Annotated in this window: 50 protein-coding genes and 1 pseudogene (1 of these 51 running past the window's edge); 37 read left to right on the top strand and 14 right to left on the bottom strand. The window is 67.2% G+C overall.

Annotated elements, in window-relative coordinates:
• The 5 genes and pseudogenes from A3CW_RS46690 to A3CW_RS0117705 form a co-directional block, all read left to right on the top strand.
• Positions 1-360 (top strand): annotated as a pseudogene (locus A3CW_RS46690) (hopanoid biosynthesis associated radical SAM protein HpnJ); the annotation flags it as partial.
• On the top strand, positions 360-1,259 hold the full coding sequence (gene hpnK / locus A3CW_RS0117690; protein WP_028204755.1) for a hopanoid biosynthesis-associated protein HpnK: 900 nt from the start codon (positions 360-362) through the stop codon (positions 1,257-1,259). The pseudogene A3CW_RS46690 and the gene hpnK, both read left to right, overlap by 1 nt.
• Positions 1,256-2,344: a lysylphosphatidylglycerol synthase domain-containing protein gene (locus tag A3CW_RS0117695; protein WP_028204756.1), complete on the top strand. Its 1,089-nt coding sequence runs from the start codon at positions 1,256-1,258 to the stop codon at positions 2,342-2,344. Before hpnK ends, A3CW_RS0117695 begins: the two co-directional genes overlap by 4 nt.
• 78 nt (positions 2,345-2,422) lie before the next feature.
• Positions 2,423-3,004: a hypothetical protein gene (locus A3CW_RS0117700; RefSeq protein ID WP_028204757.1), complete on the top strand. Its 582-nt coding sequence runs from the start codon at positions 2,423-2,425 to the stop codon at positions 3,002-3,004.
• 43 nt (positions 3,005-3,047) lie between these two features.
• A complete protein-coding gene (locus tag A3CW_RS0117705) occupies positions 3,048-4,085 on the top strand; it encodes a patatin-like phospholipase family protein (protein ID WP_028204758.1) in 1,038 nt (345 codons plus the stop codon).
• Between the two features lie 21 nt (positions 4,086-4,106).
• Here A3CW_RS0117705 and A3CW_RS54315 read toward each other — a convergent pair whose 3' ends face one another.
• The 3 genes from A3CW_RS54315 to A3CW_RS0117715 all read right to left on the bottom strand — a co-directional run bounded on the left by A3CW_RS54315 (position 4,107) and on the right by A3CW_RS0117715 (position 5,257).
• Positions 4,107-4,229 carry a hypothetical protein gene (locus tag A3CW_RS54315; RefSeq protein WP_281175130.1) on the bottom strand — a complete coding sequence of 41 codons (123 nt, stop codon included), beginning with the start codon at positions 4,227-4,229 and terminating at the stop codon, positions 4,107-4,109.
• On the bottom strand, positions 4,205-4,480 hold the full coding sequence (locus A3CW_RS51050) for a type II toxin-antitoxin system PemK/MazF family toxin (RefSeq protein WP_322787960.1): 276 nt from the start codon (positions 4,478-4,480) through the stop codon (positions 4,205-4,207). The genes A3CW_RS54315 and A3CW_RS51050 overlap by 25 nt, the downstream gene beginning before the upstream one ends.
• A gap of 156 nt (positions 4,481-4,636) precedes the next feature.
• Positions 4,637-5,257: a histidine phosphatase family protein gene (locus A3CW_RS0117715; RefSeq protein WP_028204759.1), complete on the bottom strand. Its 621-nt coding sequence runs from the start codon at positions 5,255-5,257 to the stop codon at positions 4,637-4,639.
• 242 nt (positions 5,258-5,499) lie between these two features.
• On the opposite strand from A3CW_RS0117715, the gene A3CW_RS0117720 reads away from it, so the two are divergent.
• From A3CW_RS0117720 to A3CW_RS0117790, 14 genes are all read left to right on the top strand, one after another.
• On the top strand, positions 5,500-5,718 hold the full coding sequence (locus A3CW_RS0117720) for a CbtB domain-containing protein (protein WP_028204760.1): 219 nt from the start codon (positions 5,500-5,502) through the stop codon (positions 5,716-5,718).
• Positions 5,719-5,731: 13 nt separating this feature from the next.
• Positions 5,732-6,484, top strand: a complete 753-nt coding sequence (locus tag A3CW_RS0117725; protein ID WP_028204761.1) for a CbtA family protein — start codon at positions 5,732-5,734, stop codon at positions 6,482-6,484.
• 319 nt (positions 6,485-6,803) lie between these two features.
• Positions 6,804-7,493, top strand: coding sequence for an ABC transporter permease (locus A3CW_RS0117730; protein ID WP_028204762.1), 690 nt, complete (start codon positions 6,804-6,806; stop codon positions 7,491-7,493).
• Positions 7,494-7,506: 13 nt separating this feature from the next.
• Positions 7,507-8,220, top strand: coding sequence for an ABC transporter permease (locus tag A3CW_RS0117735; RefSeq protein WP_028204763.1), 714 nt, complete (start codon positions 7,507-7,509; stop codon positions 8,218-8,220).
• A 20-nt stretch (positions 8,221-8,240) separates the two neighbouring features.
• A complete protein-coding gene (locus tag A3CW_RS0117740) occupies positions 8,241-9,032 on the top strand; it encodes an ABC transporter ATP-binding protein (protein WP_035513236.1) in 792 nt (263 codons plus the stop codon).
• A 160-nt stretch (positions 9,033-9,192) separates the two neighbouring features.
• Entirely contained in the window at positions 9,193-10,164 is a 972-nt protein-coding gene (locus A3CW_RS46695; RefSeq protein WP_245623685.1) for a GlxA family transcriptional regulator, read from the top strand.
• A 182-nt stretch (positions 10,165-10,346) separates the two neighbouring features.
• The gene (locus A3CW_RS0117750) at positions 10,347-11,564 is read left to right on the top strand and encodes an aspartate aminotransferase family protein (RefSeq protein ID WP_028204765.1); all 1,218 of its coding nucleotides are present in this window, start codon (positions 10,347-10,349) and stop codon (positions 11,562-11,564) included.
• Between the two features lie 42 nt (positions 11,565-11,606).
• Positions 11,607-12,686: an arginine/ornithine succinyltransferase subunit alpha gene (gene aruF / locus A3CW_RS0117755; protein WP_028204766.1), complete on the top strand. Its 1,080-nt coding sequence runs from the start codon at positions 11,607-11,609 to the stop codon at positions 12,684-12,686.
• Positions 12,683-13,717 (top strand): arginine N-succinyltransferase, encoded by a 1,035-nt coding sequence (gene astA, locus A3CW_RS0117760; RefSeq protein WP_028204767.1) that lies wholly within the window; start codon positions 12,683-12,685, stop codon positions 13,715-13,717. The genes aruF and astA overlap by 4 nt, the downstream gene beginning before the upstream one ends.
• A 59-nt stretch (positions 13,718-13,776) precedes the next feature.
• On the top strand, positions 13,777-15,240 hold the full coding sequence (gene astD / locus A3CW_RS0117765; protein WP_028204768.1) for a succinylglutamate-semialdehyde dehydrogenase: 1,464 nt from the start codon (positions 13,777-13,779) through the stop codon (positions 15,238-15,240).
• Positions 15,241-15,249: 9 nt separating this feature from the next.
• A complete protein-coding gene (gene astB, locus A3CW_RS0117770) occupies positions 15,250-16,590 on the top strand; it encodes an N-succinylarginine dihydrolase (protein WP_028204769.1) in 1,341 nt (446 codons plus the stop codon).
• Positions 16,574-17,626 carry a succinylglutamate desuccinylase gene (gene astE, locus A3CW_RS0117775; protein WP_028204770.1) on the top strand — a complete coding sequence of 351 codons (1,053 nt, stop codon included), beginning with the start codon at positions 16,574-16,576 and terminating at the stop codon, positions 17,624-17,626. The genes astB and astE overlap by 17 nt, the downstream gene beginning before the upstream one ends.
• 330 nt (positions 17,627-17,956) lie before the next feature.
• Positions 17,957-18,757 carry an ABC transporter substrate-binding protein gene (locus tag A3CW_RS0117785; protein ID WP_028204772.1) on the top strand — a complete coding sequence of 267 codons (801 nt, stop codon included), beginning with the start codon at positions 17,957-17,959 and terminating at the stop codon, positions 18,755-18,757.
• A 322-nt stretch (positions 18,758-19,079) separates the two neighbouring features.
• On the top strand, positions 19,080-20,465 hold the full coding sequence (locus tag A3CW_RS0117790; protein WP_028204773.1) for an EAL and HDOD domain-containing protein: 1,386 nt from the start codon (positions 19,080-19,082) through the stop codon (positions 20,463-20,465).
• A 64-nt stretch (positions 20,466-20,529) separates the two neighbouring features.
• Here A3CW_RS0117790 and A3CW_RS0117795 read toward each other — a convergent pair whose 3' ends face one another.
• Both A3CW_RS0117795 and A3CW_RS0117800 read right to left on the bottom strand, forming a co-directional pair.
• The gene (locus A3CW_RS0117795) at positions 20,530-21,972 is read right to left on the bottom strand and encodes an HDOD domain-containing protein (RefSeq protein ID WP_028204774.1); all 1,443 of its coding nucleotides are present in this window, start codon (positions 21,970-21,972) and stop codon (positions 20,530-20,532) included.
• 48 nt (positions 21,973-22,020) lie between these two features.
• Positions 22,021-23,994 (bottom strand): putative bifunctional diguanylate cyclase/phosphodiesterase, encoded by a 1,974-nt coding sequence (locus A3CW_RS0117800; RefSeq protein ID WP_028204775.1) that lies wholly within the window; start codon positions 23,992-23,994, stop codon positions 22,021-22,023.
• A 408-nt stretch (positions 23,995-24,402) separates the two neighbouring features.
• Between A3CW_RS0117800 and A3CW_RS46700 the strand changes: the two genes are divergently transcribed.
• The 5 genes from A3CW_RS46700 to A3CW_RS0117825 all read left to right on the top strand — a co-directional run bounded on the left by A3CW_RS46700 (position 24,403) and on the right by A3CW_RS0117825 (position 27,994).
• Positions 24,403-25,695, top strand: coding sequence for an EAL and HDOD domain-containing protein (locus A3CW_RS46700; protein ID WP_035513237.1), 1,293 nt, complete (start codon positions 24,403-24,405; stop codon positions 25,693-25,695).
• A 162-nt stretch (positions 25,696-25,857) separates the two neighbouring features.
• Positions 25,858-26,421, top strand: a complete 564-nt coding sequence (locus tag A3CW_RS0117810; protein ID WP_028204776.1) for a peroxiredoxin — start codon at positions 25,858-25,860, stop codon at positions 26,419-26,421.
• A 139-nt stretch (positions 26,422-26,560) separates the two neighbouring features.
• Entirely contained in the window at positions 26,561-27,028 is a 468-nt protein-coding gene (locus tag A3CW_RS0117815) for a hypothetical protein (RefSeq protein ID WP_028204777.1), read from the top strand.
• 116 nt (positions 27,029-27,144) lie between these two features.
• Positions 27,145-27,687 (top strand): hypothetical protein, encoded by a 543-nt coding sequence (locus A3CW_RS0117820; protein WP_051481547.1) that lies wholly within the window; start codon positions 27,145-27,147, stop codon positions 27,685-27,687.
• Between the two features lie 43 nt (positions 27,688-27,730).
• The gene (locus A3CW_RS0117825; RefSeq protein ID WP_028204779.1) at positions 27,731-27,994 is read left to right on the top strand and encodes a hypothetical protein; all 264 of its coding nucleotides are present in this window, start codon (positions 27,731-27,733) and stop codon (positions 27,992-27,994) included.
• A gap of 51 nt (positions 27,995-28,045) precedes the next feature.
• Here the strand turns inward: A3CW_RS0117825 and A3CW_RS0117830 are convergent, their stop codons facing one another.
• The 5 genes from A3CW_RS0117830 to A3CW_RS0117855 all read right to left on the bottom strand — a co-directional run bounded on the left by A3CW_RS0117830 (position 28,046) and on the right by A3CW_RS0117855 (position 39,092).
• Positions 28,046-31,345 carry an efflux RND transporter permease subunit gene (locus A3CW_RS0117830; RefSeq protein ID WP_028204780.1) on the bottom strand — a complete coding sequence of 1,100 codons (3,300 nt, stop codon included), beginning with the start codon at positions 31,343-31,345 and terminating at the stop codon, positions 28,046-28,048.
• 4 nt (positions 31,346-31,349) lie between these two features.
• Positions 31,350-34,472 (bottom strand): MdtB/MuxB family multidrug efflux RND transporter permease subunit, encoded by a 3,123-nt coding sequence (locus tag A3CW_RS0117835; protein WP_028204781.1) that lies wholly within the window; start codon positions 34,470-34,472, stop codon positions 31,350-31,352.
• 6 nt (positions 34,473-34,478) lie between these two features.
• Positions 34,479-35,843: an MdtA/MuxA family multidrug efflux RND transporter periplasmic adaptor subunit gene (locus A3CW_RS0117840; RefSeq protein ID WP_028204782.1), complete on the bottom strand. Its 1,365-nt coding sequence runs from the start codon at positions 35,841-35,843 to the stop codon at positions 34,479-34,481.
• Between the two features lie 399 nt (positions 35,844-36,242).
• Positions 36,243-37,079 (bottom strand): IclR family transcriptional regulator, encoded by an 837-nt coding sequence (locus tag A3CW_RS0117850; protein ID WP_028204784.1) that lies wholly within the window; start codon positions 37,077-37,079, stop codon positions 36,243-36,245.
• Positions 37,080-37,544: 465 nt separating this feature from the next.
• The gene (locus tag A3CW_RS0117855) at positions 37,545-39,092 is read right to left on the bottom strand and encodes a class I adenylate-forming enzyme family protein (RefSeq protein WP_028204785.1); all 1,548 of its coding nucleotides are present in this window, start codon (positions 39,090-39,092) and stop codon (positions 37,545-37,547) included.
• Here A3CW_RS0117855 and A3CW_RS52385 point away from each other — a divergent pair.
• The 3 genes from A3CW_RS52385 to A3CW_RS0117870 all read left to right on the top strand — a co-directional run bounded on the left by A3CW_RS52385 (position 39,091) and on the right by A3CW_RS0117870 (position 41,175).
• Entirely contained in the window at positions 39,091-39,306 is a 216-nt protein-coding gene (locus A3CW_RS52385) for a hypothetical protein (protein ID WP_154677971.1), read from the top strand. The two genes, A3CW_RS0117855 and A3CW_RS52385, sit on opposite strands and share 2 nt — an antisense overlap.
• A gap of 61 nt (positions 39,307-39,367) precedes the next feature.
• Positions 39,368-40,285 (top strand): LysR family transcriptional regulator, encoded by a 918-nt coding sequence (locus A3CW_RS0117865; RefSeq protein ID WP_028204786.1) that lies wholly within the window; start codon positions 39,368-39,370, stop codon positions 40,283-40,285.
• A gap of 140 nt (positions 40,286-40,425) precedes the next feature.
• Positions 40,426-41,175 (top strand): SDR family oxidoreductase, encoded by a 750-nt coding sequence (locus A3CW_RS0117870; RefSeq protein ID WP_028204787.1) that lies wholly within the window; start codon positions 40,426-40,428, stop codon positions 41,173-41,175.
• 69 nt (positions 41,176-41,244) lie between these two features.
• On the opposite strand, the gene A3CW_RS0117875 is transcribed toward A3CW_RS0117870, so the two are convergent.
• The gene (locus tag A3CW_RS0117875; protein WP_028204788.1) at positions 41,245-42,447 is read right to left on the bottom strand and encodes an ammonium transporter; all 1,203 of its coding nucleotides are present in this window, start codon (positions 42,445-42,447) and stop codon (positions 41,245-41,247) included.
• A gap of 407 nt (positions 42,448-42,854) precedes the next feature.
• Here A3CW_RS0117875 and A3CW_RS46705 point away from each other — a divergent pair, with 407 nt between their 5' ends.
• The gene (locus tag A3CW_RS46705) at positions 42,855-44,636 is read left to right on the top strand and encodes a sensor histidine kinase (protein ID WP_051481548.1); all 1,782 of its coding nucleotides are present in this window, start codon (positions 42,855-42,857) and stop codon (positions 44,634-44,636) included.
• Positions 44,637-44,679: 43 nt separating this feature from the next.
• On the opposite strand, the gene A3CW_RS0117885 is transcribed toward A3CW_RS46705, so the two are convergent.
• Positions 44,680-45,009, bottom strand: coding sequence for a hypothetical protein (locus A3CW_RS0117885; protein ID WP_028204789.1), 330 nt, complete (start codon positions 45,007-45,009; stop codon positions 44,680-44,682).
• Between the two features lie 145 nt (positions 45,010-45,154).
• Positions 45,155-45,736, bottom strand: coding sequence for a DJ-1/PfpI family protein (locus tag A3CW_RS0117890; protein ID WP_028204790.1), 582 nt, complete (start codon positions 45,734-45,736; stop codon positions 45,155-45,157).
• A gap of 59 nt (positions 45,737-45,795) precedes the next feature.
• Here A3CW_RS0117890 and A3CW_RS0117895 point away from each other — a divergent pair, with 59 nt between their 5' ends.
• The 5 genes from A3CW_RS0117895 to A3CW_RS46710 all read left to right on the top strand — a co-directional run bounded on the left by A3CW_RS0117895 (position 45,796) and on the right by A3CW_RS46710 (position 50,746).
• Positions 45,796-46,332: a GNAT family N-acetyltransferase gene (locus A3CW_RS0117895; RefSeq protein WP_081771714.1), complete on the top strand. Its 537-nt coding sequence runs from the start codon at positions 45,796-45,798 to the stop codon at positions 46,330-46,332.
• A gap of 2 nt (positions 46,333-46,334) precedes the next feature.
• Positions 46,335-46,787, top strand: coding sequence for a hypothetical protein (locus A3CW_RS0117900; RefSeq protein WP_051481550.1), 453 nt, complete (start codon positions 46,335-46,337; stop codon positions 46,785-46,787).
• 125 nt (positions 46,788-46,912) lie between these two features.
• A complete protein-coding gene (locus A3CW_RS0117905) occupies positions 46,913-47,368 on the top strand; it encodes an Rrf2 family transcriptional regulator (RefSeq protein WP_028204793.1) in 456 nt (151 codons plus the stop codon).
• 104 nt (positions 47,369-47,472) lie between these two features.
• Positions 47,473-48,117, top strand: a complete 645-nt coding sequence (locus A3CW_RS0117910) for an NAD(P)-dependent oxidoreductase (protein WP_028204794.1) — start codon at positions 47,473-47,475, stop codon at positions 48,115-48,117.
• A 106-nt stretch (positions 48,118-48,223) separates the two neighbouring features.
• Entirely contained in the window at positions 48,224-50,746 is a 2,523-nt protein-coding gene (locus tag A3CW_RS46710) for a mechanosensitive ion channel family protein (RefSeq protein WP_081771715.1), read from the top strand.
• A gap of 23 nt (positions 50,747-50,769) precedes the next feature.
• Here A3CW_RS46710 and A3CW_RS0117920 read toward each other — a convergent pair whose 3' ends face one another.
• A complete protein-coding gene (locus A3CW_RS0117920; RefSeq protein WP_051481551.1) occupies positions 50,770-52,026 on the bottom strand; it encodes a CaiB/BaiF CoA transferase family protein in 1,257 nt (418 codons plus the stop codon).
• A gap of 186 nt (positions 52,027-52,212) precedes the next feature.
• On the opposite strand from A3CW_RS0117920, the gene A3CW_RS0117925 reads away from it, so the two are divergent.
• The 4 genes in view from A3CW_RS0117925 to A3CW_RS46720 are tightly spaced (at most 60 nt apart) and all read left to right on the top strand, a layout consistent with a single transcriptional unit that may run on beyond the window.
• Positions 52,213-53,166, top strand: coding sequence for an IclR family transcriptional regulator (locus A3CW_RS0117925; RefSeq protein WP_081771716.1), 954 nt, complete (start codon positions 52,213-52,215; stop codon positions 53,164-53,166).
• Positions 53,167-53,200: 34 nt separating this feature from the next.
• Positions 53,201-54,391, top strand: a complete 1,191-nt coding sequence (locus tag A3CW_RS46715) for an acyl-CoA dehydrogenase family protein (RefSeq protein ID WP_051481552.1) — start codon at positions 53,201-53,203, stop codon at positions 54,389-54,391.
• 36 nt (positions 54,392-54,427) lie between these two features.
• Positions 54,428-55,525 (top strand): NAD(P)H-dependent flavin oxidoreductase, encoded by a 1,098-nt coding sequence (locus A3CW_RS0117935; RefSeq protein WP_028204797.1) that lies wholly within the window; start codon positions 54,428-54,430, stop codon positions 55,523-55,525.
• A 60-nt stretch (positions 55,526-55,585) separates the two neighbouring features.
• Positions 55,586-56,849, top strand: partial view of an MFS transporter gene (locus A3CW_RS46720; RefSeq protein WP_051481553.1) — the 5' portion only. The gene runs 95 nt beyond the window's last position; 1,264 of the gene's 1,359 nt are visible here — the first part of the coding sequence; it begins with the start codon at positions 55,586-55,588; the stop codon falls past the right edge of the window.

Genomic DNA, 56,849 nt, shown 5'->3' on the forward strand with positions numbered 1-56,849 from the left:
ATCAAAAAGACGATCGAGTACGCGAAGGAAATCAATCCGCATACGATTCAGGTGTCGCTCGCCGCGCCCTATCCGGGCACGACGCTCTACAAGCAGGCCGTGGAAAACGGCTGGATGGAAGAGAACAAGACCATCAACCTGGTGAGCAAGGAAGGGGTGCAGCTCGCGGCGATCGGCTACGCGCATCTGTCGCGCGACGAGATCTATCACCACCTCGAGCAGTTCTATCGGCAGTTCTATTTCCGGCCGTCGAAGATCTGGGAGATCGTGCGCGAGATGCTCACGAGCTGGGACATGATGAAGCGGCGTCTGCGCGAAGGCGTGGAGTTCTTCCGCTTCCTGCGCGCACACGAGGCATGATGGACCGCTCGTCTCACGATGCGCGCGCGCTCATCTTCACCGCCGACGACTTTGGCCTGCACGAGCGGGTCAATGCGGCGGTGGAGCGTGCGCATCGCGAGGGCGTGCTCGACTGCGCGAGCCTGATGGTGGCCGCGCCCGCCGCGGCAGATGCCGTGGCGCGGGCGCGCCGCACGCCGGGTTTGCGCGTGGGGCTGCATCTGGTGCTGGCCGATGGCGCGGCGATGCTGCCGCGCGCGCAGATTCCCGCGCTCGTCGATGCGCGAGGGCGTTTCGGCGACAACATGGTCCGCGACGGCGTGCGTTTCTTCTTCCTGCCGCACGTGCGCAGGCAGCTCGCGAAGGAGATACGCGCGCAGTTCGACGCGTTCGCGGCGACCGGGCTCGCGCTCGATCACGTGAACACGCACAAACATTTTCATCTGCATCCCACGGTGCTCGCGCTGATCCTCGAGATCGGCCGCGACTATGGTTTGCGCGCGATGCGTCTGCCGCTCGAGGCAGGCGCGCCGTTCGCGCTCAAGCCCTGGCTCGCGCTCGTGCGCGCGCGGCTCGCGCGTGCGGGCGTCGCGCACAACGACTACGTGGTCGGCATCGCGAAGACGGGCGCAATGGACGAAGCCGCCGTGCTCGACGCGCTCGCGCATCTGCCCGCGCAGGGCGTGGGCGAGATCTACTGCCACCCGGCGCTCGCCGATGAAGCGCACGACGGGCCCATCACGCCGTCGATGCAGACGTATCGCCACGCCGACGAATTCGGCGCGCTGATCTCGCCGCGCGTGGCCGCCGCGCTCGCGCAAGCGGGCGTGCGCCGGGGCGGCTTCACCGACGTGTTCTTCGGCGCCGCTTCAGGCTCCGACCCCGCCGCGTCGCGCGGCCCCGAGGTGCAGGTGTCATGAAGTGGCTGAAATGGCTGGGCCTGCCGGTCGGGATCGCCATCCTGATCGGTCTCGTCGTCCATAACGGCGCGCACGACGTGCTGCGCGTGATTGGCACGGCTGGCCCCATGCTGCTCTGGCTCGTGCCGTTCCACGCGCTGCCGCTCCTGCTCGACGCTCATGCGTGGCGCCTCCTGCTCGACAAGCGCGCACCGCTCAGCTTCCTCTGGTGGACCGCGACCGTGCGCGAGGCCGTGAACCGGCTGCTGCCCGTGGTCGGCGTGGGCGGCGAACTCGTCGGCATTCGCCTCGCGCGCTGGAAGGTGCGCAATGCGAGCGAAGTCACGGCTTCGGTGATCGTCGAGGTGTTCGTGACGATCGCCGTGCAATACGCGTTCTCGGCGCTCGGCGTCGTGCTGATCGTTGCCGCAACCGGCGACGGCGGTTCGCTGCGCACCATCATCGCGATCTCACTCGCGCTCGTGCTCTCGGCGCCGCTGCCGGTGCTCGCCGTGTTCCTGCTGCGTCGCGGTGGCGTTTTCCATGCGATCGAACGCTGGGCCGCGCGGCTGCTCGGCACCGAGAATCCGCTCATGCTCGGCCTCGACGGCAAGCAGCTCGACGCCGATCTCGACGCGCTGATGTCGCGCACGGGCCTCATGTTTCGCGCTTTCTTCTGGCAGCTTGGCGGCTACATGCTCGGCGCGTTCGAGACGTGGTGGGCGCTCGCGCTGCTCGGCCATCCGGTGACGGTCGGCGACGCGCTCGCCATCGAGGCCATCACCCAGGCCGTGCGCCATGCCGCCTTCATGGTGCCCGCCGGCCTCGGCGTGCAGGAAGTCGCCGTGGTGCTGCTCGCCCAGCTCTTTGGCGTGAGCCAGGACGTGGCGTTCTCGCTCGCGCTCGTCAAGCGCATGCGCGAAGTGGTGTTTGGCGTGCTCGCGCTGCTTTCGTGGCAGGCCGCGGAAATCGTCCGCACGCGTCGCGCGGTGCGCCACGGTGTGCAGTCCGCCGCTCAGCCTGCCGATGCGCTGCCCGCCGTGGCGAGCGTGTCCGCAAGTGCGAGCCGCCCGAAGCGGGACTCACAGCACGACCCGGTCCATTGACGGTACATTGTGGGCATGTCGATGCGCGCCGGATCGGCGCGCGTAGACGCAAGCCCATGTTGATGCGTTAGCAAGGACATGAAGCCCACGTTTTCACTCACGCGTTCGCTCGCGCTCGCGTGCGCCGCCACGGCGGCGTTCACGCTTTCCGGCTGCGACGATCGCCAGTTCGATGCCATGCTCGACACCATCCGGCAGGGATTCAAGGCGTTCTTCGATTCCGTGAAGCCCGACGCGCTGCTGCTCAAGGGCCTCACGCCCGGCGTTTCCACGCTCGAGCAGGTGCGCGAGCAAATGGGCAAGCCCGAGACCGAGCGCGTGTTCGACGACGGCTCGCGCCGCCTCGAATATCCGCGCGGCCCGCAGGGCCTCAAGACCTGGATGGTCGACATCGGTCCGAACGGGCGGCTCGTGGCCATTACTCAGGCGCTCACGGCGGAAAACTTCGCGAAGATCCGTGTCGGCATGAGTGAGGACGAGGTCCGGCGTTTGCTCGGTAAACCCGGGCAGGTGGCCGGCTACCGCTTGAAGAAGGAGACGGTGTGGAGCTGGAAGTGGCTGGAAGGGGGCGTGACGCCCGAAGCGTATTTCAACGTGCATTTCGGACCGGACGGGCGCGTCACGACGACCTCGCGCTCGGACGTGATCCGCGGTCGCTGACTCGGTCGACGCAGTTGACCCACGACCACGCAAGGAGGCGCGCATGATGAACCGTCGACGGCCCAAGCGTGTGGGACTCGTGCTCGGCGGCGGCGCCGCGCGCGGCTGGGCGCATATCGGTGCGATTCGTGCGCTCGAGGAAGCGGGCATCAAGCCCGACGTGGTGTGCGGCACGTCGATTGGCGCGCTGGTCGGCGCCGTGTACGCGAACGGCGATCTCGACTGGCTCGAGGACTGGGTGGGCAAGCTCACCTGGCAGACCGTGGTGCGCTTGCTCGACTTGCGTTTTTCGGGCGGACTGCTCGGCGGGCGCAAGGTGATCGACCTGTTTGCGCACCAGTTCAACGGCCGCTCGATCGATGACCTGCGGCTGCCGTTCACGGCGGTCGCCACCGAACTCGACACGGGGCGCGAGGTCTGGCTGCGCGAAGGCGGCGTGGTGGACGCCGTGCGCGCTTCGATCGCGATTCCCGGCATCTTTACGCCGATCTGGCATGACGGCGTGTGGCTCGTGGATGGCGGTCTGAGCAACCCGGTGCCGGTGTCCGCCGCGCGCGCGATGCGCGCGGACACCGTGATCGCCATCGACCTCAATCACGACATTCTCAACGGCCGCGACCTGGGCGGCGCGATCGACACGATGCCGCGCGAGCTGCCCGTGGAGGCGAGCGACGCGGCGACGGCGGCATCGGCTGCCGGGGCCGACAGCGGCGGCGCCAATGGCGCTGAAAACAGCGAAGCGGCGCCTGAACCGCTCCTGCGCCGCAACGGCAAGCGCTTCCCGCGCTGGCTGCAGCCTGCAGGCCCCGGCGCGGCTGGCGGGCCGGACGTGCGGGTGGCGCCGCCGCCTAGCACGCGTGTGCCTTCGGTGTTGAGCTCGGTGGCCCAGAGCATCGACATCATGCAGGTGCGCATTACGCGCAGCCGCCTTGCCGGCGAGCCCGCCGACGTGCTGATCCAGCCGCGCCTGGGCGGCATGGGGATCTTCGACTTTCATCGCGCCTCGCCCGCCATCGAGGAAGGGCGGGCGGCCGTGCAGTACATGATGCCGGCCATCAAGGCGCAGCTAGGGTTGGACTAGGGCGCTCTCGTGCGCTGCTGGCTACAGATCCAGAATGCCGGCGACGGCGAATTTCGCCGCCTCCAGTTCCCCGGCTGTCGCCGTTTCTCCGTTGTGCCGCCAGACTCTGCCCGCGAGCGTTAGCGTGGTGATCTGGTCGGCCATCGCGACGCAGGGTCCGGCAAGGCCGCTGATGGGGATTTCCGACTCCCCCCGTGAATGGTGCTGGTGATGGGCAGCCCGACGAAGCGGCTCGTGAGTGCGTTGAACTCGGCGTCGGTGAGGACGAGGGCAGGGCGATAGCCGTCCTGCTCGCTGCCTGCGCCCGGCCCGACATTGAGCCAGAGGATGTCGCCTGCTTCTGGTGTTCCGTTCTTCATGCGTTCCTTACCATGGGTCGAAACGCGTGGGGTCATCGGGTCCGCCGATTTCGGTCCCTTGCGGCTGGCCGAAGTCGATGAGCGGGTGCGGCTCGCGCTTCCTCTCGCGCAACTGCTGCAAATAGCGCTCACGCGAGAAGCGCCGGCGTTTCGCGGCGCATGTACGCAGATCAAGGAATGCTGTCCCTCTCCTCAATCCACCGCCGCGAGCCACACCCAGCCGTGCTGCATGCGGCGTAGCGCCGTCACGGAAAGCGGCGCGATTTCGATCGAGCGAAAACCCGACGACGGCGCGCCCAGCGCGTGAAGAATCGACGCCCGGATCACGCTCGCGTGCGTGAAGGCGATCAGGTTGTGTCCCGAATCGGGCACCCCATCGAGCCAGGCGCCGACGCGCGTGCGGACATCGTCGAACGATTCGCCGCCGGCCGGCGGTCTGAAGCCTGGATCGCGTGTCCAGGCCGCAAGGGCTTCGGGCGCTTCACGCGCGAGATCCGCCAGGCGCTTGCCTTGCCACGCGCCGAAGGCGGTTTCGGCGAGCGCGTCACTCGGCGTTGCTCCTGCGAAGCCTGCCGCGCGTGCGCTCGCGCGGGCGATCGCGGCGGGACTCGTGAGCGCGCGCGGCGCCTCGCCGTTGCGATTGCCACCGGCCAGCCGCGCGTGCCAGCGCTCGCGCCATGCGGCAAGCGCCTCGAGTGCGCGCGCGTCGAGCGCTTCTTCGGCGTGATCGCCCGCTACAGGCGCTTGCGGGAACGTGCCCGAGCGCAGCGCGGCGTTCGCCGCATGGCTCACCAGCCAGACTGTCGTCGGCATGCTTTTCCTTATGCTTCACTACTCTGTGGCTGACCTATCCAGGTGACATTCGGGCCGCGGCCAGCCGTCGCAGCGCGTAGAATACAGGCTCCACGACACGCGGAAGCCGGTGCAAGTCCGGCGCGGTCGCGCCACTGTAACTGGTTGCCGTCGATTGAGTCGAAGCAACGGAAGTCAGACCTGCGCGTCGTGAACCACTCTTTCAACGACTAGCGGGGCGCGTAACCCCAGGAGAAGTCAGCATGTCCGAAACCACATTCCCCTTGCAGCACGCACCGGCCGCGCCGGCGCCCATTCCGCTGCGAGAGATCCTGCCCTGGGCGATCTTCGCGGGCCTGATGCTCCTGCTGGCCCTGTACTTCGTGGGCGCCGAGGAAGGCGCCACCTCGATCGTTCCGGGCATGTACGTCCACGAATTCGTTCACGACGGCCGCCATCTGCTCGGCTTTCCCTGCCACTGACCGGGAGCCGAATATGGTTGGCAAGTTGCTGGTACGCGGCATGCTCGCAGGCATCGCCGCGGGACTCCTCACGTTCGGCTTCGCGAAGATCGCGGGCGAGCCGCAGGTCGATCAGGCGATTTCTTTCGAAGAGAAAGCCGACGCAGCGAAGGGTGAGGCACCCGAGCCCGAGATCGTGAGCCGCAAGACTCAGGCGAGCATCGGTCTCTTCACGGGCGTGATGGTCTATGGCGCGTCGATCGGCGGGCTCTTTGCGCTCGTCTTCGCGTATGCGAACGGTCGCGTGGGGCGTCTTTCGCCGCGCGCGCTCTCGGCCTGGCTCGCGCTCGCGGCGTTCGTCGCGATCTACCTCGTGCCGAACATCAAGTATCCGGCGAATCCGCCCTCGGTCGGCGACCCGGAGACAATCGGCTATCGAACCGGGCTCTTTTTCCTGATGATCGCGATCTCGATCGCCGTGTCGGTGTTCTCGCTCAAGGTGCGCGCCGCGTTCGTGCCGCGCCTTGGCGTCTGGAACGCTTCGATCGTGGCGCTCGTGCTGTTCGTCGTCGTGATCGGCGCGATCCAGCTCGCGCTGCCGACGATCAACGAGGTGCCCGCCGCCTTCCCGGCCGTGCTGCTGTGGAAGTTCCGCACGGTGTCGATCGGCATGCAGGTCATCCTCTGGACTACGATCGGCCTGCTGTTTGGCGCGCTCGCCGAAAAGCTGACTGGTGCGAACGCCCGTGCGGGCGGCGCACGCGGCACGCAAACGCGCGCCGCTTAAGCTCCGCCGGGGTCGCCGGGGCGCATGCCGCGCGCCTATCGAAAAAGCGACCCCAAACTTGCGTAATTGCCCCGCGCGCCTCGCGTGCCGGGGCATTTTTTTTCGCCTTTCAAAAGCATCGCGCCCGCGGCTGCGTGGGCCCGATCCGCACGCATCCGTGCGCCGCGCCGCAATGCTGCACTGCAATATCCGCCCCGCGCGAGTTTGAGCAATCCATTTTGCACTGAGACGATCCGCGCCAGTTCATCGGTTTCCACGGCGCTCAGGTGCCGCGCGAGGCCGCCCGAAACGACAAAACGAATTTGTTCCGGAGACGCGCGTGATCCTTTACGGCTTTGGCCCGGTGCTGCTCGCCGGCACGATCCAGACCATCGAGCTTTCGCTGCTCTCGCTCGGCGTGGCGGTGCTGCTCGGCCTGGCCGGCGCGGCGGCCAAGCTCTCGTTCAACCGGCCGCTCGCGGCCGTGGCGACCGCCTACACGACGCTGATCCGCTCGGTGCCCGACCTCGTGCTGATGCTGCTGCTCTTCTACAGCATCCAGATCGGCGTGAACGAGGCCACCGACGCGCTCGGCATGGCGCAGATCGACATCGATCCGTTCGTGGCCGGCGTCGTCACACTCGGCTTCATCTACGGCGCGTATTTCACCGAAACCTTTCGCGGCGCGTTTCTCGCGGTGCCGCGCGGCCAGCTCGAAGCGGGCCATGCCTACGGCATGAGCGGCGCGCGCGTGTTCGCCCGCATCCTCTTTCCGCAGATGATGCGTTTTGCGCTGCCCGGCATCGGCAACAACTGGCAGGTGCTCGTCAAGGCGACGGCGCTCGTCTCGATCATCGGTCTCGCCGATGTCGTGAAGGCCGCCCAGGACGCGGGCCGCAGCACCTTCAACCTGTTCTTCTTCCTCGTGATTGCGGCGCTAATCTATCTCGCGATCACCACGCTCTCGAACTTCGCGCTCGTCTGGCTCGAACGCCGTTATTCGGTGGGCGTGCGTCACGCGCAACTCTGAGGAAAAGGCCGTCATGAACGAAATCATTCAGCAATTCGGCCGCGCGTTCCTCTACTGGGACGGCGAGCATGTCTCCGGCCTCGCGATGACGCTGTGGCTGCTCGTGATCTCTGTCGCCTTCGGCTTCGTGTGCGCGGTGCCGCTCGCCGTGGCGCGCGTCTCGAGCCGCCGCTGGCTCTCGCTGCCGGTGCGCTTCTACACCTACGTGTTTCGCGGCACGCCGCTTTACGTGCAGTTGCTGCTCATCTACACGGGCGTGTACAGTCTCGCGTTCATCCGTTCGGAGCCGCTGCTCGACGCGTTCTTCCGCAGCGGCCTGAACTGCGCGGTGCTCGCGTTCGCGCTCAACACCTGTGCGTACACGACGGAGATTTTCGCGGGTGCGATTCGCGCTACCTCCCACGGCGAAGTGGAAGCGGCGCGCGCCTACGGCATGAGCCCGTTCACGATGTACTGGCGCGTGGTCCTGCCTTCGGCGCTGCGCCGCGCGCTGCCGCTGTACAGTAACGAGGTGATCCTGATGCTGCACGCGACCACGGTGGCCTTCACCGCGACGGTGCCCGATATCCTCAAGGTCGCGCGCGACGCCAACTCGGCGACCTACCGCTCGTTCGAGTCGTTCGGCCTCGCGGCGCTGATCTACTGTGCGGTATCGTTCGTGCTGGTGGCCGCGTTCCGCCGCGCCGAAAAACGCTGGCTCGGCCATCTCGCCGTGCGCACCCGCTGATTCATCGCAAACTGGAGACCATCTTGGCTCAGACGCAATCCTCAGATAGCAAGCTCGTCGCGCGCGACATCCACAAGCGCTACGGCGACAACGAGGTGCTCAAAGGCGTCTCGCTCGACGCGAAGAAGGGCGACGTGATCAGCATCATCGGCGCGAGCGGCTCGGGCAAGAGCACCTTCCTGCGCTGCATCAATTTCCTCGAGAGGCCGAACGCGGGCGAGATCGTCGTCGACGGCGAGGCGGTGCGCACGAAGGCGGGCCGCAACGGCGACCTGGACGTGGCCGATCACAAGCAATTGCAGCGCATTCGCACCAAGCTCGCGATGGTGTTCCAGCACTTCAATCTCTGGTCGCACATGAACGTGCTCGAGAACGTGATGGAAGCGCCCCTGCACGTGCTGGGCGTGCCGCGCAAGGAAGCCGAGGACCGCGCGCGGCAGTATCTGGAGAAAGTGGGTCTCGCGCCTCGCGTGGAGAAGCAATATCCCTCGCATCTTTCGGGCGGTCAGCAGCAGCGCGTGGCGATCGCGCGCGCGCTCGCCATGCATCCCGACGTGATGCTGTTCGACGAGCCCACCTCCGCGCTCGACCCCGAACTCGTGGGCGAAGTGCTCAAGGTGATGCAAAAGCTAGCCGAAGAGGGCCGCACGATGATCGTCGTCACCCACGAAATGGGCTTTGCGCGCAACGTCTCGAATCATGTGATGTTCCTGCACCAGGGGCGCACGGAGGAAGAGGGCACGCCCGGCGATGTGCTCGGCGCGCCGAAGAGCGATCGTCTGCGCCAGTTCCTCTCGGGCAGCCTCAAGTAAGCGGCGCGGTTCGCATCGCGCTTTCGTTTTATTGCCTTCGATGGTTCGTCAAGCCGTTCCTCCTTCTGCTTCCGTTCCTGCCGCGCCCGGCGGCCAGGCGCCGCTCGCGCGCGCCGGCCGCACGACCCAGGTGGCGATCGTCGCGCTGCCGCCCGTTTCGATGTCGGGCGTGGGCCCGATTGTCGACGCGCTCAATCTCGCCAACGAGATCGACGGCCGCGCGCTGTACCGCTGGCAGATGTGCTCGTGGAACGGCCGCCCCGTGCCGCTCGCGGGCGGCGCGCAGTGGCCTGCCGACTGCGCGTTCGGCGACGCCGTTGCGGCCGACTGGCTCATCGTCGTCACCGAGCGCTACCAGCAGTTCGCCGACTACCGGCTCTTTCTCGCGAGCCTCGCGCGCGTGGGGCAGCGCACGCCGCTCGTCACGGGCATTCACCACGGCATCTGGTGGCTCGCGATGGCGGGGCAGTTGCAGGGTTACCGCGTGGCCGCGAACTGGGAGACGTTCCAGCAGTTCGCCGAGCAGTTCGAGCGCACTATCGTCACGCAGCACATCTACGAAATCGACCGCGACCGCGCGACTTGCGCGGGCGGCCAGGCCACGCTCGACTTCATGCTCGCGATGATCGGCCGCGACCATGGCCCGGAACTCGCCGAGCGCATTGCCGACGCGCTCGGCGCAAGCACGCTGCGCAGCGGCGACGAGCGCCAGCGTATTCCGTTCGTGACCGCGCCCGGCGAGCGGCACCCGCGCCTGAACGACGCGCTCAAGCTGATGGAGGCGAATATCGAGGACCCGCTCACGACCGACGAGATCGCGAATCTCGTGGGCGTGTCGCGGCGGCAGCTCGAGCGGCTCTTTCGCCAGTACCTCGGCGCGATGCCATCGAAGTACTACCTGGGCCTGCGTCTCGCCAAGGCACGCTCGCAGTTGCAGCGCACCAGCAAGTCGGTGGTGCAGATCAGTCTCGCGTGCGGGTTTTCTTCGGCGGCGCATTTTTCGAATGCGTACCGCGAGCGCTTCGGCGTGACGCCGCGCGAGGACCGTCGCAACTGGATCGAGCGCCAGCACGGCGGGGCCGCCGCCGAGCCGCGCGCGGGCGCGCTCGTCGAGCCGCCGGAAGTTCAGTGAACCTGGCCGCGGCGCAGCAAGCGCCCGCACCTTGCAGGTTCCATACGAAAAAACGCGTCGCGCCTGCGCAAGACGTTTGCGCCGAGCTTGCCTACACTGCACAAGCTACCTGAGCGAAAGGGCACGGCCCCAACGCACACCGACCCCGAATTCGACACGCACTGAGTAATAGAGGAATCGCCATGAACGACCAGACTGTGAGCCGCAAGACCTTCGACGAAGTGATGGTGCCGTGTTTCGCGCCCGCGCCGTTCGTGCCGGATCGCGGGGAAGGCTCGCGCGTGTGGGATACCGAGGGCCGCGATTACATCGACTTCGCCTGCGGCATCGCCGTGACCTCGCTCGGCCATGCGCACCCGGAGTTGCTGCGCGTGCTCGAGGAGCAGGGCAGCAAACTCTGGCACATCGGCAACGGCTACACCAACGAGCCGGTGCTGCGTCTCGCGCGCCAGCTCGAAGCGCTCACGTTCGCCGACCGCGCGTTCTTCGCGAACTCGGGCGCGGAGGCCAATGAGGCGGCGCTCAAGCTCGCGCGCCGCGTCGCGTTCGATCGGCACGGCGCCGACAAGTTCGAGATCATCTCGTTCACCCAGTCGTTCCACGGCCGCACGTTCTTCACCGTGAGCGTGGGCGGCCAGCCCAAGTATTCGGAAGGCTTCGGCCCCGTGCCGGGTGGCATCACGCACTTGGAGTACAACGATATCGAAGCGGCGAAGCGCGCCATCGGCGCGCAGACCTGCGCCGTGATCGTCGAGCCGGTGCAGGGCGAGGGCGGTGTGATTCCCGCCGATCCCGCGTTCCTGCGCGCACTGCGCGAAGCGTGCGATGCGCACGGCGCGCTGCTGATTTTCGACGAAGTGCAAACGGGCGTGGGCCGCACGGGCCACTTCTACGCTTACGAAGATACGGGCGTCACGCCCGACATCCTCACGACGGCCAAGGCGCTCGGCAACGGCTTCCCGATCGGCGCGATGCTCACGACCGAAGCGATTGCGGCGCACTTCAAGGTGGGCGTGCATGGCACGACCTATGGCGGCAATCCGCTGGGCGCCGCGATTGCGGGCAAGGTGGTCGAGCTGGTGAGCGATCCGGCGCTGCTGGCGGGCGTGCGCGCGCGCGGCGAAGCGATTCGCGCCAAGCTCGCGAAGCTCAACGAGCGTTTCGACATGTTCAAGGAAGTGCGCGGCAAGGGGCTTCTGATCGGCGCCGAACTGAATGCGCGCTTTGCGGGCCGCGCCAAGGACTTCAACGGGGCGGCCGCGAATCGCGGCGTGATGATGCTGATTGCGGGGCCGGACGTGCTGCGCTTCGCGCCCTCGCTGATCATTCCCGAAGCGGACCTCGACGAAGGCTTTGCGCGCTTCGAGCAGGCCTGCGCAGATGTGATCGACGCACGCTAAATCGTAACCCAGCCGCAACCCAGCGCACACACAGGACCGACGATGCTATTCGTTCGCCCCGCCAGGCTTTCCGATCTCGACGCGATCGCCCACATGGCGCACACCGCGCAGCCGGTGCTGCATTCGCTGCCGCACGACCGCGCGGCGCTGGAAGCGCGCATCGCGCTTTCAGAGGATTCGTTTCGCGCGGACGTGGACTTCCCCGGTGAGGAGTTCTATCTGTTCGTGCTCGAAGATTCCGCCACGGGGAGGCTCGTCGGCACCTCGAGCATCGTCGCGGCGGCCGGCTACGCCGAGCCGTTCTACGCGTTTCGCAACGACGCGCTCATTCACGCATCGCGCGAACTGCACGTGAACCGCAAGATTCATGCGCTCACGATGTCGCACGAACTCACGGGCAAGAGCCGCCTCGCGGGCTTCTACATCGAGCCCTCGCTGCGCGGCGACGCGGCCGCGCATCTCATGTCGCGCGCACGCATGATGTACGTCGCGATGAACCGCCGGCGCTTCACGCCCGAAGTGTTCTCGCTGCTGCTCGGCGTGACCGACGACACGGGCGCCTCGCCCTTCTGGGAGGCCGTGGGGCGCAAGTTCTTCGGGCGCGATTTCAAGGACATCGAACTGGCCTCGGGCGGACGCAGCCGCACCTTCATCGCCGAGGTCATGCCGGCTTATCCGCTCTATGTGCCGCTGCTGCCGGAGCCGGCTCAGCGCGTGCTCGGCGAGCCCGATCCGAGCGCCTTGCTCGCTTACGAGATCCATCTGGAAGAAGGCTTCGAGCCGGATCGTTACGTCGATATTTTCGACGCGGGCCCGGTGCTGACTGCGCAGGTGGACCGCACGGCCTCGGTCGCCGGCAACGAGACGCGCACGGTGCGCGAAGTGGCGCTCGCAACGAACCAGGAAGGCGCGGCGTATCTGGTCGCGAGCCAGCACGCGGGCGAGTTCCGCTGCGTGCTCGCGACGCTGCCCGAAAGCGAGAAGGGCGCGGGCATCATCGCGCCGCTCGACGCGAGCGCGCGCGCCGCGCTCGGCGTGCAGGACGGCGAGCCGGTGCGCTGTGCGCCGCTGTATCGCGCCACCCCGCAAACAGAGGATGCCTATATGGGAGACGCACAATGATCGTGGTACGCGTCGTGCAAACGGGCGACGTGGACGCACTCGTCTCGCTCGCTCAGGAAACGGGCCCCGGCCTGACCACCTTCAAGCCCGATCGCGAGGCGCTCAAGGCGCGCATCGAGCGCGCGCGGCGCACGCTGGCGGGCGAGGCCGAGCTGCGCGAAGCCGGCTACTTCTTCGTGATGGAAGACACGGCCACGGGCGACGTGGCCGGCGTATGCGGCATCGAATCGGCCGTGGGACTGGAGCAGCCGTTCTACAACTACCGCGTGAGCACGGTCGTGCACGCGAGCCAGGAGCTTGGCATCTGGACGCGCATGCGCGCGCTCAATATCTCGCACGATCTCACGGGCTATGCCGAGGTGTGCTCGCTCTTTCTTTCGCCGCGCTATCGCACGGGCGGAATGGGCAGCCTGCTTTCGCGATCGCGCTTCATGTTCATCGCGCAGTTTCGCGAGCGCTTTCCCGAGCGCCTGTGCGCGGAATTGCGCGGCCATTTCGACGCGCAAGGCACGTCGCCGTTCTGGCGTGCGGTCGGTTCGCACTTCTACCAGATCGATTTCAACGCTGCCGACTACCTCAGCTCGCATGGGCGCAAGTCGTTCCTCGCAGAACTGATGCCGCGTTATCCGGTGTACGTGGAGCTGCTGCCCGAGGAAGCGCAGGCTTGTGTCGGCCTCACGCATGCCGACACGATTCCGGCGCGCCGCATGCTCGAAGCCGAGGGGCTGCGCTACGAGAATCACGTCGATATCTTCGATGCGGGCCCGGTGCTCGAATGCCATATCGGCGACCTGCGCACGGTGCGCGAGAGCGTGGTCGTGCCGGTCGAGATCGGTGAGGCGCATGCCGAAGCGGGCGTGCGCTCACTCGTATCCAATACGTCGCCTGGCGATTTCCGCGTGGGATTCGCGCCGGGCGTCGTGCACGACGGCGTGTTCACGCTGAGCGCCAGGGAAGCGGCGGCGCTGAACGTCGCGGCGGGCGATCCGGTGCGTGTGCTCGGCCCCGCAGCGAAGGCAAAACTGCAATAAAACCGCATGGGACCGGAGTAGGTGCTAAAGCACCCACTCCGGATCGACAAAGGATGACCATGAACGAGCTTTACATCGATGGACAATGGTGCGCGGCCTCGGGCCCCGCGTTCGCTTCGCGCAACCCCGGCACGGGCGAGACCGTGTGGAGCGGCAATGCCGCGAGCGCCGAAGATGTCGATCGCGCCGTGAACGCCGCGCGCCGCGCGTTCGCCGCGTGGGCGCAAACGCCACTTGAAGCGCGCTGCGAAATCGTGAAGCGCTTCGCCGCGCTCGTCACCGAAAAGAAGGAAACGCTCGCCCAGGCCATTGGCCGCGAGACCGGCAAGCCGCTCTGGGAAGCGCGCACCGAAGCGGCGTCGATGGCCGCCAAGGTTGCGATCTCGATCACCGCCTACGGCGAGCGCACCGGCGAGAAGCGCGCGCCGATGGCCGACGGCGTGGCGGTGCTGCGCCATCGCCCGCACGGCGTCGTCGCGGTGTTCGGTCCGTACAACTTCCCGGGCCATCTGCCCAACGGCCATATCGTGCCGGCGCTGATCGCGGGCAACGCTGTCGTGTTCAAGCCTTCGGAACTCGCTCCGGAAGTGGCGCGCGTCACGGCCGAGCTTTGGCGCGAAGCCGGCTTGCCCGCGGGCGTGCTCAACCTCGTGCAGGGCGAGCGCGACACCGGCATTGCGCTTGCGAATCACAAACAGATCGACGGACTCTTTTTCACGGGCAGCTCGGACACGGGCACGCTGCTGCATCGCCAGTTCGGTGGCCGGCCCGAGATCGTACTCGCGCTGGAGATGGGTGGCAACAATCCGCTCGTCGTCGCGCCGGTCGAGGATATCGATGCCGCCGTGCATCACGCGATCCAGTCGGCGTTTCTTTCGGCGGGGCAGCGCTGCACGTGCGCGCGCCGCATTCTCGTGCCCGCAGACGCATTCGGCGAGCGCTTCCTTGCGCGCTTCGTCGAAGTGAGTGCGCGCATTACGGTGGGTGAGTACGATGCCGAGCCGCAGCCCTTTATGGGCACCGTGATTTCGGCGCGCGCGGCGGGCAAGCTGATGAGCGCGCAGGCGCAGTTGCTCGAGCGCGGCGCACGCGCCTTGCTGCCGATGGAGCAACGCGACCCGGCGCTCGGCTTCGTGACGCCGGCGATTCTCGACGTGACGGGCGTGGCCGACCTGCCCGACGAGGAGCACTTCGGGCCGCTCGCGCAGGTGATCCGCTACGCGGGTTTCGACGACGCCATTGCGCAAGCCAACAACACGGCGTACGGCCTCTCGGCGGGCCTGCTCGCCGACGACGAAGCGCTGTGGCAGCGCTTCACGCGCGAGATCCGCGCGGGCGTGGTGAACTGGAACCGGCCGACCAACGGTGCGTCGAGCGGCGCGCCGTTCGGCGGCGCGGGGCGCTCGGGCAACCACCGGCCGAGCGCGTTCTACGCCGCCGACTACTGCGCCTACCCGATGGCCTCGGTCGAAAGCGCGCAACTGCAGATGCCCGCGAGCGTTTCGCCGGGTCTTCACTTCTAAGGAACGACGATGCAAACCCTTGAAGCCAACTTCGACGGACTCGTCGGCCCCACGCACAACTACGCCGGGCTGTCGTTCGGCAACGTCGCCTCGCAGAGCAACGAGAAGTCCGTCGCGAACCCGCGCGCCGCGGCGCAGCAGGGCTTGCGCAAAATGAAGCGGCTCGCCGACCTCGGTTTCGCGCAAGGCGTGCTGCCGCCGCAGGAGCGGCCGTCCATCCGGCTGCTGCGCGAGCTGGGCTTTGGCGGTAAGGATGCCGAAGCGATTGCGTGCGCCGCGAAGGACGCGCCCGAACTGCTCGCCGCGGCAAGCTCCGCGTCGGCCATGTGGACCGCGAATGCGGCCACGGTGAGCCCTTCGGCGGATACGCCCAACCGGCGTGTGCATTTCACGCCCGCGAACCTGTGCAGCAAGCTGCATCGCGCGATCGAGCACGAGGCCACGCGCCGCACGCTCGCCACGGTGTTCGCGGACCCGTCGCACTTCGTCGTGCACGAGGCGCTGCCGGGCACGCCCGCGCTCGGCGACGAAGGCGCGGCCAACCATACGCGTTTTAGCGCGCAGTACGGCGAGCGCGGCGTGGAATTTTTCGTGTACGGGCGCAGCGAATACCGCCGTGGACCGGAGCCCAAGCGCTTCCCGGCGCGGCAGACGTTCGAGGCGAGCCGCGCCATTGCGCAGCGCCACGGCCTCACCGATGCCGGCACCGTGTTCGCGCAGCAGAATCCGGACGTGATCGACGCCGGTGTGTTCCATAACGACGTGATCGCCGTGGGCAACCGCAGCACGCTGTTTTGCCACGAGCGCGCGTTCGCCGACCAGAAAGCGGTCTACGACGAACTGCGCACGAAGCTCGCGGCGCACGACGCGCCGTTCCACGTGATCGAAGTGCCCGAAGCGCGCGTGAGCGTGGCCGACGCGGTGTCGTCCTATCTTTTCAACAGCCAGCTGCTGAGCCGCGCGGACGGCACGCAGATTCTCGTCGTGCCGCAGGAAAGCCGCGAGAATCCGCACGTGGCGATCTACCTCGACGAACTGGTCGCGAGCAGCGGGCCGGTGGACGAGGTGCTCGTGTTCGACCTGCGCGAGAGCATGAAGAACGGCGGCGGACCGGCGTGCCTGCGTCTGCGCGTGGTGCTCAGCGAGGAAGAACGCGCGGCGACGGCGCCTGGCGTGTGGATGAACGACGCGCTCTTCACGCGCCTCGACGGCTGGATCGAGCGGCACTATCGCGACCGGCTCGCGCCGCAGGATCTGACCGATCCGACGCTGCTCGTCGAGTCGCGTACGGCGCTCGACGAACTCACGCAGATTCTCGGCCTCGGATCGCTCTATGACTTCCAGCGCTGATACCCCGCTCGAGGACTTTCTCGCGTACACGCTCGCGGGCGCGCGCCCAGCCATGCCCGAGGCGGCGCGCGGCGAATGCGCGGGCGGCGTGCGCTGGCAATGGCTCGACGAGGGCGTACTGGAGCTGGAACCGGCACACGTCGACGACACGACGCGCAGCGTGCTGGTTTCGGCGGGCGTGCACGGCGACGAGACCGCGCCGATCGAGCTGCTCTCGCAACTCGTGGCCGACATCGCGGCGGGCCGCGCGCCGCTCGCCTGCCGCGTGCTCGCGGTGCTCGGCAATGCCGGCGCGATGCGCGCCGGCGAGCGCTATCTCGACGACGATCTCAACCGCCTGTTCGGCGGCCGCCATGCGCGTGCGCCAGCGAGCCGCGAGGCGCCGCGCGCCGTGGCGCTCGAAGCGGCGGCGCAGCGCTTCTTCGCGAAGGCCGCGAGTTCTGCCGATGCGCCCTTCGCGCGCTGGCACCTCGACATGCATACGGCGATCCGCGCTTCGGCGTTCGAGCAGTTCGCGCTGCTGCCGCACACGGGCGAGCCGCCCGCGCGCGCGATGCTCGAATGGCTCGCCGACGCGCACATCGCGGCCGTGCTGATCCACACCGAGAAGGGCGCGACCTTGTCGTCGTTCACGGCCGAGACGTGCGGCGCGCTCGCCTGCACGCTCGAACTTGGCAAGGTGCGTCCGTTCGGCCAGAACGACCTGGCGCGCTTCGCCGGTGCCGATGCCGCCGTGCGCCGTCTCGTGGCGGGGGAAATGTCGCTGCCAAAGGGCGCGCAAATGCCGCGCATCTTCACGGTGATCGGCCAGATCACGAAGCAGAGCGCGGCACTCAAGCTCAACGTGGCCGCCGACGTACCCAACTTCACCCCGTTCCCGCGCGGCGAGGTGCTGGCGGAAGACGGCGCGTACCGCTACGTCGTGCAGCACGACGAGGAGCGCATCGTGTTTCCGAATCCGGGCGTGAAGCCGGGCCTGCGCGCGGGCCTGCTCGTCGTCGACACGACCCGGGAGACGCTCGCCGCGCTCGCTTGAGCGCTAGCCGCAAGCGCACGCGCTTTCACGCGCTTGCGCATCCACGACACCCGTTTGCAGGTTCGAACGCATCGCGTCCGCCCGCCGCCGCGCGCGGACGCGCCATGCGCCGCTTGCCGCCCGCGCGGCGGGGCGCCGGCGCCATCGCGGTACAATCGCGCCCTCGCGGTTGCTGCGGCGCACCACACACGGTGCGCGCGCTTGAGCCGTGTTTTTGGCGCAGCGATCCTGTGCCGGCGCCGGGAAGGCGTTTTTTAGCGGCGAATCGAACCATGAAGCTGCCTGAACGGGCTTCGCCGGCGCACCCAATCTGACTGGAAAGAGACACTGATGAAGACGAACTGGAACAAGCTGGCAACGCTCGCATTCTGCGCGGCCGCCATGACGGCAGGCGCGGCAGGGGCCGCACACGCCGCCGATATCAAGGAAATCCGCTTTGGCGTAGAGGCGTCGTACGCGCCGTTCGAATCGAAGTCGCCCGCAGGCGAACTGCAGGGCTTCGATATCGACGTGGGCAATGCCGTCTGCGCGAAGCTCAAGGCAAAGTGCGTGTGGGTGGAAAACTCGTTCGACGGCCTGATTCCGGCGCTGCAGGCGCGCAAGTTCGCCGCGATCAATTCCGACATGTCGATCACGGACCAGCGCCGCCAGGCCATCGACTTTACCGACCCCATCTACGCGATTCCGAACCAGATGATCGCGAAGAAGGGCAGCACGCTGCAGCCCACGCCCGAGTCGCTCAAGGGCAAGCACGTGGGCGTGCTCCAGGGCACGATCCAGGAAACCTACGCGAAAGCGAAGTGGGCGCCCGCAGGCGTCGACGTCGTGCCGTACCCGACGCAGGACCAGATCTACGCGGACCTCGTTTCGGGGCGCCTCGACGCCTCGTTTCTCGACGCCGAAGCCGCTTCCAAGGGCTTCCTGAACAAGCCGCAGGGCGCGGCCTTCGCGTTCGCGGGCCCGCAGGTCGTGGACGTGAAGCTGCTCGGCGAGGGCGTGGGCTACGGTGTGCGCAAGAACGACGCGGCGCTCAAGGCCGCGCTGAACGGCGCGCTCAAGGACCTGAAGGCGGACGGCACGCTCGACCACATCGCGGCGAAGTATTTCGACGTGAAGGTCGTGCTCAAGTAATCGGCCGCCGCCGATAGACCGACCGGCTGGACGACATCCAGCCGGTCGGTTTTTTTTCGCGCCTTTGCTTCGGATTGCGTATCAAATCGTTCGTGCGTCGAGCGGCAACGCAGTGCCGGCGACGCATGTGGCACTGCAAAAACTGCAAAAAAATCCCGCGGATCGCGCAGAACTTCATTTCCGCGCCTTACTTGCCAGGATAAAATCGACACAAGAAAGTGCCGCGTCCGGCGCGCCATGTGTGCGAAGCGCAAACGGTTGCGGCATGCCAAGAAACAAGACCAGGGCGCCGCCATGCGCGCGGCGCCGCGCGGGGGACCCCATGAGCTTCAACGCCGCAGACCGGCCGCAGACGACAGGAGTCGCGGGCAGCACGCAGTCGCCGGAACACGCCGGCCCGCCCATCGACGTGTTTTTCGCGCGCCAGCCGATACTCGACCGGGAGGGCCTCCTCTGCGCGTTCGAGACTTCGCCGCGCCTCGTGGACCGGCGCGAAAGCGCCGAAATCGATCAAGAGGCCGAAGCGGCCGCCAAAGACCAGGCCTCGGGCCTGACGCCCAAGCCTTCCGCCACGAGCACCGCGCTCCTCAAAAGCTTCGCCGCGCCCGTCTTGCGCGCCTCGCTCGCGGGCCATCCCGCCTGGCTCGACATGACGCGCGACGCGCTCTTTCACGACGGCCTGCAGCGCGTGAGCCCCGAGCGCGTCATGTTCGAGTTGCCTGTGGACATCGGCGCGGATCCGGATCTGATCGCGCGGCTCGTCGAGCTGCACCGCCGCCGCTACCGCTTCGCGCTCGACCATGTGTCGAAGGCGGATGAGTCGCTTGCGAAACTGCTGCCGTATGTGGACGCCATCAAGATCGATATCCGCGAGATCGCGCCCACGGTGCTGCCGAAGTTCGCGAGCGTGATGAAGGCGGCGGGCAAGCTTCTCGTGGCCATGGGCGTCGAGACCCAGGAAGACTATCAGCGCGCGCACGACCTCGGCTTCGACCGCTTCCAGGGCTACTTCTTCGCGAAACCGCACGGCGGTGCGCGCCGCTCCAGCGCGCCGCGCCAGGCGCTGCTGAACCTGCTGCATCTGCTCGCGGCCGAGCCCACGGTCGCGCAACTCGAAGCGGAGCTGAAGCTCAACCCCGTGCTCGTGATGCATCTGATGCGGCTTGCCAACTCGGGCAGCATGAACATCGGCCGCAAGGTGACGACGCTGCGCGAGGCGATCAATGCGACCGGCACCAACGCCATCGCGCGCTGGACGCAGTTGCTGCTCTACGCCGACGGCCGCAAGATCGCCGCCGAAGACGACCCGCTGCTGCAACTCGTCGCCACGCGCGCGCGCTTCATGGAAATCGCGGTGACGCAGCTTGCCCACGCGCACCTCGAAGACGAAGACGCGGCGTTCCTCGTGGGAGTGTTCTCGTTCGTCGAGGCGGTATTCGGCGGCCCGCTCGAAAGCACGCTCGAAGTGCTCACGCTCGCCAAGCCGATCCGCACGGCGATCGTCAAGCGCGAGGGCGCGCTCGGGCGGCTGCTCGAACTTTCCGAGGCGCTGGAGCGCGCGGACTGGGCCCGCGTGGAGGCGCTGTGCGTGGAACTCGAGCCGCTCGACGCCGCGACGGTCGCGGCGATCTCGCTCACGGCCGCGGAATGGGCCGGCGCGTCCGGCCGCGACGCGGAAGACGAGGGGCTCGAACGGATCGAAGATTGAGCGGGTGGGGCGGTGCCGCGAAGCGATGCGGTGCGCCCCGGCTCAGTCGGGACTCAGTTGAGAGTCAGGCGGTCTGCGGAACGTGCGTGAAGAAGCGCGCGAGCTGCTGCGCGAGATCGTTCAACGCGCTCATCTCTTTCTGTGAAATGCGGCGCGGCTCCTGGTTCACGAGCCAGTCGCCGTACATCAGCGCGACGGGCTCGACGCCAGGGGCGCCCACCGGCAGCAGGACGAACGCGCGCGCGTCGTCGAAGCTCGAGCGATACCAGCCGGGCAGGCGCGCGAGAATCTTCGCATCGCGCGCATTTTCGATGAAGATGCCGACCTTGTTCGCGATGGCGAGGTGAAACACGTCGGGCTGGAACGCGGCGGAAAACGCGAGCTTGGGCAGCACATCGCCCATGTGCGGGCCGAAGCCGTGCTGCGCCTCGAACATGTTCGCCCCGCGTCGCACGAACACCACGCTGCGTGCGAAACCCAGGCCCGCGAGCACGGTTTCGGTTGCGAGCGTGAGGGCGGTGCTCAGCGCGCTGTCGGCCGGCAATGCGCGCAGGTCCTCGACGCCGGCCGCAATGCGCGCCTCGGGATCGAGCGCTTCGCGGGCGATGGCGTCGGCGTTGGCGCGCAATTCGACGATCTCGCGCATCACACCGTCTTCGGCTTCCTCGCGCGCGAGCGCGAGGCTCATCTGCACGAGCACATCGGCATCGGTCGAGAGCGCGCGGCCGTAGTGCTGCGCGAGTTCGGCGATATGCGTCTCGCGCATCTCGTCGGAGAGGCCCTGCGTAGTCAGGACGCGCGCAACTTCCGTCGAATAGTTGGTGATGGCGCGCAGCCACTGCACGTCGCGCGGTTCCTTGTCGGCCGGGTCGTACTGGCGCATGCCCTCACGGATCGTGTCGGGCAGGCGCCAGCGCGTGGCGGCTTCGAGGCCGAGTTCTTCGAAGGTCACGCCGAGCACTTCGAGGCAGGCCTCGTCGTCGCTCGAGCCTTCATCGATCTCGCGGCGAATCTGGTCCCACTCGGGTTCGAGATAGAACACCACGAGCAGCTTGCCCACCTGGCGCATCAGCGTGCAGACCACGGCCTCTTCGCCCGCGCGCAGGTCGCCGTGCTCGGTGAGCTTGCGCGCGACGCAGCCCGAGAGCATGGTGCGGTTCAGTTCGAGCTTGGCGTCGATGCGGCGCGGTGCGCTGTGGTGAAAGTGATCGACGATCTTCAGGCCGACGACGAGATGGCCGACCGCGTCCATGCCGAGGACCATCAGCGCGCGCGTGACGGTCGTGATGTTGCCGCCGAACGCCATGTACATGGCCGAATTCGCGAGACGCAGCACTTTCTGCGTGAGCGCGAAATCCGAGAGCACGACCTTCACGAGCGCGCTGAAATCGTAGTCGTCGTTCGTCATCGCCGCGACCGTGGTGCGCAGCGATTGCGACAGCAAGGGGAAGTCCCCGCGTTCATTCATGCGGGCCCACAAGCGGTCTAGCAGGACGGCCTTTACCATCTGAACCATGTCAATTTCGCGAAAGCCCTGCTGTTTGCGATGCCCGCATCATTGCACCTCGTGCACGTGCAACGCACCCGAAACGAAGCGTTCCTGCAATTCTTCTGAAGGCAGCGCCTTGCAGACGAGCCATCCCTGGATATGCTCGCAACCCATGTTCGTCAGCAGCTCGCGCTGCGCCTCCGTCTCCACGCCCTCGGCCACGAGTTCGAGATCGAGCGTACGCGCGAGCCCCACCACCGCGTTCACGATCGCCTGATCGTTGCGCGAAGTGATGAGGTTCTCGACGAAGCTTCGATCGATCTTCAGCTTCGAGAGCGGGAAGCGCTGCAGGTACGCAAGACTCGAATACCCCGTGCCGAAGTCGTCCACCGCGAAGCGAATGCCAAGCGAGGTGAGCTCTTCGAGCAGCGTTTTCGCATGCTGCGGATCGTGCATGAGCAGGCTTTCGGTGATCTCGAACACGAGCCGGGCCGGATCGACCCCGGTGAGCTCGATCGCCTCCTCGACACTTTCCCTGAACCGCGGATTGCGGAACTGCTGGGGCGAGACATTGACCGCCACGTACTGCAGCTCGATGCCTTGCTCGTCCCACTGGGTCAGTTGCATACAGGCAGCCTTCAAAACCCAGTTGCCGAGATAATTAATCAGGCCGACGGATTCCGCAAGCGGAATAAATGTTGAAGGCGGCACGAGACCGTGCAATGGATGTTGCCAGCGGATCAATGCCTCCACGCCGACCACGCCGCGCGACGCGCTGCTCGTGATGGGCTGGAAGTGTAGCGAGAATTCGCCGTTGCGCACACCGTCGTAGAGGTCCGACTCCAGCTTCAGGCGCATGGCGTCGGTGGGATCGTCAACGGGCACGTGCAACGTCAGCGTGTTGCCGCCGATCGCCTTGGCCTGCTGGAGCGCCTGGTCCGCGCGGCGGATGAGCGGCGTGGTGTCGGCGCTGGCATCGGCCTCGCTCGCACCGGACGCATCCGGTTGCTGGTCCGGATGGAACGCAATGCCGATGCTCGCCGAAAGGTGTACGGGCTGGTTGCGAAACGAGTACGGCTGCAGGATCGAGGTGAGCAGGCGCCGGCCGAGCGCTTCGGCGGCGGCGCGCACTTCGTCGGGCGCGGCGTGGCGTTGCGGCGTGATCAGAATGGCGAACTCGTCGCTGCCGATGCGCGCGATCATTTCGCCCTGCAGCGCGAGGTGGGTGAGGCGCCGCGCGGTCTCGCGCAGCAGCTCGTCGCCGGCGTCGTAGCCGAGCGCGCGGTTCACGCGCTGATAGTCGTCGAGGTCGAGCAGCAGCAGCGCCACCGGCACGCCGAAATGGTCCGCGTCGGCCTGGGCGCGCTGCAGCGCGGGCGCAAGCGCGGCCTGGTTGGGCAGACCGGTGAGCGGATCGTGATGGAGCGCGTGGGTGAGCGCGGCCTCGGTGCCTTGCCAGCCCGAGACGTCGAAGCCCGCCACGGAGAAGCCGGCCGTCTCGCCATACTGGGCGCGCTGCACGCGCAGCTCCACGGGCAGCGGGTAGGTGAGCGCCTTGACGAGATCGACCGTGTCTTTTTCCACCGCGCCGCTGTGCGCGGCGCGCGCGATGAGCGCCTCGAGGCGCTCGTGATGCTCGGGCGAGACGATGTCGGCGAGCGTGGCGCCGAGCAGGAACTCGCGGTGATAACCCGCGAAGCGCAGGCTTGCGTCGGAGACGTAGAGAAAGTGCAGCCTGGCGTCCACGTGCACGAGGAAGTCCACCGCGGCGGCCGTGTTCTCGAACGAGCGCGAAACGGCGTCGGCGTAGTCGGGTTCGGCTGCGGCAGGCGAGGGCGGCACGAGCGGTGCGGCGCCTTTGTCATCGGCTGCGTCGGCTGCCTGCGCTGCGTGCTGTGCCTGCGCGGCATGTGGCGCGTTCGCGTCGCGAGGCATGGGCGGGTCGCCGGCAATACCCTCGAGGCCGGCAAGCGCGTAGAGCCGGTCGACGACCGTGCGCAACCAGCCCTGGCGGGGCGCGGAGATCCTGTTCGCTTCCATGTCTGTCGCTGGCAACCCTTTGTGTGTCTGTGGCGTCCCGGCCGGTTTCCGTATCCGGCTGAAGCCGCCCATCAGAGCAAGTTATCGACCCGGGACGAGAAATCTTTAGCCGCGGCGACCGAAAAAACACCTAACGCATAAACGTGACGGGAGATCGGTGCGGCGGCGTCCAGATTCGGTTAAAGTGGCGCCGGTCGAGACGCCGTTCGCCATGCGCGATGGGTCGGCGCGCGTGAAGCGCCCGTCTTGCGGGCCGCAGGGGCGGCCCGGCGCGTCGGCGGCCATTACCGGCCATTCCATCCGTACGAGTCATCCGCCATGTCCGATTCATCGTCAGCGTTTGCCGCGCCGGCAAGCGAGGCTGCGCGAGACGATGCGGGCAGGGGCACCCCTGGTTCCGCGCCTTCTATGCCGTCAGCTTCGCAACCCGGCCTTGCGCCCGGGTCATCAACCGGTCCGCAGCCGTTCGTCTATCTCGGGCGGCAGCCTATTCTCGATCGCAATGGCGTGCTCAACGCCTATGAGCTGCTGTTCCGCGGCGGTGCGCAGAACCGCGCGGACGTCGACGACGACGCGCTCGCCACGGCCCAGGTGATGACGCGCACGATTGGCCAGCTCGGCGTGCCCGCGGTGCTCGGCCGTCACTACGGCTATGTCAACATCAGCCGCGAGCTGCTGTTCGACGACATCGTGCATCTGCTGCCGCCGGGCCGCTTCGTGCTGGAGGTGCTCGAACACGTGCGCTTCGACGCCGCAGTGCTGGAGCGTCTCGCGCAACTGCGCCGCGCCGGCTACCGCATTGCCTTCGACGACGTGTGCGAGATCACGGAGAACCTGCTGCGCGCCTTGCCCTACGCGGACATCATCAAGGTCGACCTGCTGCAGACCGAGCGCGCGGCGCTGCCCGGGCTGGTCGCGAGCCTCGCTGCGCACGGCAAGACGCTGATCGCCGAGAAGGTCGAGACGGGCGAGGACTTCGAACTGGCCTCGTCGCTCGGCTTCGAGCTGTTTCAGGGCTACTTCTTCGCGCGCCCGCAGGTGCTGCGCGCGCCGCGCGTGCGGTCGTCTCGCCTCGCGCTCGTGCGCCTGCTCGCGCTGGTGGCCAACGACGTCGGCACGGCCGAACTCGAGCGCGAACTGCGCAGCCACCCGGGCGTAGTGGTGCAACTGTTGCGTCTCGTCAATTCGAGCGCGTACTCGCCGGGGCGGCCGATTTCGTCGCTGCGCGAAGCGGTGCTCGCGGCGGGCACGCGCCAGATCGCGCGCTGGGCGCAACTGCTGCTCTACGCGAGCGGACGCGACCTGCCCTGGGGCTCGGACCCGCTCGTGCAGCTCGCGGGCACGCGCTCGCACTTCATGGAGCTTGCCGCGCGCAGCCTGAACCCGCAGGACCCCGATTTCGCCGATGCCGCCTTCATGACCGGCATCTTCTCGCTCGTGCACGTGCTGGTGGGTTCGACGCCCGAGCACACGCTCGATCGTCTCGGCCTCGCGCGCGAGATCGTCGAGGCCGTGGATGGTCATCGCGGCGAGCTCGGCACGCTGCTGCGCATCGCCACTGCGGCCGAGCGCGGCGATCACGATGGCGCGCAGCGCCTCGCTCGCGAGGCGGGCGGCATGTTCAACGCGCTCACGCCGCCGTTGCTTGGCGAACTGAACCTGTGGGCCGGCGCGTGGTTCACGGCCTATGCCGAGGGTTGAAATCAGGTTGTAAGCTTGGCGCCGGGGGGCGCGCTGCGAGTGCCGCAATTGTGTGATCCAATATTGGTATCGCCGCGGCGTCATGCGTCTCATTTGCATGATGGGCAAGACCCGCGGGCAAAACGCGCGCCGGCGTGGCGATTCAACTCGAGGGCATTTGACATGAAACCGAGGTTCTTTGCGGCGGGAGCCGCGGCGCTCGTCTGCGCCGGGCTTGCGCTCTTTACGCTGTCTGCACAGGCAACGCTCAAGCCGGGCGATTCCGCGCCCGACTTCACGACCCAGGCATCGCTGGGTGGCAAGACCTACACCTATTCGCTCGCTTCGGAGCTGAAGAAGGGGCCCGTGGTGGTGTACTTCTATCCGGCCGCGTTCACGAAGGGTTGCACGATCGAGGCGCACGAATTCGCTGAAGCGGTCGATCAGTACAAGCAGTACGGCGCGACCGTGATCGGCGTTTCGCACGACAACATCGACACGCTCACGAAGTTCTCGGTGAGCGAGTGCCGCAGCAAGTTCCCGGTGGCCGCCGACGAAGACTCGAAGATCATCAAGTCGTACGACGCGTCGATGCCGATGCACGAGTCGATGGCCAATCGCGTGTCGTATGTGATCGCGCCGGACGGCAAGATCATCTACGAATACACGAGCCTGTCGCCGGACCAGCATGTGACGAACACGTTGCGCGCCTTGAAGGAATGGGCTGCGCAGCATCCGCAGCAGTAGTTATTTCGAGTTATCGCGAGTCATCGCGAACCTCCGCAGGAAACGAGGCCCGCCACGCGCGCGGGCCTCGTCGCGATCTGTCCCGCTCGTCCCTCCACATTTATCCTGGCCTTTCTCTCCGGCCGCACGGAATATCCGCATGCCGATTGTCGTCGTTCTTATTGCCTTCGCCGCGCTTGTCTACGGCGCGTACTGGTCCTTCAACGCCATCGCGGCGCAGTTCGGCACGGGTGTCGCCGTGGGCGCAGCCGTGCTTGCCGCGGCGCTGTTCGTCGCGCTCATCGCCTGGTGGTGGCGCCGGATGCGCGACGTGGCGCCCAATGTGCGCGGCGAAGGCGACTGGACGCATCGCGTGGCCGGCGCCTGGGGCGAGGCCCGTCTCGCGGCGGGCAAGCGCTTCTGCCAGCTGACGCAGGGCGGGGCGCATGGCGCGTATATCTTCGCCGACCTGCAAGGCGCGCAGCCGGCGCGCGATGCCGACGGCTGGCACGTGGCGCTGCGTGTCGCCGATCCGAAGCGCCCGCTTTGGCAATTGCCGATGCAAAGCGAGCGTGAGGCGAAGCGCTGGGCGCGCATTTTCAGGCTCGCGATTGCGCAGAAGCTGTGACAAGGACGCCGCGAGATCGCCGTCTGGCGGCGTGCGCCGCAGCTTGGCCGAACGTTCCGCACGCATCGCTGTCCCAACTACTTCCCGGCAGTCCTGGCCGGCAACGCAAACTGGATATGTCACGAAAACCCTGGATCGCGGCGGCCTTGATCGCCGTCTGCGCCACGCTGCTCGCGGCGTGCGACCAGCAAAAGGTCGCTGACGCCGTCAACGCGATCAAACCCGATTCGATGGCGTTCGGCGGCCTGCGTATTGGCGTTTCGACGGTCGAGGACGTGCGCCGGCAGGCGGGCAAGCCCGAAATGGTGTGGGAGGACGACGACGGCGCGCAGCGCCTCGAATACCCGCGTGGGCCCAACGGCCTCACCACGTGGATGCTCGACTTCGACGCAAACGGCAAGCTCGTGGCGATGACCCAGGCGCTCACGGCGCAGAATATCGCCGAGGTCGTGCCGGGCATGCCGCAGGACGAAGTGCGGCGCCTGCTCGGCAAGCCGGCCACGGTAGCAAAATACGCGTTGAGCCACGAGGAAGTGTGGAGCTGGCACTGGGCCGAAGGCGGCGTGGCGGGGGACGGCATGTTCAACGCCCATTTCGCGCCGGATGGGCTCGTGATCAGGACGTCGCGCTCGGACGCACCGGGTCACGAGCAGCATTGAGGCGGCGAGCGCATCGATCGCGCCAGCCGCAAGGAGGAAGCAGATGAAACGTCTCGCGTTGCTATGGCATGTGGTGAAGGGCGATGCGCGCGTGCTGTGGCACGCGCTGCGTCAGCCGGGGCGCCCCGTGTGGCTCGTGCCCGCCACGGCGCTGCTCGCGCTCTATGCGCTCGACCCGTTCAATATCGCGATGCCGCTCGCCGGTATCGTGGACGACGGCATCATCGTGCCGCTGGTGCTGCATCTGATCGTGCGCTGCCTGCCCGCGCATTTGCGCCAGCGCGAGCCTCGACGGGCACGCGCATAAAAAAACGGCTGAAGCCACGCTTCAGCCGTTTTCTGCTGCAAGACCGCCCACTCACTCCGCCTGCGCCGCGGGCGCTGCGCGACCGCGCTTCTCATCCCACCACACGCGCAGCCGGTCCATGTACAGGTACACCACCGGCGTCGTATAGAGCGTGAGCATCTGGCTCACGATCAGCCCGCCCACGATCGAGATACCGAGCGGCGCGCGCAGTTCCGCGCCTTCGCCGCGCCCGAACGCGAGCGGCAGCGCGCCCAGCAGCGCCGCGCAGGTCGTCATCATGATCGGCCGGAAGCGCAGCAGACAGGCCTGATGGATCGCATCGCGCGAACTCAGCCCCTCACGCGACGCCTGGATCGCGAAGTCCACCATCATGATCGCGTTCTTCTTCACGATGCCGATCAGCAGAATCACGCCGATCAGCGCGATGATGCTGAACTCCGTCTTGAAGAGCAGCAGCGCGAGCAGGGCGCCCACGCCCGCCGAGGGCAAGGTGGAGAGAATCGTGAGCGGGTGGATGTAGCTCTCGTACAGAATGCCCAAAACGATATACACGGCCGCGAGCGCCGCGAGAATCAGGAGCGGCTGGTTGTCGAGCGACTGCTGGAACGCCTGCGCCGTGCCCTGGAAGCTGCCGTGAATCGTCGCGGGCATGCCGATCTCGCCCATCGTGTCGTAGATCGCCTGGGTGGCGTCGGAGAGCGATTTGCCGGGCGGCAGGTTGAACGAGATCGTCGAGGCCACGAACTGGCTCTGGTGGTTCACCGAAAGCGGCGTCGTGCCGGGGCCGAACGAGGCGATCGACGAGAGCGGCACCATGGTTTCCTTCGACGTGGAGACGGCCGCGCCCGACGACGCGCTCGACTTGCCGCTCGCGGCGAGCGAGTTGGTCGCGAGGTTGCGCGCGGAGTCGGCGGCGATGGTCGCGGCGCTCGATGCGGTAGTGGCGGCCGTGCCGCCCGTCGAGGCGGTGGTCGGGCCCGTCACCGTGCCTGCCGTCGCGTTGGTGCTCTGCGCGCCGCTCGCCGTGCCGCCCGAGGTGCTCACCCAGATCTCGTTGAGCATGGTCGGGCTCTGCCAGTACTTCGGCGCGACTTCCATCACCACGTGGTACTGGTTGAGCGGGTTGTAGATCGTCGAGACCTGGCGCTGGCCGAACGCGTCGTAGAGCGTGTTGTCGATCTGCGAGGGCGTGACGTTCAGCCGCGCGGCGCTCTGCCGGTCGATGTTGATCATCGATTCGAGGCCGCCTTGCTGCTGGTCCGAATTCACATCGGCGAGTTCGGGGCGCGCCTGCAACGCCTCGGTGAGCTTCGGCCCCCACTTGTAGAGGTCGGCGGTGTTGTCCGCGAGCAGCGTGAACTGGTACTGCGCGTTCGACTGCCGCCCACCCACGCGGATGTCCTGCACCGCCTGCAGGAAGGTGCGCGCGCCCGCCACGTCCGAGAGCGGTCCGCGCAGCTGCGCGATCACCTCATCGGCGGAAAGCTTGCGCTCGCTCTTGGGCTTGAGCGAGACGAACATGAAGCCCGAGTTGGTCGCGCGCCCGCCCGAAAATCCCGCGACCGATTCCACTGCCGGATTCGCCTGCACGATGCGCATCATCTCGGAGAACTTCACCTTCATTGCCTGGAACGAGGTGGCCTGGTCGGCCTGGATGCCGCCGACGAGACGCCCCGTGTCCTGCTGCGGGAAGAAGCCCTTGGGCACGACCACGTAGAGCGCGACGTTCAGCGCGATGGTCGCGACGAGCGTGAGCAGGATGACGAACGGATGTGCCAGCGCCCAGCCGAGCGTGCGCTCGTAGCCGCCCTGCATGCGCAGGAAACCGCGTTCGAGCCATTGCGCGAAGCGGCCTTCCTCCTTCTTCTCGTGCGCTTCCTGGAGCAGGCGCGAGCACATCATCGGCGTGAGCGTGAGCGAGACGGCGAGCGACACCGCAATGGCGAGCGAAAGCGTGAGCGCGAACTCGCGGAACAGGCGCCCGACAATGCCGCCCATCAGCAAAATCGGCAGGAACACGGCGACGAGCGAGACGCTGATCGAGAGCACCGTGAAGCCCACCTCGCGCGCGCCGAGCAGCGCCGCCTTCATGCGCGGCGCGCCGTTTTCGATATGCCGCGAGATGTTCTCCAGCACGACGATGGCGTCGTCCACGACGAAGCCGGTCGCGATGGTGAGCGCCATCAGCGAGAGATTGTCGAGCGAGAAGCCCATCAGGTACATGGCCGCGAAGGTGCCGATGATCGAGATGGGCACGGCCACGCTCGGAATGAGCGTCGCGCGCCAGTTGCGCAGGAACAGGAACACCACCATCACGACGAGCGCCACGGCGATCATGAGCGTGCGCTCGGTGTCCTTGAGCGAGGAGCGGATCGTGACGGAGCGGTCGGACGTCGGGATCACCTCGACGTCGGCGGGCAGCGACGCCTTGAGCTGCGGCAGCATGGCGACCACGCGGTCGACCGTCTCGATGATGTTCGCCCCCGGCTGGCGGTAGAGGATCACGAGCACGGAACGCTTGCCGTTGGCCAGCCCGATGTTGCGCAGGTCTTCCACCGAATCGACCACTTCGCCCACGTCCGAGAGTTTCACGCCCGCGCCGTTGCGGTAGGCGATCACGAGGTCCTTGTACTGGCTCGCCTTGCTCGCCTGGTCGTTGGTGTAGAGCTGAAAGCGCTGCGGGCCGAATTCGATATCGCCCTTGGGGCTGTTGGCGTTGGCCGAGGCGAGCGCCGCGCGCACGTCTTCGAGGCCGATGCCGTAGTGAAACAGCGCGTGCGGCTCCAGCTCAACGCGCACGGCCGGATTCGCCGAGCCGCTCACGTCGACTTCGCCCACGCCGTCCACCTGCGAGAGCGACTGCTGCAGCACCGTGGCCGCCGAGTCGTAGAGCTGGCCCGCGCTCAACGTGGGCGAGGTGAGCGCGAGAATCAGAATCGGTGCGTCGGCGGGGTTGACCTTGTGGTAGGTCGGGTTCTGCCGCAGGCTCGTGGGCAGGTCGGCGCGCGCGGCGTTGATTGCCGCCTGCACGTCGCGCGCCGCGCCGTCGATGTCGCGGTTCAGGCCGAATTGCAGCGTGATGCGCGTGCTGCCCACCGAGCTTTGCGAGGTCATCTCCGTGACGTCGGCGATCGAGCCGAGGTGCCGCTCCAGCGGGCTCGCCACACTGGTCGCCACCGTTTCGGGGCTCGCGCCCGGCAAGGTGGCCTGCACGGAGATGGTCGGAAAGTCCACCTGCGGCAAGGGCGCGACCGGCAGCTTCGTGAACGCGAAGAGGCCGGCCAGTGCGATGCCGATGGCGAGCAGCGTGGTCGCGACGGGGCGCGAGATGAACGGGCGCGAGAGATTCATCGCGTCAGCTCTCCGACGAAGACGACGCCGCGCCTTGCGAGCCGCTGCCGAAGCGCTGGCGCAGACGCTGCGCGATGCGGTCGAACGCGAGGTAGATCACCGGCGTCGTAAAGAGCGTGAGCGCCTGGCTCACGATCAGGCCGCCCGCAATCGCGATGCCGAGCGGCCGGCGCAGCTCGCTGCCCGCGCCGTAGCCGAGAATCAGCGGCACGGCGCCGAGCAGCGCCGCCATCGTCGTCATCATGATCGGTCGGAAGCGCAACAGACACGCCTGGTAGATCGCCTCGCGCGGCGATTTGCCTTCGTGGCGCTCGGCCTCGAGCGCGAAGTCGATCATCATGATGGCGTTCTTCTTCACGATGCCGATCAGCAGCACGATGCCGATGATGCCGATGATGTCGAGATCGTGCCCGGTCAGGATCAGCGCCAGCAGCGCGCCGATCCCGGCCGACGGCAGCGTGGAGAGAATCGTGATCGGATGAACGAAGCTTTCGTACAGCACGCCGAGCACGATGTACATCGTGACGATGGCCGCGAGGATCAGGAACAGCTCGTTGGACAGCGACGCCTGGAACGCGAGCGCGGCGCCCTGGAAGCGCGTCTGGAACGAGCCCGGCAGGCCGATGTCCTTTTCCGCCTGCTGAATCGCCTTCACTGCCGCGCCGAGCGAAGAGCCCGGAGCCAGGTTGAACGAGATCGTCGTGGCCGGGAACTGCGAGAGATGCGTGACGAGCAGCGGCGCGGGCCGCTCGTGGAACTTCGCGATGGCCGAGAGCGGCACCTGGCCCGTGCTCGAGGTCGAAGAGGGCAGGTAGATCGAGTTCAGCGCGTCGGTGTAGTGCTGCATCACCGGATCGGCTTCGAGAATCACGCGGTACTGGTTCGACTGCGTGAAGATCGTCGAGATGATGCGCTGGCCGTAGGCGTCGTACAGCGCGTTGTCCACCGTCGCGGGCGTGATGCCGTAGCGCGCCGCGCTCGCGCGGTCGATCTCGATGAACACGGAGCTGCCCTGGTCCTGCAGGTCGGTCGCGACATCCGCGAGTTCGGGCAGTTGCTGCAAACGCTGCACGAGCTTCGGCACCCAGGTCGTGAAGTCCTGGATGTTCGGCGTGGTGAGCATGAACTGGTACTGCGTCGGGCTCACCGTCGAGTCGATCGTGAGGTCCTGCACCGGCTGCATGTAGAGCGTCGCGCCCGGCACGTGGGCCACGCTCTTTTGCAGGTCGCGGATGATCTCGCTCGCCGTTTCGCTGCGGTCGTCGCGCGGCTTCAGGTTGATCAGCATGCGGCCGCTGTTGAGCGTGATGTTGGTGCCGTCCACGCCGATGAACGACGTGAGGCTCTCGACGTTCTCGTTCTTGAGAATCTCCGCGGCGAGCGCCTGCTGGCGCTCGGCCATCGACGCATACGACACCGACTGCGGCATCTGCGTGATGGCCTGGATCACGCCCGTATCCTGCACTGGGAAGAAGCCCTTGGGCACGATCACGTAGAGAATGCCGGTGAGCACGAGCGTGATGAGGAACACGATCATCGTGAGGCGCTGGCGCGCGAGCACCCATTCGAGCGCCACGCCATAGCGGCCGATCACATAGTCGAAGAACCCATGCACGCGCGCCTCGAAGCGGTGGCTTTCGGGCGGCGGCGTGTGGCGCAGCATCTTCGCGCACATCATCGGCACGAGCGTGAGCGAGACCACGGCCGAGATCACGATCGTCACCGCGAGTGTGATGGCGAATTCGTGGAACAGGCGGCCCACCACGTCGCCCATGAAGAGCAGCGGAATCAGCACGGCGATGAGCGACACCGTCAGCGAGATGATGGTGAAGCCGATCTGCTTCGAACCCTTTAGCGCCGCTTCGAGCGGTGTTTCGCCATCCTCGACGTAGCGCGCGATGTTCTCGATCATGACGATGGCGTCGTCCACCACGAAGCCGGTCGCGATGGTGAGCGCCATTAACGACAGGTTGTCGAGCGAGAACCCGCACAGGTACATGACCGCGAGCGTGCCGATGAGCGAGAGCGGCACCGAAAGGCTCGGAATGATCGTGGCGTAGATGTTCGCGAGGAACAGATACATCACCAGCACCACGAGCACCACCGACATCAGCAGCTCGAACTGCACGTCGCGTACCGAGGCGCGGATCGTGGTGGTGCGGTCGGTGACGATCTGCACGTCGAGCGAAGAGGGCAGCGATTCCTGCAGCTGCGGCAACAGCGCCTTGATGCTGTCCACCACCTGGATCACGTTTGCGCCCGGCTGGCGCTGCACGTTCAGGATGATCGCGGGCGTGCCGTCCGCCCACGCGCCGAGCTTGGTGTTCTCCGCGCCCTGCACGATGTTCGCGACGTCGGTGAGCATGACGGGGCGGCCGTTGCGGTAGGCGATCACGGCGTCCTTGTACGCGTCGGCGTCGGTCAGCTGGTCGTTCGCGTTGATCGTATAGGCGCGCGTGGGGCCGTCGAAGTTGCCCTTGGGCGTGTTGACGTTCAGGTTCGAGATGCTCGTGCGCAGGTCGTCGAGGTTCAGGCCGTAAGCCGCGAGCGCGCGCGGATTCGCCTGGATGCGCACGGCCGGGCGCTGGCCGCCCGAGAGGCTCACGAGGCCCACGCCCGCCACCTGCGAAATTTTCTGCGCGAGGCGGGTGTCGGCGAGATCCTGGATCTGCGTGAGCGGCAGCGTCTTCGAGGTGATCGCGAGCGTGAGGATCGGCGCGTCGGCGGGATTGACCTTGGCGTAGATCGGCGGCGCGGGCAGGTCCGAGGGCAGCAGGTTGCCGGCCGCGTTGATGGCGGCCTGCACTTCCTGTTCGGCCACGTCGAGCGGCAGGTCGAGGCTGAACTGGAGCGTGATGACCGAGGAGCCCGCCGAACTCTGCGACGACATCTGGTTGAGCGACGGCATCTGCCCGAACTGACGTTCGAGCGGCGCCGTGACCGAGGACGTCATCACGTCCGGGCTCGCGCCCGGGTAGAAGGTCTGCACCTGGATGGTCGGGTAATCGACTTCGGGCAGGGCGGAAAGCGGCAGAAAGCGCAGCGCGACGAGGCCGACCAGCATGATCGCCGCCATGAGCAGCGCCGTGCCGACCGGCCGCAGGATAAAGGCGCGGGATGGATTCATGCTGGCTTACTGGGCTTGCGTCTGCGAGGCGTGGCGATGGCCATGACGCGCGCCCGAGGCCGCGCCGGCCGCCGAGGCGCCTTTCGCGCCCGCGGCGCCCGACGCCCCCTTCGCGTGTTGCGGATGCTCGGCGGGAATCGTGATCTTCGCGCCTTCGCGCAGACGGTCGGAGCCGTCGGTCACCACGCGCTCGCCCACGGCGAGGCCCGAGGCGATGCTGGTGCGCTCGGCATCGACGGGGCCGATCTTCACGAGCCGCACCGTCACCGTGTTGTCGGGCTTCGCGACATAGACGTACTGCCCTTGCGAACCGTTGAGCACGGCCGAAGTCGGCACGATCACGGCGTCGTGGATCGTATCGACGAGCAGGCGCGCGTTCACGAACTGATTCGGAAAGAGCCCTTGTTCGTGGTTCGTGAAGCTCGCGCGCAGCTTGACGGTGCCCGTGGTGGTGTCGATCTGGTTGTCGATGGTCTGGAGCGACCCGGCTTCGAGCATCGTCGTGTTGCTGCGGTCGTAGGCCGTGACCGACATTTTCGTGCCCGCGCGCAGCTGCTTCATGATGGGCGGCAGGTTGTCCTCCGAAGTCGTGAAGATCACGCTGATCGGCTCGAGCTGCGTGAGCACGACGATGCCGTTGGTGTCGCCGGGCGTCACGTAGTTGCCCGGATCGACCTGGCGCAGGCCCACGCGGCCCGATACGGGCGCCGTGATGCGCGCATAGGTGAGGTCGAGCTTGTAGGTATCGACGCTGGCCTGATCGGACTTGACGGTGCCCTCATATTGCTTGACGAGCGAGGCCTGCGTGTCGACCTGCTGGCTCGCGATCGAGTCTTGCGAGAGCAGCGTCTGGTAGCGCTTGAGGTCGAGGCGCGCCGTGGCGAGCAGCGCCTGGTCGCGCGCGAGCTGGCCTTCGGCGTTGGAGAGCGAGATCTGGTACGGGCGCGGGTCGATTTGCGCGAGCACATCGCCCTTTTTCACCATCTGGCCTTCCTGGAAGTACACGTCCTGAAGCGTGCCGGATAGTTGTGTGCGCACCGTGATGTCGGCGAGCGGCGTGACCGTGCCGAGCGCGGTGATGACGATGGGCATGTCGCCGGCCTTCGCGGTGGTCACGCTCACTGGCTGCGGCATGCTGGCCATGGCGCCCGGACCGCCGTGACGCGTGTGCGCGCCGGCCGCCGGTGTGGCGTTGCCGCCCGAGAGCGCCTTGTTCCACGGTTGCCAGCGTGCGAGTACGATGCCGGCGATCACGATGACCACACCCAGCGCGATGAACTTGCCCTTGCCGCGCCTCGCGGCGACCGGAGCGGGGGACTGCGGCGTCGTTTCTTTACGGGGGGAATCCGGGCGCTTTTCTTGTTGATCCATCGGTCAGGTCGGTAACAGGTTCTCGAAGCGGGTTCTCGAAGGCTCTTGGCTGAGCTCACTACAGGGTGCCGGCCGCGAAGTTCTCGCAGAAGCGCGCACGGCAGCGCACGCAACCGGCGCAGCGGGCGCGCGCCGATGCTACGCAGGTCGTGCGCAAGCAAGATGTCAGGACGCGCCGCGCCGCGGCCCGCATGGCGCGCCATGCGCTCACGGGCATGGGCGGCGTCGCTGGCGGCTGGCTGGCGTTACGGGCGAAGGACGGCGGCGCCGCAGGTTCTTGCCGCCAAAAAGCATGATGCTACGTTGCCCGCTTCGTTACAGTCCAGTGCCGTTTCTTTCGAGACGTTACGAGCGTTACACCCTTCGTGTGTTTTTTGTAAGGCGCAGGCGCTCGTGTTGTCAGGTCGCGTGGGGCAGGCGCAGGGCGCCGCCGATTTCGTCGACGATGCGCGCGACGCATTCGCGCATCAGCGGCACGACGTGGCTGACGAGCCACTCGCGCGGGCACTGCTGCGCGGCGCCGCCGCAGTTGATGGCGTAGATCTCGCCGTTGGGACCCGCGAACGCCGTCGCAATGGCGTTGAGTCCCTCGTACCACTCGCCGATCGCGAGCCCGTAGCCGTGGGCGGCGGTCTCGGCGAGCGCGGCGTCGAGCCGGCTGCCGAAGACGCCCCAGTCGTTGCCGGTCGAGGTCTGCAGCGCGGCGGTGAGTTCGGCGCGCGCGTGCGGATCGAGCGCGGCGAGGTAGGCGCGCCCGACGGCGGTGCGGCCCATGTCGATGCGCGAGCCGACCTCGAGGCGCGTGACGAGCACGGCGGTGCGCGGGCGGATCGCGTCGATCACGACCATGTCCAGACGGTCGCGCACGGTCAGATGCACCGAGAGCGCGGTGCGCTCGGCCAGCCGCGTGAGAAACGGCCGCGCCCGGCTGCGGATGTCGGAGTTGCGCAGGAAGCCGTTGGACAGCGCAAGCACCGACGACGTGAGCACGAAGCGTTCGCTGTCGGGCAGCCGGGCGAGAAAGCCCGTGCTCACGAGCGTGCCGGTGAGGCGCGAAAGCGTGGGCTTGGGAATGCCCGTCAGCTCGGTCAGTTCGCGGTTGCTGAGCGGCGCGTCGGCGGCCGCGATGCAGCGCAGCACGGCAAGGCCGCGCGCGAGCGCGGTCACTTCGTCGGCGCCGCCGTCTTTATCTCGCGGCGTGTCGTCAGGATGGCGCGAATCGGGCGCGGAAGTCATTGGCGGGACAATTTTCCGAAACAGGATTTCAGTTTTGAGATTTCGCGCGAGGCGTTACAAAGTCGGCGCGGACGTGCCGCGCGATACAGTCATTTGCGTTCGATCAAAGCGGCGCTCCCTAAATTAGGGCGCAAATTTTCAGACGATTGTAATAGATGCCAGAAGCTCGACGATTGGCGCATTTTGGCGAGATTTTGCTTGACTTAGTCAGCATGTCGGTAAAAAATGGAATCCGATTTCGGTAATACGCCTCAACCCCGCAAAATTGCGGGGTTTTAATGTGCCTGGCGCTATGCAATTCGCATAATTGCGCATCTTTTTCCGATGGCACGGCGCAGCCGAATACCGTCTCTCAGGTTCTAGCACGGCCCTCGGAATGGCTAGAACTTTTCAAGGCGCCACGTGCAAACGTGGCGCTTTTTTTTCCGCCGGCGGCAAACTGGCAAACCCGCACCTGGCGGCCGGTCAGGCGACCTCGCCGCTAAAGCGCTCCCGCAACTCACGCTTGAGCACCTTGCCGATCGGGCTGCGCGGTAGCGCGTCGACGATCACCACGTCGGCCAGTCGTTGCATCTTCCCCAATTGCCCGTTGGCCCAGTCGGCGAGCGCGTCGGCGGTCAATGCCGAATCGCGCCGGAGCGTGGCGAACGCCACCGGCGTTTCGCCCCAGCGTGCCGATGGCACGCCGACCACCGCCGATTCAAGGACGTCGGGGTGCCGGGCGAGCACCTGTTCCAGATCGCTTGGGTAGATGTTGAAGCCGCCCGAGATGATCATGTCCTTCTTGCGGTCCATCAGCACGAGGAAGCCGTCTTCGTCGAAGCGGCCGACGTCCCCGGTCCGGATGAAGCGCCGGCCATCGCCGTCGTACCACTCGGCTTGCGCCGTCTTGTCCGGTTGCCGGTAGTAGCCGGTCATCATGGCAGGCGAACGCCCGACGATTTCACCGGCTTCCCCGGCCGCGACCTCGCGTCCGTCGGCATCGATCAGGCGCATTTCATGGCCGTTCAACGGGCGGCCAACCGTGTGCAACTTGCCGGGAAACTCGTCCGCACACAGCTCGCATGACGCGCCGCCTTCGGTCATGCCATAGAACTCGGTGAGCTTGCCGGGCCATCTGCGCAGGGCGTCCGCCTTGAGTGCCGCCGCGAACGGCGCGCTCGTGCAGAACTTCGAGTGGAAACTGGACAGGTCGTAGCGATCGAAGTCCGGATGGCTGAGGATGCGCTGGTATTGCACCGGCACCAGCATGGTGTGCGTGACGTGTTTGCGCTCGGCAAGCTCGAGGTATTGCTTCGCATCGAACTTTGGCATGAGGACAACCGTTCCGCCGAGCGCCAGCGTCGGGAAGAAGCTCACCAGCGTGGTGTTCGAATAGAGCGGCGTCGCAATCAAGGTGACGCACTCCGGCCCATATCCGCGCTCGAGGCTGCGCAGCGTATAGGCGTAGCGCATCGCGTGCGACTGGACGATCCCTTTGGGCGCGCCCGTCGTGCCGGACGAGTAGATGATGTTGAACGCCCACTCCGGCCGAATCTCCACATGCCGGGGCGCGGCGCCCACGGGTGCGAGCCAGGCATCGTATTGCCCGGCTGCGCTGATGTCGATGACGCGCAGCGTGGGCGGCAGCGTGACGCCCGCAAGCAGCTGGCGAACCGCGTCGTCGGCGAAGAGGATCTGCGCCCGGGAGTTTTCCAGCATGGCGACGAGGCCGTCCGGATGCGTGGAGGGCGACAGCGGGGCGACCGCGAGTCCTGCCCGGAGCGCGCCGAAGAAGACGGCGGCATAGGAGATGGAACTCGACGCACAGATCGCGACGACGTCTTCGGGTGCCAGTCCGTCACGCTGCAGCGCGGCAGCGCAGCGGTCGATCAGCGCATCGAGCGCGGCGAACGTGACCGTCTCGTCTTCGCAGACAATGGCCGCACGCGCGCCGTGTTCCGCCGCGCGTTGGCGAATCATGGCGGTCAAGTCGACGAACGGGGACTCGGGTGACGGGGACTTCACGGACATGGCCTCATACCTCACTGAAAAGATGGCTTGGCGATGGAGTGATACGGTGCTCGTGCGCAATGATCTCCGTTCTGATGCGCGCGGCTACGCTTCATGGTTTGTGAACGTGCGTTCGATTTTCTGCCCGGTCATTACGCCCGGCAACGACAATTTTGTTGGACAGACCGTCAAGGCGACTTTGACAGTCTGCCCGCAAGGCGGCGGCGTCATGTGATCTGGTTCACACCCCGTTTCTGCCATACCATCGCGTGATCACCCGTTCGATGGAGTCGCACATGCTCTCCGAAGAGGAACTGGCGTTGCTCGACGCCATCCGCGAAACCGGCAGCCTGTCGCGCGCGGCGGCACGCCTGAACAAGGCGCCTTCCACGATTTCGCATGCCGCGCGCCAACTCGAGGCGCGCTTCGACGCGCTGCTCTTCGACCGCCGGCGCTACCGGCTGCAGCTCACCCCGGCCGGGCATCTTCTCGCCGAGGAGGCGAGCCGCCTGATGCAGGACGTCGCGCGCATGACGCAGCGCGTGCGGCAGGTGGCGAACGGCTGGGAAGACCGCCTGTGGATCGTCACCGACGAGATCCTCGAATTCGAACTGCTGGTGCCGGTGATCCGCGACTTCGACGCGTTGCAGTCGGGCGTCAAGCTGCGTTTCACGCACGAGGTGCTCGCCGGCACGTGGGAGGCGCTGCGCGACGGCCGCGCCGATCTCATCGTCGGCGCGACCAACGAGCCGCCCGCCATCGACGGCCTGCACTGGTTCGAACTCGGCGTGATGGAGTGGGCGTTCGCGGTGGCGCCGCGCCATCGGCTCGCGCGCGAGCAGGCGCCGCTTACGCGCGAGCGCATGCTGGCCGAGCGCGGCGTGGCGGTCGGCGATTCGGCGCGGCACACGCCGGGCCGCGGCTACGGGCTGTTCGGGGGGCAGGAGGTGCTGGCGGTGCCGTCGATGCGCGCGAAGATCCTCGCGCAGCGCGAGGGTCTCGGTGTCGGCTGGGTGCCGCGGCGGCGCGCGGCGAAGCTCATCGAGCGCGGCGAACTGGTCGAGAAGGTCACGGCGAACCCGCGCGAGCCCAACGTGCTTTACGTGGCGTGGCGCGGTGAGCACGTGGGGCGGGCACTGCAATGGTGGATCGACAGGCTGCGCGAGCCGCGTCTTGCCAGGCGCCTCGTGGAAGGGATCGAGGTCACGGGCTGAGGCCGGCTGCCCGCACAACGGCGCAAACGTTCGATAGCTTCGAACGTTTGCGCCAGGACCGTCGTACGGCAGGCAGCGCGCCGCCCGGCAATATGGCATCACAGTCTCAGATCGAGACTATCCCCTCCAAGGAGAACGTCATGAACCGCTTTGCAAACAAAACTGTCCTCGTCACCGGCGGAACCAGCGGTATCGGCCTCGCTGCCGCGCAAGCCTATGCCGCCGAAGGCGCGCACGTCATCGTCACGGGCCGCGACGAAGGCGGCCTCGAAGCCGCGCGGCGCGCGCTCGGCCCGAACGCGCACGCGTGGCGCAACGACGCGGCCTCGATCACCGGTGCGCGCGAGCTGGCCGCCGCCGTGCGCGACGCCGGCCTGCGCCTCGACGCGGTGTTCATCAACGCGGGCGTGGCGAAGCTCGCGCCGTTCGAGCAAGTGGACGAAGCGCTCTGGGACGTCACCTTCGACACCAACGTGAAGGGCGCGTACTTCCAGATTCAGTCGCTCCTGCCGGTGCTGAACGACGGTGCGGCCATTGTGCTCAACGGTTCGATCAACGCGCATATCGGCATGCCCACTTCGTCGGTGTATGCGGCGAGCAAGGCCGCGCTGATCTCGCTCGCGAAGACGCTCTCGGCCGAACTGCTGCCGCGCGGCATTCGCGTGAACGTGGTGAGCCCCGGTCCCGTGAAGACGCCGCTCTACAACAAGTTCGGCATGGACGCCGCCGCGCTCGCGGCGGCCGAGGAATCGATTCGTGGGCTGGTGCCGCTCAAGCGCTTTGCGACGGCGGAGGAGATCGCCTCGACCGTGCTGCATCTGAGCGCCGCCGAGTCGGCCTTCATGATCGGCACCGAGGTGATCGTCGCCGGTGGCATGGGCCAGCTTTGATGGTCCGCGAGTGATGCGTACGGAGTGCGGGCGGCAGGGCGCCGCCCGCATGAGCGTCTTGCCCGCCGGTCAGGAAACCGTTTCGCGTTCCGGCGTGGCCGTGATCTTGTGGATCGACAGGTCGGTGCCGTTGAATTCCTGTTCGCGATCGATGCGCAGGCCGACGAATTTGCGCAGCAGGCCGTACACCACGAGGCCGCCAAGGAAGGCGATCACGATGCCCGCAAGCGTGCCGACGATCTGCGCGCCGAGCGAGACGCCACCGAGGCCGCCGAGCCAGTGCTGGCCGAAAATACCCGCGGCGATGCCGCCCCACGCGCCGCACAGGCCGTGCAGCGGCCACACGCCGAGCACGTCGTCGATGCGCCAGCGGTTCTGCACGCAGGTGAACATATAGACGAACAGCGCGCCGGCGACCGCCCCCGTCACGAGCGCGCCGAGCGGATGCATGATGTCCGAGCCCGCGCACACGGCCACGAGCCCCGCGAGCGGCCCGTTGTACGTGAAGCCCGGATCGTTGCGGCCCGCGAACCACGCGGCGAGCGTGCCGCCCACCATCGCCATGAGCGAGTTGACGGCGACGAGGCCGCTGATCTTGTCGATGGTCTGCGCGCTCATCACGTTGAAGCCGAACCAGCCCACCGTGAGCACCCATGCGCCGAGCGCGAGGAACGGGATGTTCGAAGGCGGATGCGCGGCGATACGGCCGTCACGGGTATAGCGGCCGTGGCGCGGCCCGAGCAGCAGCACGGCCGGCAGCGCGATCCAGCCGCCGAACGCGTGGACGACCACCGAGCCCGCGAAGTCGTGGAACGGCACGCCGAACACGTGCGTCATCGCATCCTCGAAACCGAGGCGGTTGTTCCACACCATCCCCTCGAAGAACGGATAGATGAAGCCGACGATCACGAAGGTCGCGAACAGCTGCGGATTGAACTTCGAGCGCTCGGCGATGCCGCCCGACACGATGGCCGGAATGGCCGCCGCGAAGGTGAGCAGGAAGAAGAAACGCACGAGCGCGTAGCCGTTGTGCTCGGCGAGCACGTCGGCGTGCGAGAAGAACTGCACGCCGTAGGCGAGCGTATAGCCGATGAAGAAGTAGGCGATCGTCGAAATCGAAAAATCGACGAGGATCTTCACGAGCGCATTGACCTGGTTCTTCTTGCGCACGGTGCCGAGTTCGAGAAACGCGAACCCCGCGTGCATGGCGAGCACCATGGCGGCGCCCAGCAGCAAAAATAGCGTGTCGGTGCCGGTTTTTAGATTGTCCATCTGGCGTACCCAGTTTGCCCAAAATGGGCGCATAGTCAGCAAGATGCGGGCCAGCTTCAGCGCCAAACTGGTGAATTTGCAGCCGCAACAGGCGTCAAGCCGGTGCGGTCGTGCACCGATGCGGAAAAATAGCCGGTACCGTGTGGTCGGTGCGGGTGCTGGTATCTGGGGCGCATGCACCACGTTTCGGCACAATCTCGGGGCCTGCGCGCAAAGGTGGGGAAATCGCGCGCCAGAATAGGGCGTTTATTTCGATTTTCCTTTCCGTATCAATGGATTGTCGGCAAAACGAAATAATCTCGCGATTTCGTGAGGAATCAACTTCGGGCGCACATAGGGCGCAAACGCCGACATAATGGCCAGATTGCCACCTCACGCACGTCCGGTCGCCCGGTACCCGCCACGCAATGCGCCTCACGACCAAAGGGCTTCTGCTGATCGCGATTCCCGCCGTCTTCGAACTGAGCTTGCTGTCGGCCATCGTGAAGGCCGAGACCGACGCCGCCGCCGCGGAGCGCTGGGGCCAGCACAGCCAGGCGGTGCTGGCGCAGGCGTCGCGCGTGCTCGAACCGGTGCTGGTCGAGTCGGTGAAGCTGCGCGGTGCGGTGGCGGCCAACGACACGAGCTACTCCACACCGGTTTCGATGTGGATGGACGTGGACCGCCGCATCGACCGGCTGGTCGATCTCGTCGCCGATAATCCCTCGCAGGTCGAGCGCGCCGTGCAGATTCGCCACGCCGTGCAGAACTATCGCCAATGGTCGGACCGCGTGCAGGACCTGCTGCGCTCGGGCCGCCGCGCCGACCTCGCCGAGCGCTTTCGCGCGCTCATGGCTGCCGACGTGCTCGACCGCGTGCGCACGCAGATCGTCTCGCTCCAGACCGAGGAGCGCCGCCTCGACGTATTGCGGGTGTCCGCCGCCGAAGCGGCGCGCGCCCAGCAGCAAACCCTCGTGATGACGGCCGTGCTCGGCTCGATCGTGCTGGTCGCGCTCGCCGTCTGGGTGTTTACGCGCGGCGTGCGCGGGCGGCTCGATGCGCTTTCCGACAACGCGAACCGGCTGGCCGCAAACGAACCGCTCGCACCGCTCGCGGCGGGCAACGACGAAATCGCCGAACTCGACCTCACGCTGCACCAGATCAGCCAGCGACTGATCGAGGCCGAGCGGCTGCGCCTCGGTTTTCAGGCCGACCTCGCGCGGCGCGCGGACCAGCTCGCGCGCATCAACGAAAACCTGCGCCAGCAGACTCAGGAAAACGAGATGTTCATCCACGGCGTGTCGCACGATCTGCGCGCGCCGCTCGTGAACCTGCAGGGCTTCTCGCGCGAGCTCGATCACGCGTGCAACGACCTGCGCGAGCGCATCGCGCATTCGTCGCTTTCCCCGCAGGCGCGCGCGCGCATCGAGCGCACCATCACCGAGGATATCGGCGAGGCGCTGCGCTATCTGCAAACGGCCGTGCTGCGCGCATCGCACATCATCGACGCGCTGCTGCGGCTCGCGCGCGTGGGGCGCGTGGAGTACCGGCGACAGCGCGTGAGCGTGCAGGAGCTCGTGCAGCGCGTGGTCGACGCGATGCACGCGTCGATTCGCGCACGCGGTGCGCAGGTGAGCGTGCAAACGCTGCCCGACGTATGGGGCGACCCGACGGCGCTCGAGCAGGTGTTTGCAAACCTGATCGGCAACGCGCTCAACTATCTCGATCCGGCGCGCGACGGGCGCGTCGAGATCGGCACGGCTCATGCGCCGCCGGGCGTGGAGTCGCTCCAGATTTTCTATGTGCGCGACAACGGGCTCGGCATTCCCGAGGTGGGCTTGCCGCGGCTCTTTCAGGCGTTCCAGCGCATGCACGGCAACATGACGCCGGGCGAGGGCATCGGGCTCGCACTCGTGCGCCGCGTGGTCGAGCGGCACGGTGGGCGCGTGTGGGTGGAGTCGACGGAAGGCGAGGGGACGACGTTCTATCTGTCGCTGCCCGATGCGCTTGCGGTCGCGCCGCCTTTGCCCGGCGACGCGGAGCAGATCATCAGTGCGCTCGAACGCGCGGAGCGTTCGGAAGCTTCGCCTGGTGGCCTTGCAGGATATGGTGCGAGCGATGGCTCGGGCGGCGCGAACGCGAAGGGGAGCGTGCGAAGCGAGTTGCGGGCGGCGCCCGCGACGGCGTTGCGACCGCCGGCAGGCGCTTAGACACTTCTAGTGACGCTTCCGGGCAAGCGCACTCGCGATGCGCTCAGCACGCGCTGAAGATGCGGCGCGGCTTGAGCAGGCGGCTAGCGCGAAATGTCCAGATGGCGCCCAGGCCGGCGAGCGCCAGCGCAATGGCCAGCGTGGTGTGATGACTGACGGCGATGCCGAACGGCTCGCCGAGCGGCAAGACGAAGCTGTGCACGAGCATGAGCAGGGCTGCCCACAGCGCAAACGCCCCCAGCAGGAGCAGACGCGTGCCGTGCACGTGGCGCGCCCGGTCGGTCAAGCTGCCTTTGCGGCCGCTGCGGTTGCAAAAAAAGAGGATCGCCGCCAGGGCGATCGCGAGTATCACCAGCCAGTCCGTTAGTTCCACGACACGCACTCCGTACTCCAGAACAATTGGCGGCTATTCTGGCCAGCAGCGCGGTGCGGTGATATCGGACCAGTCCGAATTGGCGGTCGGCGCGCGCCGCGCCCCGTGCGACACAGGGGCGACGCGCGACTGGATCAGCGCTCGCTCACGGCTCGATGCGCGTGCCGAGGAGCGCGAGGAACTGGCGCAGCCATTCGGGATGAGCGGGCCACGCCGGCGCGGTGACGAAGGGAGCGTCCGTCACGGCGCTGTCGATGGCGATGTCGGCGTATTCGCCGCCCGCGAGCCGCACCTCGGGCGCGCAGGCCGGATAGGCCGAAATGCGCTTGCCGCGGATCACCTCGGCCGCGGCGAGCAGCTGGGCCGCATGGCAGATCGCCGCGATGGGCTTGTTTGCCTGGGCGAAGTGACGCACCATCTCGATGACCTTCGGGTCGAGGCGCAGGTATTCGGGCGCGCGGCCCCCTGCAATGGCGAGCGCGTCGTAGCTGGCGGCGTCGATTTCGTCGAAGGTCGCGTTGAGCGCGAACTGGTGGCCCGGCTTTTCGGTGTAGGTCTGGTCGCCCTCGAAGTCGTGGATGGCGGTCTTCACGCGCTCGCCGGCCTTCTTGCCCGGGCACACCGCGTCGACGCGGTGGCCGACGGCCTGCAGCGCCTGAAACGGCACCATCGTTTCATAGTCTTCGGCAAAATCGCCGGTGAGGAACAGGATCTTCTTGACGGCCATCGTTTGTCTCCAGAGGTGGACGGTGGAACAGATTGTGCGCGTGGGCAGTCTACTCCATCATGTTTGACGATTTCGCAAAGCACGGCGTCGCGGGCGACGCACTGCAAACCATCGACTGGCGGCGCTACGTGCCGGGCCGCGATGCGAGCGCGCTGGCCGCCCTGTTTCGCGCGTCCGTGACCACGCTCGCGGCCTCGCGCTACGACGCGGCGCAGTGCCGCGCGTGGGCCGCGGCCGCCGACGATCTCGCGGACTTCGACGCGCGCTTGTCACGCGGCGTCACACTCGTGGCGCACTGTGACGGCGCGGCAGCGGCGTTCGGGCAGCTCTTTCCGCTCGATCACGTCGAGATGCTTTACGTCGCGCCGGCGTGGTCGCGCCGCGGCCTCGCGACGGCGTTGCTGGCGCGGCTCGAAGCGCTCGCGCGCGAGGCGCGCTCGACGGTATTGAGCGCCGATGCGAGCGCCGTGTCGCGGCCGGTCTTCGAGCGCGCGGGCTTTTCGCTCATTTCGTCGGAGTCGGTGTTGCGCGACGGCGTATCATTGCCGCGTTTTCATCTATGCAAGCCGCTTCATGCGGCGAATTTTTCAGGATGACCATGTATTCGAAGGTTTCGACGCAAAGGCTGGCGCTTGCCTCCCTGCTCGTGTGTGCGGCGTTCGCCGCCGGCTGTAACAAGCACGACGCTTCCGATCTGGGCAAGCAGTCCGCCGACGCCGTGAAGCAGGCTACGCAGGACGCCGCCAACCAGGCCGCGCAGCAGGCGGCGCAATCGCTCGGCAAGGCCGCGAGCTTCGTCAATCAGCAGCTCGGTGTGGCGCAGCAGAAGCTCGATTCGGCGGCCTCGCAAGGTCAGCAGGCGAGCGCATCCACGGCCGAGCTGGCTTCGGCGGCACAGGGCCAGTTGCGCGGCGCGGCAAGCACGGCGCAAGCCTTGCTCGGGCAGGCCGCCGCGACCACCGGCACCGGTTTGACGAATGCGGGGCACTCGTTGCAACGCTGGGCGAGCAACGCCGCCGCGTCGGCGCCGGCATCGGATGCTTCGAAGTAAAGCCGCAGCCGTGCAGGCCGCGGCTGCCGGCTTGACGCTATGAATTAATGTAATTATGATGGTTACACTTTTTGGCGCCCGTGGTTCGATCCATTCGCGCGCCGCTCAGCAGTGGCAGGTTCGCCGTGAATACGAGTAGCCGTTTCGCTTTTGCCGTTCACGTGCTCGCGCTGCTGGCGCAGCAGGAGGGCGTGCCGCTGTCGTCGGAGATCATCGCGGGCAGCGTGAACACGAATCCCGCGCTGATTCGCCGGCTCCTGTCGATGCTTGCCAGCGCGGGCCTCACGACGTCGCAACTGGGCGCGGGCGGCGGCGCGCTGCTGGCGCGCGAAGCGCAGGCGATCACGCTGCTCGACGTCTACCATGCGGTCGATGACGCGCAGTTGTTCGCCATGCACCGCGAGGAGCCGAATCCGGCGTGCCTCGTCGGGCGTCATATCCAGCAGACGCTGCGCGGCGTGATCGACGACGCACAGCGCGCCATGGAGGCGTCGCTCGCCACCCGCACGCTCGCGGAGGTCGTCGACGACATGGAGCGCAGCGAGCGCAAGCTCGAACGCGCGCGGGCGCGGCGAGCCTGAGCGGAACGCACGCTGCCAGATTCATCACGGGGCATTGCCCCGTTTTTTCACCCCTGAAATGTAACTTCGTTAGTTACATAAATACGGAAAACAGGAGTCAGTTCATGAGCAAGACGCTGAAAATCGCCCTCTTTGGCGCAACGGGCATGGTTGGTTCGCGCATCGCCGCCGAAGCGGCGCGCCGCGGTCACCAGGTGAGCGCACTGGTGCGCCAGCCCGAGCGCGTGGCGGCCGCACCGAACGTCCACGCGGCGAAGGCCGATCTGCTCGACGCGGCGAGCGTCGCCGCCGCGGTGCGCGGCCACGATGTGGTGGCGAGCGCCTACGCGCCGCCCAAGGATCAGCTCGGCGACCTGCTGGTCGCGAGCCGCGCGCTCGTGGAAGGCGTGCGCGCCGCGGGGCTCAAGCGCCTCGTGGTGGTGGGCGGCGCCGGCTCGCTGGAGGTGGCGCCCGGCAAGCAGCTCGTCGATACCGAAGGCTTCCCCGACGCCTACAAGGCGATCGCGCTCGCCCATCGCGAGGCGTTCGACTACTACCGCACGGTCACCGACATCGACTGGACCTTCTTCGCGCCGGCCGCGATCATCGCTCCCGGCGAGCGCACGGGCACGTTCCGCACGGGCGCCAATACGCTGATCGCCGATGCGAAGGGCGAAAGCCGCATTTCGGCCGAGGACTACGCGATCGCTTTCGTCGACGAGCTGGAGCAGGGCCGCTTCATTCGTCAGATCACAACGGCGGCCTACTGAGGCGCGAAGCGGCGCCCCCTGCGCGCTGACAAACTGTTACGCACGCGCGAGGCGCGGCGAGGCGGAGTGCGGCTAAACTGGAAGGTCCTGTTTTTGCCCCTCCGCCATGAATTCCAGCATCGGACGCGATGGCGCGGGCGCCGGGCCGTCGCGCATGCGCTTCTACCCGGCGGATCGTGCACTACTTTCGCGCGCCGCGCCGGCGCGCTGGTGTGTTCGCGCGTTCTATCGCGCGCTCATGCTCCTCGCATGCCTCGCGGCGTGCCTCTCCATGCCGATGCGGGCCGCCGCCCAAGCCGTGCCGGCACCTGTGCTGCCCGTGCTCAAGAGCATCATCACCGGGGCGCCGGCGGCTGCCTCGGGGGCTTCGGCGGCCGAGGCAGCCTCGGCGCCGTCACCGGCGAGCCAGGCTGAGTTCACGCGCTCGCTCGACAGCGTCATTACCACGCTCGACAACGAGCGCCAGCGCACCGCGCTCCTGAATCAGCTCAAGAAGCTGCGCAGCGCATCGCAAAACGTGGCGCCGGCGCCCGCTTCGGGCGCGGCGGCGACCTCGGGGCTGCTGGGCGCGATCGCATCCGGGCTCGCTTCCGTCGAGGAGGACGCGCGCCGCGGCCGCAGTCCGTTTCACTACTGGGCGGGGCGCTTCAGGGCAGCCGGCATCGAGCTTTACGACATCGCCTCGGGCGGGGAGGGCGAAAGCCTCGGCCGTATCGTGTTCGATCTGTTTGCCATGCTGGCCGGCTGGGGCGCGTGCGCCGCGGTGCTGCGCTGGATCGAGCGGCGCCTGCTAAGGCGTTTCGATGTCGAGACCGGCCTGCGGCCTGATCCACGCACCACCGATCTGCTGATTTTCGTCGTGCATCGCGCGGCGCCATGGATCGTCGCGTTCGTCGGCGCGCTCGTGGTCGAGCGCTCGCTACCGGACGCGCTCGGGCGCACGCTCGCCCTCGTGATCGCCTACGCGATCGTCGCGGGCGCGGTGTTCTCGTCGATCTGCCTGATCATGTTTTCGCTGTTCGGCTCGGGCCACCGGCGCGCGGCCGTGCGCCTCTTGATCGCGCGCTCGCGCCGGCTGCTCTTTGCGATCGGCGTGCTGGCCGCGCTCGGCGACGCCGCGACCAATTTCGAAGTCGCGCGCCAGTTGGGCGCGAACCTGGCCGCACTGGTGAGCACTGCCGCGAACATGGCGGCGGCAGTGCTGACGGTGGTGTTCGCGATCGGCTTCAGGCGGCCGGTCGCGCATCTCATCCGCAACCGCAGCTATTCGCTGCGCCACGGTCACAAGGCGCTCACCGAAGTCCTCGACGTGCTCGCTTCGCTCTGGCAACTGCCGATGCTGCTGCTCGCCGGCGCTTCGATCGTCGCCACGTTCGGCGGCATCGGCAGCCGCGACGACGTGCTGCAGATCTCCGTGGTCTCCGCGCTCCTGCTCGTGCTCGCGTTTTTCCTCTCGGCGGTCGTGCTGCGCATCACGCGCCCGAACCCCGCGCGCGTGCGGCGGCGCTCGCCGTATCTGCGGCGCCTGTTGCGCTTTGCCGGCACGCTGCTCGTCGTGTTCATCTGGTTCGCGTATTTCGAATCGTGCGCGCGCCTCTGGGACATTTCGCTCGCCGCGATCATCGAGGCGAGCGTGGCCGCGCGCGGCATCGCGCACGCCATTTTCGCGATCGTGTCGACCGTGTTTCTCGCGTGGCTCGTGTGGATCACGGTCGATACCGCGATTCTCGAAGCGCTCAATCCGAGCGGTCCACGCACCAAGGGCCGCGCGCCCAGCACGCGCGCACGCACCATGCTGCCGCTCGTGCGCAACGCCGTGCTCGTGACGATCCTCACCGTCACCGGCATCGTCACCGCGGCGAATCTCGGCATCAACGTCACGCCGCTGCTCGCCGGCGCGGGCGTGATCGGTCTCGCCATCGGCTTTGGCGCGCAGTCGCTCGTGGCCGATCTCATCACCGGTCTGTTCATCATCATCGAGGAGACGATTTCGGTGGGCGACTGGATCGACATCGACAACGGCCATGCGGGTACGGTCGAGCATCTGTCGATCCGCACCGTGCGGCTGCGCGACGGGCAGGGCGCGATCCACGCCATTCCGTTCTCGCAGATCAAGATCGTGAAGAACCTCTCGCGCGACTTCGCGTTTGCCGTGTTCGAAGTGCGCGTGCCGTTCTCGGTCGATCTCGATACGGTCACGCGCATGATTCGCGAGACCGGCGCGGAACTGGTGGCCGACTTCCGCTATCGCCGCGAGATTCTCGGGCCCGTGGAAGTGTGGGGGCTCGACCGGTTCGACCCGAACTGGATGGTCGTGAAAGGGCAGATCAAGACCCGGCCGCTGCAGCAGTGGAGCGTGGCGCGTGCGTTCAATGCGCGCCTGAAGCGCCACATGGACGAGGCCGGCATCGAGATGCCGGTGCCGCAGATTCAGGTGCACATGTCCCCGCGCAGCGGCGATGTCGAGGAGCCGCACGGCGCGGCGCATGGTCATCCGCATCCGCCTGGCGTGCACGCGGCTGGCGGCGTTGCGCGCGATGCCTCGCACGAGCCGCGGCCCGCGCCGCCGCCGACGGCGGGCCCCGAGGGCGCGCCGCCGCAGATTCCCACGGCGGGTAGCCGCGGCTGAACGTCTGCGCCGCTTAGGCCAACTCAAATCACCTTGTCGCGCCGCAGTTGCGCGAGCGCTGCGGCGCTCAGACCCAGCGCGCGGTACACCGCTTCGTTATGCTCGCCGAGCGCCGGTCCGCTGCGCGGCACGCCGGCGGGCCGCCCCTTCACGCGCGGCACCACGCAGGGCGCCGGCACCGAGCCGAGATCCGCATCGGGCAGACGAATGATCGTCTCGCGCGCGATGAAATGCGGGTCCGCGGCGATGTCGTCGATGGTGTAGATCCTCGTGTGCGGCACGCCGGCCTCGGTCAGACGCGTAGTTAGCAAGGCGAAGGGCAGTGCGGCGAAAATCTTCTCGAGACGCGCGTCGAGTTCCGCCGCGTGCGCCACCCGGCTCACGTTGTCGACGAAGCGCGCGTCGTCAGGCACGTCGTGAAGCTCGAGCGCCGCGCACAGCCGCCGGAAGATGGGTTGCGACGACGCCACGAGCGAGAACATCACGCCGTCGGCGCTGCGATACATGTTCGAGGGCGCAGTATAGGTCGCGCGGTTGCCGTGGTGGCCGCGCACGAGCCCGAGCTGTTCGCGCTCCACCGCGAGCGGCTCCAGCATGCGAAAGAGCGCCTCGGTGGCCGAAAGATCGATCTCCACACCGTGTGCGGCCGGGTCCGAGCGCATGCGCACCATCTCCGCGGCGATCGCGAACGCGGCGAACAGGCCCGCTACCGTATCGCCCATCGGGAAGTTCATGTGCAGCGGCGCACCGTTCGTTTCGCCGGTGAGTTGCGTGAGGCCGCTCATGGCCTCGAAGATACGCGCGAAGCCGCCGCGCTGCCGGTACGGGCCGGTCTGGCCGAAGCCGGTCAGACGCAGCACGACGAGGCGCGGATTGGCCGCGTGCAGCGTCTCGAAGTCGAGCCCCCATTCCTCGAGCTTGCCCGCGCGGAAGTTCTCGACGAGCACGTCCGCCTTCGCCGCGAGCCGCAGCAGCAGCGCGCGCCCCTCGGCCTTGCGCACATCGAGCGTGATGCCGCGCTTGCCGCGGTTCGTCACTTTCCAGTAGAGCGAAATATCGTCCTTGACGGGCTGCAGCTTGCGCAGCGCGTCGCTGCCGTCGGGCAACTCGATCTTCGTGACGTCAGCGCCGAGATCGGCGCACAGCGTGGCGCCGAACGGACCGGCCACGACCGTCGAGAGGTCGAGTATGCGCACGCCGGAAAGCGGCCCTGCTTGCTGGCCTTGTGGCGTGTCTTCCGGCGTGCCGGTGGCGGTGGCGAGAGCGCTGTCCGTGAGCATCGTGTCTCCTCGTGCCGAATGGGAATTGTCTGCCCGCAACAGTAGGCGAGAGACGCGCCTGCATTCAACTGGCGTACCGCAGAGCGAAACACTATGCTGATTTTCTTGACCCCCGGAAGGCGTTTATCGACCATGAGTTCGTCTAATTCCAGATCGCCCAACCCGCCTCGACGCCCGACTACGCAGATGCAAACGCCCACGTCATCCGTCACCGAAAGCCGCGCCACGCCCTCCGGCGGCGTGCGGCGCCGCACGAGCCGGCCGGATGCCGCTGCCGTGCACGGCGAGGACGGTGCGCATGTGCCGCGCGCTGGCGAACCGCTCTTGCCCGCGCCGCCCGACGCCGAATCGACCGACCGCCAGTTCGCGATCAACCTCGCGCGCGGCCTGCAGGTGCTGCGCGCGTTCACGCCGGCCGAGCCGATGCTCGGCAACCGCGAACTGGCCGACCGCACGGGGCTGCCCAAGGCCACCATCTCACGGCTCACTTACACCCTGACGCTGCTCGGCTATCTGAACCGCAGCGAGAAGTACCAGCGCTACCGGCTCGGTGCCGGTGTGCTGACACTGGGCTATCCGATGCTCGCCGCCATGCAGATCCGGCAGATTGCGCGGCCTTATATGGAAAAGCTCGCGCGTGAGACGCGCTGCTCCGTGAACCTCGGCATGCGCGACCGGCTCAGCGTGGTCTACGTCGATAGCTGCCGCCCGGGGCGCGACAACAACGCGCAACCCGATATCGGCAGCACTCGGCCGCTGCTGGCCACGTCGATCGGGCGCGCGCTGCTGATCGGCGAGGGTGCGAAGGAGCGCCAGGCCGTGCTCAACCGCCTGCGCCTCGACGACCCCGAACGCTATGCCGCCGACTGGCCGCTGTGGGACGCCGACCAGGCCGCCTTCGCCGCGCGCGGCTACACGCTGAGCCGCGGCGACTGGGTCCGCGATATTCACGCCATCGCCGTGCCCGTGCGTCAGCCGCCCGACGACGAACGCATCGCGCTCAACTGCACGATCGTGAGCCGCCGTCTCGCCGACGACTGGATCGAGCGCACGGTCGCGCCGCTGCTGCTCGAAGCGGCGCTGCGCATCGAGCGCGCTTGCGGCGTGACGGATGCGAGCGCGGCGGCGGGGCCGCGCTGATACCGAACGCACGCAACCACCAACAGGAGACTCCATGATTCGCGACGCCGCACGCCTGAACCGCCTGCTCACGCAGCTCTACCGCTTCGTGCAGGACGAGTGCATTCCGCTCGAGGCGGAAATCGACCGCACCGACGTGCTGCCCGAAACGCTCGTCGCACGCATGCGCGAACTGGGTCTCTTTGGCCACAGCATTCCTGAGGCATACGGCGGCGCGGGCCTCACGACCGAAGAACTCGCGTGCGTGAACATGGTCGTTTCCCAGGCTGCGCCGACCTTCCGTGCGCGCTTTGGCGGCAATACCGGCATCGGCTCCGAGGCGCTGATCGCCGACGGCACCGAGGAGCAGAAGCGCCGCTATCTGCCGCGTCTCGCGAGCGGCGAAATCACGGGCTGTTTCGCGCTGACCGAGCCCGATGCGGGCTCGGACGCCACCGCGCTCACCACCACGGCGCGCCGCGAAGGCGACGACTACGTGCTCAACGGCAGCAAGCGCTACATCACGAACGCACCGATCGCCGACCTGTTCACCGTGTTCGCGCGCACGAATTCGGACGATCCAGGAGCGGGCGGAATCTCAGCATTCCTGATCGAACGCGGCACGCCGGGGCTGACGACCTCGGCCGGCTATCGCATGATGGGGCAGCGCGGGTCGCCGGTGGGCGAAGTGCATTTGCAGGATTGCCGCGTGAGCGCGTCGGCAGTGCTCGGCGGCGAGCCCGGGCGCGGCTTCAGGAGCGCGATGAAGGCGCTCAACAAGCAGCGCATCAACCTGGCGGGGCTGTGCGTGGGGCCGGCGATCCGCCTGCTCGACGAGATGCTGGCCCATGCGAAGGCGCGCGAACAGTTCGGCAAGCCGATCGCCGAATTCCAGCTCGTGCAGCAGCTCATCGCGCAAAGCAACACCGATATTCACGCGGCGCGCGCGCTCGTGCTGCAGACAGCCAGCGCGCGGGACCGCGGCGAGGACGTGACGATGGCGGCTTCCATGTGCAAGCTGTTCGCCTCGGAAATGTGCGGACGCGTAGCGGATCGCGCCGTGCAGGTCTATGGCGGCAGCGGGTACGTTGCCGACAACGCCGTCGAGCGTCTCTATCGCGACGTGCGGTTGTTCCGGCTCTACGAGGGCACGTCGCAGATTCACGAGCTCAACATCGCGAAGCTGACGCTGCGTGCGCCATTGCACGACGCGCGCCATCACCAGCTGCATCAGAGCGCCGAGTAGGCACGCAGCCCAACACCAGCCCATTGGAGACGCCTCATGGTCCGACTCGGTCCAACCGCCATCTGCCGCGAACTCGGCGCGCGCTACCCGGTGTTCGGCTTTTCGCATTCGCCCGATGTGATCGTCGCACTCGCCGAAGCCGGCGGGTTTGGCGTGCTAGGCCTCGCGCGCGAGATGCCCGAAGACATTGCACCGATCATCGCCCAGCTCGAGAAAAGACTCGCGGGCAAGCCGTATGGCATCGACCTGATGCTGCCCGCCGGCGTGCCCGAGCATGCCGATATCGGCAGCGTGCGCGCCGGGTTGCCGGCCGCGCACGTCGAATTCGTTGCGGGATTGCGCGAGCGCTTCGGACTCGCCGCCCCCACGCGGCCGAGCTTCTTCACGACGCAGGTGCGCAGCGAGGCGCTCTTCGATGCGCAGATCGATGCCGTGCTCGCGTCGAACGCGCGTGCCGTGGCGACGGCGATCGGCATCCGGCCCGAGCTGATCGCGCGTGCGAAAGCCGCGGGCAAGTACACGATCTCGCTCGTCGGCTCGCCACGCCACGCGCAAAAGGCGCTCGCGCTCGGTGTCGATGCGCTCGTCGCCCAGGGCGCGGATGCGGGCGGCCACACCGGCCCGATCGGCACCTTCTCGCTCGTGCCGCAAATCGTGGCCGTGGCGGCGGGGCGGCCCGTGCTCGCGGCGGGCGGCATCGGCACGGGGGCGCAGGTTGCCGCCTCGCTCGCGATGGGCGCGCAAGGGGCATGGCTCGGGACGCTCTGGCTCGCAGCGAAGGAGAACCATACGCCGCCGGCGCTGCTGCAACGTCTCATCGAAGCGGACAGTGACGACACGCTCGTCACGCGCGCGCATAGCGGCAAGCCGTGCCGCGTCGTGCGCAGCGCATGGATCGACGCGTGGCAGGCGAGCGACGCGCCGGTGCCGCTGCCCATGCCGCACCAGCAGGCGCTCACGGGCGGCGACTTCAGCGCGATGCACGAATACGACCGCGCGGATCTCATCTACGAGGCGGCGGGGCAGAGCGTCTTTGCCATCGATGCACCGACGACGGTCGCGGCGCAAATGGCCACGCTGATCGCGGATGCGAACGCGGCGCTCGCAACGCTGGAAGCGGCGATGTCCGACTGAAGCAATGGCGCTGGCGAAAGTACAGACGCCGGACGAAAACAAAACGACACGGAGACGACAATGGATGCAAAGGCATCAGGCGGATCGATACGCGCGTGGCTGATCGTCGCCATGCTGTTCCTGTTCATGGTGATCAATTTCGCCGACAAAGCCGTGTTCGGCCTCGCTGCCGTGCCGATGATGCGCGACCTGAATCTCAGCCCGCGCGAGTTTGGGTTGGTCGGCAGCAGCTTTTTCCTGCTGTTCTCGCTCTCGGGCATCGGCTTCGGCTTCGTCGCGAACCGGGTGCAGAGCAAATGGCTGCTCGCGCTGCTGGCCCTGGTGTGGAGCGCGGTCCAGTTTCCGCTCGTGGCCGCAAGCGTGACCTTGCCCTTGCTGATCGCCTCGCGCGTGCTGCTCGGCGCTGGCGAGGGCCCCGCGTTTCCACTCGCGCAGCACGCCTGCTACAAGTGGTTCGACAATGCACACCGCAATGTGCCGAACACTATCGTGCAGCAGGGCGCGAGCGCGGGCCTCATGCTCGCGGGGCCGATTCTTTCGTACCTCATCGTGCGCTACGACTGGCACATGGCGTTCTTTGCGCTGGGGATCGTCGGGCTCGTGTGGACGGCGCTGTGGCTCGTGATCGGTCGCGACGGACCGGTGGGCGCGGCAAGCCATGCACCGGGCGTGGCACATGACGGCGCGGGGGAAACGATCGCCTATCGTCACCTGCTGCTCAACCGCACGTTCATCGGCGTGCTCTTCATCTACTTCGTGGAGTACGCGGTCATTTCGCTCGCGTTCACCTGGTTCCCGGTCTATCTGCGGCTGGGACTGGGCTACGCCCCCATCGTGACCGGCTGGCTCTTTTCAGCCATCGTCGGCTCGTTCATTCCGGTCACGCTGCTCCTCGCGTGGGTCTCGCAGCGGCTGATCCGCAAGGGCGTCAGCTCGCGTCTCGCCCGCGGTGTGATGGTGAGCGGCTTTGCCATACTCGGCGGCGTGCTGTTCCTCGCCACGTCGAGCGGGCTGAGTCCCGCGCTCAAGGTGGCCTGTCTCGCGATCGGCGGTGCGCTCAGCCAGCTCGTGTTTTCGTTCGGACCGCTGATGATCAGCGATATCGTGTCGGTCAGGCAGCGCGGCGCGCTGCTCGGCATCAACAGCTCGATCGGCACGCTCGCCGGCTTGATTGCGCCGGCGCTGATGGGCGGCATCGTGCAGGCCAATCATGGCAACCCGGCGCTCGGCTACGAGCACGGTTTCATCGTGGTGGGGGCGCTGCTGCTCGCGAGCGGCGCGCTCGGTCTCGTGCTGCTGAACCCGGAGCAATCGCGTCAGCGCA

The sequence above is a fragment of the Paraburkholderia nodosa DSM 21604 genome, from assembly GCF_000519185.1.
Taxonomy (GTDB): Bacteria; Pseudomonadota; Gammaproteobacteria; order Burkholderiales; family Burkholderiaceae; genus Paraburkholderia; species Paraburkholderia nodosa.

Coding starts and splice junctions, on each gene's coding strand:
- hpnK (WP_028204755.1), top strand. CDS start 360: ATGGACCGCTCGTCTCACGATGCGCGCGCGCTCATCTTCACCGCCGAC.
- A3CW_RS0117695 (WP_028204756.1), top strand. CDS start 1,256: ATGAAGTGGCTGAAATGGCTGGGCCTGCCGGTCGGGATCGCCATCCTG.
- A3CW_RS0117700 (WP_028204757.1), top strand. CDS start 2,423: ATGAAGCCCACGTTTTCACTCACGCGTTCGCTCGCGCTCGCGTGCGCC.
- A3CW_RS0117705 (WP_028204758.1), top strand. CDS start 3,048: ATGATGAACCGTCGACGGCCCAAGCGTGTGGGACTCGTGCTCGGCGGC.
- A3CW_RS54315 (WP_281175130.1), bottom strand. CDS start 4,229: ATGGCCGACCAGATCACCACGCTAACGCTCGCGGGCAGAGTCTGGCGG.
- A3CW_RS51050 (WP_322787960.1), bottom strand. CDS start 4,480: ATGACCCCACGCGTTTCGACCCATGGTAAGGAACGCATGAAGAACGGA.
- A3CW_RS0117715 (WP_028204759.1), bottom strand. CDS start 5,257: ATGCCGACGACAGTCTGGCTGGTGAGCCATGCGGCGAACGCCGCGCTG.
- A3CW_RS0117720 (WP_028204760.1), top strand. CDS start 5,500: ATGTCCGAAACCACATTCCCCTTGCAGCACGCACCGGCCGCGCCGGCG.
- A3CW_RS0117725 (WP_028204761.1), top strand. CDS start 5,732: ATGGTTGGCAAGTTGCTGGTACGCGGCATGCTCGCAGGCATCGCCGCG.
- A3CW_RS0117735 (WP_028204763.1), top strand. CDS start 7,507: ATGAACGAAATCATTCAGCAATTCGGCCGCGCGTTCCTCTACTGGGAC.
- A3CW_RS46695 (WP_245623685.1), top strand. CDS start 9,193: ATGTCGGGCGTGGGCCCGATTGTCGACGCGCTCAATCTCGCCAACGAG.
- A3CW_RS0117750 (WP_028204765.1), top strand. CDS start 10,347: ATGAACGACCAGACTGTGAGCCGCAAGACCTTCGACGAAGTGATGGTG.
- aruF (WP_028204766.1), top strand. CDS start 11,607: ATGCTATTCGTTCGCCCCGCCAGGCTTTCCGATCTCGACGCGATCGCC.
- astA (WP_028204767.1), top strand. CDS start 12,683: ATGATCGTGGTACGCGTCGTGCAAACGGGCGACGTGGACGCACTCGTC.
- astD (WP_028204768.1), top strand. CDS start 13,777: ATGAACGAGCTTTACATCGATGGACAATGGTGCGCGGCCTCGGGCCCC.
- astB (WP_028204769.1), top strand. CDS start 15,250: ATGCAAACCCTTGAAGCCAACTTCGACGGACTCGTCGGCCCCACGCAC.
- astE (WP_028204770.1), top strand. CDS start 16,574: ATGACTTCCAGCGCTGATACCCCGCTCGAGGACTTTCTCGCGTACACG.
- A3CW_RS0117785 (WP_028204772.1), top strand. CDS start 17,957: ATGAAGACGAACTGGAACAAGCTGGCAACGCTCGCATTCTGCGCGGCC.
- A3CW_RS0117790 (WP_028204773.1), top strand. CDS start 19,080: ATGAGCTTCAACGCCGCAGACCGGCCGCAGACGACAGGAGTCGCGGGC.
- A3CW_RS0117795 (WP_028204774.1), bottom strand. CDS start 21,972: ATGGTAAAGGCCGTCCTGCTAGACCGCTTGTGGGCCCGCATGAATGAA.
- A3CW_RS0117800 (WP_028204775.1), bottom strand. CDS start 23,994: ATGGAAGCGAACAGGATCTCCGCGCCCCGCCAGGGCTGGTTGCGCACG.
- A3CW_RS46700 (WP_035513237.1), top strand. CDS start 24,403: ATGCCGTCAGCTTCGCAACCCGGCCTTGCGCCCGGGTCATCAACCGGT.
- A3CW_RS0117810 (WP_028204776.1), top strand. CDS start 25,858: ATGAAACCGAGGTTCTTTGCGGCGGGAGCCGCGGCGCTCGTCTGCGCC.
- A3CW_RS0117815 (WP_028204777.1), top strand. CDS start 26,561: ATGCCGATTGTCGTCGTTCTTATTGCCTTCGCCGCGCTTGTCTACGGC.
- A3CW_RS0117820 (WP_051481547.1), top strand. CDS start 27,145: ATGTCACGAAAACCCTGGATCGCGGCGGCCTTGATCGCCGTCTGCGCC.
- A3CW_RS0117825 (WP_028204779.1), top strand. CDS start 27,731: ATGAAACGTCTCGCGTTGCTATGGCATGTGGTGAAGGGCGATGCGCGC.
- A3CW_RS0117830 (WP_028204780.1), bottom strand. CDS start 31,345: ATGAATCTCTCGCGCCCGTTCATCTCGCGCCCCGTCGCGACCACGCTG.
- A3CW_RS0117835 (WP_028204781.1), bottom strand. CDS start 34,472: ATGAATCCATCCCGCGCCTTTATCCTGCGGCCGGTCGGCACGGCGCTG.
- A3CW_RS0117840 (WP_028204782.1), bottom strand. CDS start 35,843: ATGGATCAACAAGAAAAGCGCCCGGATTCCCCCCGTAAAGAAACGACG.
- A3CW_RS0117850 (WP_028204784.1), bottom strand. CDS start 37,079: ATGACTTCCGCGCCCGATTCGCGCCATCCTGACGACACGCCGCGAGAT.
- A3CW_RS52385 (WP_154677971.1), top strand. CDS start 39,091: ATGGCCTCATACCTCACTGAAAAGATGGCTTGGCGATGGAGTGATACG.
- A3CW_RS0117855 (WP_028204785.1), bottom strand. CDS start 39,092: ATGTCCGTGAAGTCCCCGTCACCCGAGTCCCCGTTCGTCGACTTGACC.
- A3CW_RS0117865 (WP_028204786.1), top strand. CDS start 39,368: ATGCTCTCCGAAGAGGAACTGGCGTTGCTCGACGCCATCCGCGAAACC.
- A3CW_RS0117870 (WP_028204787.1), top strand. CDS start 40,426: ATGAACCGCTTTGCAAACAAAACTGTCCTCGTCACCGGCGGAACCAGC.
- A3CW_RS0117875 (WP_028204788.1), bottom strand. CDS start 42,447: ATGGACAATCTAAAAACCGGCACCGACACGCTATTTTTGCTGCTGGGC.
- A3CW_RS46705 (WP_051481548.1), top strand. CDS start 42,855: ATGCGCCTCACGACCAAAGGGCTTCTGCTGATCGCGATTCCCGCCGTC.
- A3CW_RS0117890 (WP_028204790.1), bottom strand. CDS start 45,736: ATGGCCGTCAAGAAGATCCTGTTCCTCACCGGCGATTTTGCCGAAGAC.
- A3CW_RS0117895 (WP_081771714.1), top strand. CDS start 45,796: ATGTTTGACGATTTCGCAAAGCACGGCGTCGCGGGCGACGCACTGCAA.
- A3CW_RS0117900 (WP_051481550.1), top strand. CDS start 46,335: ATGTATTCGAAGGTTTCGACGCAAAGGCTGGCGCTTGCCTCCCTGCTC.
- A3CW_RS0117910 (WP_028204794.1), top strand. CDS start 47,473: ATGAGCAAGACGCTGAAAATCGCCCTCTTTGGCGCAACGGGCATGGTT.
- A3CW_RS46710 (WP_081771715.1), top strand. CDS start 48,224: ATGAATTCCAGCATCGGACGCGATGGCGCGGGCGCCGGGCCGTCGCGC.
- A3CW_RS0117920 (WP_051481551.1), bottom strand. CDS start 52,026: ATGCTCACGGACAGCGCTCTCGCCACCGCCACCGGCACGCCGGAAGAC.
- A3CW_RS0117925 (WP_081771716.1), top strand. CDS start 52,213: ATGCAAACGCCCACGTCATCCGTCACCGAAAGCCGCGCCACGCCCTCC.
- A3CW_RS46715 (WP_051481552.1), top strand. CDS start 53,201: ATGATTCGCGACGCCGCACGCCTGAACCGCCTGCTCACGCAGCTCTAC.
- A3CW_RS0117935 (WP_028204797.1), top strand. CDS start 54,428: ATGGTCCGACTCGGTCCAACCGCCATCTGCCGCGAACTCGGCGCGCGC.